Source organism: Pseudomonas sp. GL-B-26 (assembly GCF_019947405.1).
Lineage (GTDB): Bacteria > Pseudomonadota > Gammaproteobacteria > Pseudomonadales > Pseudomonadaceae > Aquipseudomonas.
The window spans coordinates 1-56,901 of record NZ_JAGYGJ010000016.1 but is presented as its reverse complement, the minus strand read 5'-3'; the positions used below and the strand labels follow the sequence as shown (position 1 = coordinate 56,901).

Below are 56,901 nucleotides of genomic sequence, written 5' to 3'. Positions count from 1 at the left end.
GGTGAAGGGGAATTTGCCGACCTTGTAGGCACGACCTTCGGCCTTCAGTTGTTCTTCGGTCTTGCCGACGCTGGCCAGTTCGGGTTTGGTGTAGATCACGTTGGGGATCAGGTCGTAGTTGACCTCGGCCGCCTTGCCGACAATCTGCTCGATGCAGACCATGGCCTCGTCTTCGGCCTTGTGGGCGAGCATTGGCCCGGACGTGACGTCGCCGATCACCCAGATGCCAGCCGCTTCGGTGCGATGGCCCTTGTTGGCGAGCATGCCGCGTTTATCCGTGGCGAGACCTACGTTTTCCAGCCCCAGGCCTTGGGTGTAAGGCCGGCGTCCGATAGACACCAGCACGTAATCCGCTTCAATCGTTTCGGCCGTACCACCGGCGGCGGGCTCGACCCTGAGCTGAACGCCGGTCGCCGAGGTTGTGGCGCTGGTGACTTTGGAACTCAATTTGAAGTTGATGCCCTGTTTACTCAACGAACGTTGCAGGGTTTTACCTGCTTCACTGTCCACACCGGGGCAGATCCGGTCGAGAAACTCGATCACCGTCACCTGAGCGCCCAAACGCCGCCACACCGAACCCAGCTCTAGGCCGATCACTCCGGCGCCGATCACCACCAGATGCTTGGGCACTTCGGTCAGCGACAACGCGCCCGTCGAATCGAGGATGCGTTTGTTGTCGATGTCCACACCGGGCAGGGGAGTGGGCTCGGAACCGGTGGCGATGATGATGTTCTTGGTGTTCAGTTCGGTCTTGCCGCCCTGGCTATCGGTCACCGTCACTTTACCGGGGCCGTCGATGTGGCCCCAGCCCTTGACCCAGTGGACTTTGTTTTTGCGAAACAGAAACTCGATGCCCTTGGTCAATCCGGCAACGCTTTCATCCTTTTGTTTCATCATCTGCGCGAGGTTAAGCGTGGGTTTGACGTCAATCCCCAGGTTGGCGAATTCCGTGCCCATGGCGGCGTCGTAGAGTTCGGAGGCGTGCAGCAGCGCCTTTGACGGCATGCAACCGACGTTCAGGCAGGTGCCGCCGAGGGTGGCGCGTCCTTCTACGCAAACCGCTCTGAGGCCCAACTGACCGGCGCGGATCGCTGCGTTATAACCACCGGGGCCTCCGCCCAGAATCACGACGTCATAGATGCTCATGGTGTACTCCTGGAGTGAATCGGATCGGAATGGGTAAAACGTAGTCCTTGTGTAAAATTACGAACGTAATATGTGCGTTCCGCAGCATTTCGGTCAAGGCTTCAGTCAAGCGACAGGTTGAGCGCCTTTAGATAGTGCATTTAAGAACGGAAATTTCACGGCTTTCGTTATACCGTAACGTATTGCGATATGAGCAACGATAAACACTGGGGTGGTATGCAAGTCGATCTCTATGTCGATGGGACGCAAGTAGCCGGGCTGCCGCGTTTCCAGCAGGCGGTTTTTCAAGGGCGACGATTGCGTCAGTTCGCAATCGGTCTGGGCGCTCTTGCGGCGACAGGTTGGTTGCTGGCGTTTTTTGTCGGGCTGTTTGCGCCGCAGTCGCTCTGGCCCGCGTTGCTGGTGAATCAGAGCGCCGGTTTGCTGGTGCTGGTCGCCGGTTTGCAATCGGCCTGGTGGGTGACGCAGTGGCGCGCGCGGGCGTTGAACCCGGTTGTGAAGGTCGTCGTTGCTGACGAAGTCGTTGCCCCGGTGGGCTGGTACGAACGGCTGCTGGATCGGCTCAGCCAGCGATGGCTGCGAATGCTGGTGCAGATCGGCGCCCCGACGCTGTGGCTCGCGGGTTGGTCGCTGTTGACGTTGTTGAGCATCGAACAAGTCTGGAACCTTGCACTGCCGCCGGCCGCACTGGGATTGTCGGCCAGTGTCGGTGCGGCGCTGTCGTTGTTGCTGGCCTTCGGTTTACTGGTACTGGAGCGTCAACTGGCGCAGGAAAACGTCGCGCAATGGCCCGAAGCTGCCTCGTTGGCGCAGCTGACACGGGTGGCGATCATTGGCCTGGTGCTCAGCGCTTTGTGCCTGTTGTTGGGTAGCGAAACCTCGGTATGGCCGGTGCGTCTGGCGGTACTGATTGGCTTGCTGCCAGGGTTGGTCGCCGCCGAGCTGCTGTTGCGCGCCCTGCTGTCGTTGTTCAGTCCGCAGCGCGAACAACTCGAACCTGCCTTGCTGGCGCGCAGCTTCGTCGCCGACATGCTGCGTTGGCCGCCGCAACCTTTGCTGGCGTTGCAGCACGAATTGCACAACCGCTTCGGTATCGACCTGCGGCAGATCTGGGCCTTCACCTACATGCGTCGGGCGTTTTTTCCGGTGCTGATGGTGGTGGCAATTGTCGGTTGGTCACTGACCGGCGTTCACGAAATACCGCTGCAAGGGCGGGGCATCTACGAGCGATTCGGCAAACCAGTGGACGTGTTCGGTCCCGGTTTGCACGCAGGTTTGCCCTGGCCGCTGGGCCGAGTGTTGAGTGTCGAGAACGGTGTGGTCCACGAGTTGGCCACCAGTGTTGGCGACACACCGGCGCCGGTGGTGGCCGAACCTGCCGAAGGCCCGGCACCCGCGATTGCCAATCGCTTGTGGGACGCCAGCCATGTGAACGACAAATCCCAAGTTATCGCCAGCAGCCGAGCCGACAAGCAGAGCTTCCAGATCGTCAACATGGACGTGCGTTTCGTCTACCGCATCGGTCTGAGTGATCAAGCGGCGTTGGCCGCAACCTACAACAGCGCTGATGTCCCGACGCTGATCCGCACCACCGCCAGCCGAATTCTGGTCCACGATTTCGCCTCGCGAACCCTCGACGGTTTGCTCGGTGAAGACAGGGTAGGGCTTGCCGAAGAGATTGGTCGGGCGGTACAGGCTGACCTGCAGAAACTCGACAGCGGCGTGGAAATTCTCGCCACCGTGGTCGAGGCGATTCATCCGCCGGCCGGTGCCGCCAATGCCTATCACGGCGTCCAGGCTGCGCAGATTGGTGCCCAGGCATTGATTTCCCGCGAGCGTGGGGCGGCTGCGGAGGCCACCAACCAGGCGCAATTGCTGGCCAGCATCGCTCGCGATCAAGCAACGGCCAGCGCTCGTGAAATCAACGCTACCGCTCAAGCGGCAGATCTGCGGTTCAGCGCCGAACAAAAGGCCTACGCCAGCGCCGGCCAGGCCTTCGTGCTGGAGCAGTACTTCAGCCAACTGTCCCAGGGCCTGGCCAATGCCAGGTTGTTGGTGCTTGATCATCGTCTGGGCGGCAACAGTAATGCGCCGACTATCGACTTACGTACGTTCACGCTGCCGGCTGACCTTGCGCCGGCGCGTAAAACCGCTCAGCCAGGAGCTGCCAATTGAGCCAGTCGCACACTCACGATCACGATGACCACACTGGCCACGATCACGGCCATGGCGGGCATCACCACGGCCATCACCACCACGGTGATCCACAAGAAGCCGGCCCGTTCCCGTGGCGGCGAATGGGCTGGGCAGCGTTGCTGGTGGCGTTCGCCATCGCGGCAGCGAGCCTGGTGCAAGTGCGTTCGGGAGAGGCCACGGTGATCACCCGTTTTGGTAATCCATCGCGGGTATTGCTGGAACCAGGTCTTGGCTGGCGTTGGCCTGCTCCTTTTGAAGCGGCGATTCCTGTCGATCTGCGACTGCGCACGACCTCGAGTGGTTTACAGGATGTGGGTACGCGGGACGGTTTGCGCATCATCGTTCAGGCTTATGTGGCCTGGCAGGTTCAGGGCGATCCGGACAACGTGCAACGCTTCATGCGTGCTGTACAGAATCAGCCGGACGAAGCAGCGCGGCAGATTCGTACGTTTGTGGGTTCGGCTCTGGAAACCACGGCCAGCAGTTTTGATCTGGCTAACCTGGTGAATACCGACGCCAATCAAGTTCACATCGCTGATTTTGAAGCGCAGTTGCGTCAGCAAATCGATCAGCAGCTGCTCACGACTTATGGTGTGCGGGTGGTGCAAGTCGGCATCGAGCGTCTGACTTTACCGTCGGTAACCCTCACCGCTACGGTCGATCGCATGCGTGCCGAGCGTGAAACAATCGCCACCGAACGCACGGCCATCGGCAAGCGCGAAGCGGCGCAAATCCGCTCCGCTGCCGAGCGTGACGCGCGCATCGTGCAGGCCGACGCCACGGTAAAAGCGGCGGACATCGAAGCACAATCGCGCGTTGAAGCCGCGCAGATTTATGGCCGCGCCTATGCCGGGTCGCCTCAGCTCTACAACCTGCTGCGCTCCCTCGACACACTAGGCACGATCGTCACGCCCGGCACCAAACTGATTCTGCGCACCGACGCCGTGCCGTTCCGGGTGTTGGTTGACGGTCCGCCGACCCTTGATAACAAGTCCGGGTCGCAGCCATGAAATTAGTTCCACGTGGAACAAATGAGTTAAGCAGTCCCTGGATTCAGGCGGGACGATTGGCTTTTTTGGCCCTTTACGCCGTGACAGTGCTAGCCGCTTTGGTGTGGGCGTTATCCAATGTGCGGCAGATCGATCCGCAAAATCGCGCGGTGGTTTTGCACTTCGGCGCGCTGGATCGCATCCAGAATGCTGGCTTGCTATTGGCCTGGCCCCGCCCGTTTGAGCAGGTGATTTTGTTGCCCGCGGCGGACCGGGTGATTGAGCGTCGGGTGGAAAATCTGCTGCGCACCGATGCCGCGTTGCAGGCAGACCGGGCAGCGAGTTTCGCCACACCGATCAGCGATGCACTCGCCGGCTCGGGTTATTTGCTCACCGGTGACGCGGGCGTGGTGCAGCTGGATGTGCGGGTTTTCTACAAAGTCACCGAGCCATATGCCTTCGTTCTTCAAGGCGAACATGTGTTGCCGGCACTGGATCGATTGGTGACTCGCAGCGCGGTGGCCCTCACTGCCGCACGAGATCTGGACACCATTCTAGTAGCGCGACCGGAACTCATCGGCGCGGATAAACAGGCTGCCGAAAGACGCGAACGTCTGCGCGGTGATCTGGTGCAAGGCATCAATCAGCGGTTGGCTGACCTGACCGCGACCGGGCAGGGGTTAGGGATTGAAGTGGCGCGAGTCGACGTGCAATCGAGTCTGCCCGGCCCGGCGGTCAACGCCTTCAACGCGGTTCTGACCGCCAGTCAACAAGCCGATAAAGCTGTGGCCAATGCGCGCACTGAAGCCGAGAAACTGACTCAGACTGCCAACGAACAAGCCGATCGCACGCTGCAAGTCGCTCACGCCCAAGCGAGTGAACGGCTGGCCAAAGCCTCGGCGGACACAGCCACGGTGTTGAGCCTGGCGAAGGCGCAACAACAAGGCACCGACCCGCAAATGCTGCTGCGCATCTACCGCGAGCGGATGCCGAAGATTCTCGGTCAGGCCGGCTCGGTGACCACGGTCAATCCGAAAGACGATTCCCGCCTGATCATTCAGGGAGCTGCTCAATGACCACCCAAACCGCCGCCGCACCGAGCATGTTGTCCTCGGCTGAACAACGCAGCGCCGCCCGGCAATTGACCCTGGCCATGCTCGCATTGGGCCTGCTTGCGCTCGGCCTGACCTGGCGCTGGTTGTCGCCGGAGCAGACGGGCGTCAGTCAATTGCTGCTGGGCTTTGCTTCGTTACTGGTGGCCGTGCCCGTGATGCGTTCCGCCTGGTACAGCCTGCGTTATCCGAGCTTGCACGGGATCACGGATCAATTGATCGCGTTGGCCATGCTCGGGGCGTGGGCCACGGGTGATCTGCTGACCGCGGCGTTGCTGCCGATCATCATGATCTTCGGCCACGTGCTGGAAGAGCGCAGCGTGATCGGTTCCCAGGAGGCGATACGCGCCCTCGGCAAGCTGACTCGCAGCCACGCGCGCAAAGTTCAGGCCGATGGCTCCATCGTCGAAGTCGATAACGGCACACTCAAGGCCGGCGACCTCGTCGAGGTGCGCGCGGGTGACCGGGTGCCGGCGGATGGTCGGGTGCTGTCCGGTCAGGCGAGCCTGGACACCGCTTCGATTACTGGCGAATCGGTGCCGATGGAGGCGGGTGTCGGCATGCAAGTCTTCGGCGGCGCGATCAACCTCGACGGACTGCTGCGTATTGAAGTGACCCGCACCGGCAATGAGTCGACCCTCGGCAAAGTCATCGCGCTGATGCAAAGTGCCGAGCGTTCCAAACCACCGATCACGCGTTTGCTGGAACGCTACGCCGGCAGCTACATGGTGCTGGTGTTGCTGCTGGCCGCCGTGACCTGGTTCGTCACTAACGATGCTCAGGCCATGCTCGCGGTGTTGGTGGCGGCCTGTCCTTGTGCATTGGTGTTGTCCGCGCCGGCCACGGCGATTGCCGGGGTGGCGGTGGCGGCTCGTCACGGGATTCTGATTCGCAGCTCCGCGTTCCTCGAAGAGTTGGCAGACCTGACTTCACTGGTGGTCGACAAGACCGGAACCCTGACCTTCGGCACCTTGCGTTTGCAATCCATCGACAGCCCAATCGAGGATCGCAGCCACGTCCTTAAACTCGCTGCCAGCCTCGGTTCTGCCAGCAGTCATCCGGTCAGCCGCGCGCTCGCCGGGTTGGTCACCCAGGAACATTTTCTGCTGCTCTCCGACATCCACGAACGTCAGGGGCTGGGCGTGGTGGCGATGACGGAGCAGGGCGAGGCGGCGCTCGGTCGTCCAGAGCTATTTGCCCAGTTGGGTATCGCGACATCAAGTGTCCCCGACCACGATGGTCCGATTGCCGGGCTAGCGCTCAACGGTGAATTCCTCGCCTGGCTGTTGCTGGCCGACAGCGTCAAACCTGAGGCTCGATTTGCGTTGAGCGAGCTACGTGAGTTGGGGTTGGGTCGGCAGTTGCTGCTGACAGGTGATCGGCAAAGCGTTGCGCACACATTGGCGCGAGATGTCGGGATCAGCGACGTTGAAGCTCAAGCGTTGCCCGAGGACAAACTCAATCGCGTGCTGAAGGAAATCGGCAGCGGCTTCCGGCCGATGGTCGTGGGAGATGGGATCAACGATTCGCTGGCGCTCAAGGCCGGTGTGGTCGGCGTGGCGATGGGCGCGGGCGGGGCGGACATCGCGCTGGCCTCGGCCGACATCGTCCTGATCGGCAGCGACCTGCGTCGACTCGGTACATGTGTGCGTTTGAGTCGCCAATGCCGGCACACGTTGCAGGTTAACGTGATCATCGGTCTGGGCTGGACGTTGGCGATTGTAGCCTTCGCCGCCTTCGGCTGGCTCGGTGCTGCGGGCGCGATGATTGCTGCGCTGCTGCACAACTTCAGCACCTTGCTGGTGTTGGGGAATGCCGGGCGTTTACTGCGTTTTCAGGAACCATTGCTCAAGCTTGAGGATGAGGATTGAGTACGCCGGGTGAATGCTCTAAACAGCATGAACACGGGCGATTTCAAGTTTTCAGAACTGTACGACGAATTCGTAGTCATCTAGGTGAGGGCAATCACTTTTGTGAATTCGCGACGGTGGGTTCGAGCGTTACGAATTATAGAAAAGGGCTATTAATTCGATAGCCAGCTATTTTTCAAGGATGGGCTACCCTCACATCAGACGTCTGAAACAAGAGGGTCTATCCATGCTCGCGCATCTTCCTCCGGCCTTACAGAATCTGCAGTTACCGCTACGCCTGCGACTCTGGGACGGCCATGAATTCAATCTGGGGCCGACGCCTAGCGTCACTATTGTGGTCAAGGACCCACAAATGGTTACCCAGTTCACTCACCCAAGCCTGGACGCGCTCGGAGCGGCGTTTGTCGAAGGTAAACTTGAGCTGGAAGGCTCCATCAGTGACGTGATCCGCGTCTGCGATGAGTGGAGTCAGGCGTTGCTCGGTGATCAAGACAGTCAACCGGTGCGCACCGCTCACGACAAAGAAGCCGACGCCAAGGCGATTTCCTACCACTACGACCTTTCCAACGCGTTTTATCAACTGTGGCTCGACAGTGACATGGCGTATTCCTGCGCCTATTTCGAGACCGGCAGTGAAACGCTGGAGCAAGCTCAGCAAGCCAAATTCCGTCACTTGTGCCGCAAGCTGCGGCTGCAACCAGGGGAATATCTGCTGGATGTCGGCTGCGGTTGGGGCGGACTGGCGCGGTATGCGGCTCGGGAGTTTGGCGCGAAGGTATTCGGGATCACCCTCAGTAAAGAGCAACTGGCACTTGCCCGTGAACGGGTGACTGCCGAAGGCCTGGACGATCTGGTCGAACTGCAACTGCTCGACTACCGCGACCTGCCTCAGGACGGTCGCTTCGACAAAGTGGTCAGTGTCGGCATGTTCGAACACGTTGGCCACGCCAATCTGGCCGAGTACTGCAACACCTTGTTCGGTGCGGTGAAAGAGGGCGGCCTGGTGATGAACCACGGGATTACCGCCAAACACATCGACGGCCGTCCGGTGGGGCGCGGTGCCGGCGAATTCATCGAGAAATATGTGTTCCCCAATGGCGAGCTGCCGCATCTATCGATGATCTCTGCCGAGATCAGTGAAGCAGGGCTGGAGATCGTCGACGTCGAGAGTCTGCGCCTGCACTACGCGCGTACCCTGGACCACTGGAGTGAACGCCTGGAAGACAATCTGGAAGCGGCTTCCAGGCTGGTACCAGAGCAGGCCTTACGGATCTGGCGGCTGTACCTGGCGGGATGCGCTTACGCGTTCGCCAAGGGCTGGATCAATCTGCACCAGATTCTCGCGGTGAAAGCTCACCCCGATGGCAGCCATGAACTGCCATGGACGCGAGACGATATCTACAACCCTTAAAGTATCGGCGAAATAAGCCGGGCGACCCGCATGCCGACCTGTTGCAGGCGACGGGTCTCCCGGCTTTCTTCTTTGGCGATCTCGTGAGCCTGGGCGAAGTCATCGTTGAGCATTTGTTCTACTTCGGCGGCAAACGCGCTGTCGACTGTCAGCAACATCACTTCAAAATTCAGCCGGAACGAGCGGTTGTCCAGATTGGCACTGCCAATGGCGCTGATTTCACTGTCGATCAATACCACTTTCTGATGCAGGAATCCCGGCTCGTAGCGGAACACCCGCACGCCGGCGCGCACGGCTTCGAAGGCATAAAGGCTGGAGGCGGCGTAGACGATCCGGTGGTCCGGTCGTGAGGGCAGCAGCAGCCGCACATCCACGCCTCGCAGAACTGCCAGCCTTAACGCAGCGAACACGGCTTCGTCGGGGATGAAATACGGGCTGGTGATCCACACCCGTTCGGTGGCGGCATGAATGGCTTCAACGAAGAATAACGAACAGGTTTCGTAGGAATCCGCCGGGCCGCTGGCGAGCAATTGGCAGAGTACGCCGTCGTCCGGGTAAACGTCCGGCAGGATCAGCGGCGGCAATGAGCGGGCGGCCCAAAACCAGTCTTCTGCAAAAGATTCCTGCATGCAGGCCACCACCGGCCCGCGTACTTGCACATGGGTATCGCGCCACGGCGCGAGGGGTGGTTTCTCGCCCATGTATTCGTCGCCGACGTTGTGCCCACCGACGAAACCCAGCACTCCATCGACTACCACAATCTTGCGGTGGTTGCGGAAGTTGACCTGGAAGCGGTTGAGCCAGCCGCTACGGGTGGCAAAGGCTTTGACCTCGACGCCGGCATCGCGTAACGGTTGCACGTAACTGTGAGGCAGGGAATGGCTGCCGATGCGGTCGTACAATAAATAGACCGCTACGCCTTCGGCGGCTTTCTGCAGCAGCAAGGTTTGCAGGCGTTGGCCAAGGCGATCGTCGTGGATGATGAAAAACTGAATCAGCACTGCTTCCTTCGCGTTGCTGATGGCTTCAAAAATGGCGTTGAAGGTGGCCTGGCCGTCGATCAGCAAACGCACTTCGTTGTTCGCCAGGCACGGCATGCGCCCCAGTTTCGGCATGGCCCTCAAGGACGCGTAAGCATTTGAGGCGCGAGCGGTCAGCGCCTCTTCTACCCAAGGGCGCCAGTTGAGCTCGGAGATTGCTTTGCGCATTTCTTCGTTGGCCTGGCGCCGAGCCTTGATGTAGCCATCGAAGGTACTGCGGCCGAAGACCAGATAGGGGATGAGTGTGAGGTAGGGAATAAACAGCAACGACAGGGCCCAGGCAATCGATCCCTGGGCGGTCCGGACGGTGAGCACGGCGTGGATGGCAGCGATCAGGCCCAGCGTGTGAAGCAGTGCAATCATATAGCCAAAAATATGCGGTCCAAAGTAATCCATGGGGGCAGCCTTGCTCCTGAAGATTCAATGCTTAACAGACCATGTTCCGTGCAGAATGTCGCTATTTAATTGGCCCATGAACCGAAGCCACTCGCTGACGTCTAACGGCCACAACTGATCAGGAGTTACTCGATGAACGTTCGTCTGCTGGGTTTGGCCATGGCTGTTGGTTTGTCACTTCCTGTGGCCGCTCAGGCGCAGATGTTGCAGCCCGGTTTGTGGGAAATGACCACAAGCAACATGAAGGTCGATGACCAGAATCTCCCGGATTTACAGCTGATCCTTGGCCAGATACAGAGCCAGATGACCCCTCAACAGCGCGCGCAGCTCGAAAAGCAGGGCATCACCATGGGCGGCAACGGGATTCGGGCTTGCTTGACGCCGGAACAAGTGAAGACTAACGACATTCCGCTGACCGATCCGCAGTCGGGCTGCAAGCAGGAAATCACCGACCGCACAGGGAATCAGTGGAAATTCCGCTTCAGCTGTCCGAAAGCGCAGGGCACCGGTGTCGCCACTTTCCTCAGTGATCGTGAGTTCACCACTAAGGTTAACGGCACCTTCAATGCCACCGGCATTCAGCAGAAGGGCAGCCTCGATAGCCGCGCCGTGTGGTTGGGCCAGGATTGCGGGACCGTTAAGCCAAGAGCTTAAAAGCCCGTCAGCAGACCCGCGCCCTACATGACAGTGTGGGAGCGGGCCTGATTCAACCACTCACACACCTTCTCAACACCCATCCTCCCGAAGTCTTCACCTGTGCGGCTACGCACACTGACAAACCCGCCTGCTTTTTCTTTCTCCCCGATCACCACCAGATACGGCACGTGCTGACTGTGCTCGCGAATCTTTTGGCGGACTTTCTCGTGACGCAGATCCGAGCGGGCGCGCACGCCACTTCGACGCAATGCCTCGGTCACCGACTGCGCATAATCCGCCTGACGTTCGTCCATGCTGACGATCATGACTTGCGGCGGTGCGCGCCAGTTATCGAGCTCTTGTTGGCAGGACCAGCACGTACCGTAAATCCGTTGCGGCAACGTATCGCTGATGTGGTCGAGGGTGAACGCTTGCAGCACTCTGGTCGCAGGGACATGCGGGCCAGCGGTCGTAGATTCGAAGTTCCCCAGGCGGTACAGCGATGTCTTTCCTTGACGGCGAATCGAATGATTAGTCGCCGCCAGCGCCTGCATGCGAGCCTCGATCAGTGGCAGGTCTGTCTGCGTTAAGGATCGCTCGGCAGAAAACTCATGAAAGAACCCGTCGCCCAGCGCTGTTCCTGCGTGCAGTTGCACCTGTGGATGGAGTTGTTTAACGGCCATGGCCAGCATCAGCACGCAGGAGCGTCGCAGGATCTCCAGACCATCGGGTTCTTGAGGCGTGACGATGCTGACCCTGGCATCGGCTTCGATCATGAACTCACAGTCCACCAGGATGCCGTCCACTCGGCCGGCCACCGCTGCTTTTGCCAGTCCGGGTCCGATACTCGCGGCGAGCTCGTACACCGACAGTGGCTGGTCGTATTCACGCAATGAACCATCGCTCAGGGTGATGTGAATCATGTCGGTGCTCTCGAGTGCTAGCGCATAAACCGTAGTGGTAAACCCAGGCAGTTGTCATTAAGACGTTTGTCGTGCCAGGCAATTTGCCCCGACACGATCGTGGTGCTGACGCTGTGGCGGAAACGCTTGCGGGCAAAAGGTGTCCAGCCGCATTGAGACAGGATCGGCTGCTGGGAAACGGCGACGCCACCAGGTTCCGGTTTGATCAGAACGAGGTCGGCCCAATAGCCTTCGCGCAGATAACCTCGGTCGGGAATGGCGAACAGATCGGCGACCCGGTGACTGGTTTTTGCGACGAGCGTAGTGATCGGCAACACTTCATCCGCGACCAGTTCCAGCAACGCGGGCAGGGCGTGTTGCACCAACGGCAAACCGGAAGGCGCCTGGCTGTACGGTCGCTGTTTTTCAGCCCAGGTGTGGGGCGCGTGATCGCTGCCGATCACGTCGAGCCGATGGCTCAGCAACGCTTCGCGCAAGGCATCGCGGTCGGCCTGGGTTTTGATCGCCGGGTTGCACTTGATCAGGTTGCCGAGGCTCGGGTAATCCCGGTCATCGAACAGCAAGTGGTGCAGGCAGACTTCGGCGGTGATGCGTTTCTGGGCCAGCGGCTTGTCTTCGAACAACGCCAGTTCGCGGGCGGTGGTCAGGTGCAGAACGTGCAGTCGGGTGCCGTGACGCCTGGCCAGGTCCACGGCCATAGAGGAAGAGCGAAAGCAGGCCTCGGCGTTGCGGATCAGCGGGTGGGCCGCAGCAGGAATGTGTTCGCCGAACAAGTCACGCAGGTTCGCGGCATTGGCGTTGATGCTGGGCGTGTGTTCGCAGTGGGCCAACAAAAGGGTCGGCACCTCGGCAAATAGCCGCTCCAGAATCTTTGGGTCATCGACCAGCATGTTGCCGGTCGAGGCGCCCATGAACACTTTGACGCCGGCGACTTCACAGGGGTTGAGCCTGGCGACTGTGTCGAGATTGTCGTTGCTCACGCCGAAATGAAAGCCGTAATTGGCGACGGAGTTGATCGCCGCGTGGCGCTTTTTGTCGGCCAGTGCGCTGAGGGTCAGGGTCGCCGGATGGGTGTTGGGCATGTCCATGAAGCTGGTGATGCCACCGGCCACCGCCGCCCGCGATTCGGTGTAGAAGCTGCCCTTGTCTGGCGAGCCTGGATCGCGGAAATGCACTTGGTCGTCGATCATTCCGGGCAGCAGCCATTGCCCTTGTGCATCAATTTCCACGTCGGCATTTTCACCTTGGATGCTGCTGGTGATCTTCACGATTCGGCCGTTGCTCACCAACAGATCACCCTCAAACTCCCTACCTTCGTTCACCAACCGGGCATTGCGAATCAGCACGCTGCTCATGGTCAGAACTCGTTCTGCAGGGCTTTGTAGCCGCGCACCAGATCGACGTTGGTGCGCGCCACGTCCTCGGAAAACTCCGAGGCGCTGATGCTCACCGGTGGGAACTGCGACAGATCTGTCTTCGGGCCGATGCGGGTGGTGGAGGGCACGTAGAAGTCTTCGGGCAAGTCGCGACCATCGACCACCGAGTTGTGCCGCACCACGCAACCGTCACCGACTGCGCAGTTGAACAGCACGCTGTTGAACCCGATAAACACCCGGTCGCCGACCTTGCACGGACCATGAACGATCGAGCGGTGGGCGATGGAGCTGAACTCGCCGATGGTCACTGCCGCGCCGGACTTGGAGTGGATCACCACGCCATCCTGGATGTTCGAGTTGGCGCCGATGGTGATCGGTTCCATCTCGCCTGAGGCATCCACTTCGTCGGCACGAATCACCGCGTAAGGACCGACGAAGACGTTTTTGCCGATCACCACTTTGCCGCAGATGATGGCGGTTTTATCCACGTACGCTGACTCGGCAATCAATGGTAAATCACCCGAAGGATTCTTGCGGATCATGGCTTGCTCAACGCCTCGTACAAGGTGTTGAGGTTGTACTCGAACAACCCGGCGAAGGTGCTGGCCGGCCCGCTGGCCGCGAGCGCATCGGAGTACAACGTGCCACCGATGTGCGCGCCGCTTTCATCGGCAATCTGCTTGAGCAGGCGTGCATCCTTGATGTTTTCCATGAATACGGCTTTGACCTTGGCTTGGCGTATCTGGGTGATCAGCGCAGCGACTTCGGCGGCTGACGGTTCGCGCTCGGTGGACAGGCCTTGAGGGGCCATGAAGTCGATGCCATAAGCCTGACCGAGATAACCGAAGGCGTCATGGGACGTCACGATTTTGCGATTGCCCGGTGGCAGCGAACCGAGTTTGACCTTGGCGTCGGCAAGCAGCGCGTAGATCTGTTTCAGGTAGGTCTGACTGTTGCGTTCGTAGTCGGCTTTGTTCGTCGGGTCAGCGGCGATCAGCGCCTTGGTGATGTTGCTGATATACAGCTCAGCGTTCGCCAGATTGTGCCAAGCGTGCGGGTCGGGAATCGTCTCGCCATCTTCATCCAGGGAGCGCGGGATGACGCCGCGACTCGCGCTGATCAATGGCGCTTTGGTCTCGGTGCTGGTCACCAGACGGTCCAGCCAAGGCTCGAAACCCAAGCCGTTTTTGATGATGAGTTTGGCTTTGAGCAACGCCTTGGCGTCGTCCGGGGTCGGCTCGTACGTGTGAGCATCGGCATCCGGGCCGACCATGTTGGTGATCTGGATATGGTCGCCGCCGACTTGATGGGTCATGTCCGCGAGGATGCTGAAACTGGTGACTACCTGAAGTTTTTCCGCAGCAGACAGCGACATCGACAGCAGCAAACTGAACAGCACGAGTAGAACGCGCATCGGGTAACACCTCATTGGGATGTGAGCAAAGGCGGGCGGCGCAGCAAACCATGCACCGGTCCGAACACCACGGACAGCAGATACAAACCGCCAGCCACCAGCACGATCGCCGGGCCGCTGGGCAGCGAGAAGTAGAACGACAGCAACAAACCGAGCCACACCGATAGGCAGCCGAGCAGGGCGGCGATGGCCATTAACGTCGGCAAGCGACGACTCCAGAAGCGCGACGCGGCGGCGGGCAACATCATCAAACCGACCACCATCAGCGCGCCGATGGCTTGAAAACCGATCACCAGATTCAACACCACAAGGGTTAGAAATACGCCGTGAGCCAAGGGACCAAGTCGGCTGACGGTTTGCAGAAAGAGTGGGTCGAGGGTGTCCAGCAACAGCGGTTTGTAGATGAGCGCCATGGCGATCAGGCTGAAGCCGGAGACCCAGAGCATGCCGGTCAACGTCGGGCCATCGACTGCCAGGGCCGAGCCAAACAACAGGTGCAACAGGTCCAGACGTTTGCCGGCGATGCCGAGGATCAGCACACCGCAGGCAAGGGATATCGGGTAGATCGCGGCGAGACTGGCGTCTTCCCGCAGGCCGGTGCGACGGGTGATCCAGGCGGCGAGTCCAGCCATGCCGAGACCGGCACCGAGGCCGCCGACGGTCAGCGCCGGCAGACTCAATCCGGCGAACCAGAAGCCCAAAGCGGCCCCCGGCAGAATGCCGTGAGCCACGGCGTCGCCGATCAGGCTCATCCGTCGCAGGATCAAAAACACGCCCAACGGTGCCGTGCTGCACGCCAGGACCAATCCACCCAGCAGCGCTCGGCGCATAAACACGAACTCGTGGAACGGTTGCCAAAGATGAGCGACAGCGAGCATCAGGCCACCCGCGCATGTGGTTGTTGATGGATCAGATCAACGCTCGACCCGATGACGCAGCCGGTGCTTTTGATCAGCAACGTTTGAGGAATGTGTTGGCGAACGGCGGCCAGGTCATGGCACACGATCAGCTGGGTTCGGCCTTCGGCATGCCAGGCGTGGATGTGTTTCCAGAGCAGCGCCTGACCGAGTTCGTCGAGGGCGGCGTGGGGTTCGTCGAGCAACAGCAGTGGCGAATCCGCGAGGCTCAAACGGGCGAGCAGGGCACGCTGTAATTCGCCGCCGGACAAGGCCATCAACGGGCGCTGTTCCAGTCCGCCCAGACACCAGTTTTCCAGCACGACTTTGAGGCGTTGTCTGCGTATCTCGGGAGACTGCGTGCTACCCCAGAAACCGGCGGCCACTAACTCTTGCAAGCTGATGGGGAATTGGCGATCCAGGTGTTGTTGCTGTGGAAGGAACGAGAGCTTGCCCTTGCGTGGAACATCCAGGATGACTTTGCCGGTCAGCGGTTTTTGCAAGCCAGCGATGACTTTCAGCAGGCTGCTTTTACCCGAACCGTTCGCACCGATTACGGCGGTGAGACTTCCTTGGGCCAGTTCGAAATCCACGGGTGGAGTCAGTGGCTGGCCGGGTGCACCCCAACGCAAGGCTTGGCAACGGATCATGCGGCCTCCCAATTCCAGCGGCTTTCGGCGACGGCATCGTGGGCGTGGAGGCTTTCCGCGTGGACGACTCGTAGGTGGAAGGCGTTGATGCCAGGGGAGCGTTTCAGCGCCAGGTTCAAACGGCGGGCGGCGTCTTCGCAGAACATCAGGTTCTGACCGTTGGCCAACGCGAAGGCTTGTTCGTCGGCGCGTTTTACGGCGGTTTGTACGGCGGTGCCGAGGGCTGCTTCGGCGTCGTTGATGATCGCGATCAGCGGCAAGTCATCCAGGTAGTCATCCACTCGAAGCCGCAATCTCGCAGTGCTCCGTTGGCTGTGAGGCGTTGCGACGATGCCTTTTGTGGAGCCGAGCCAAGCCAAAACATCGGCATGTTGCAACGGCTTGTTGGCGAAGTCATCGATGAATTGCTGTTGAATCAACTGCCGGGAAAGCGCGGCCGAACACGGGCAAGTCGAGGAATAAGGCACGTCGATTTTTAGTTCCACGTGGAACATTGCGTTTTTCAAACGTGCTTCGATGCTTACTGGATAGGTTTTCCAGCCGGCCAATGGACTGACAAGCGCCGGTCTTTTGAGCAGTAAATCGGTGTGAATTTTTAAGTACGCGCTGTTGGACAGTCCTTCATGAGTCTTGAGGAAACTTTGCAAAACTTGCCGCAACAAGGCGGGTGTCAGGTTTTCTCCCTCAAGCATTTCCAGCGCCAAGTACAGCCGCGACATATGAATACCGCGCGCCTCTCCATCGTCGAGGCTAACGCCCGCATCGGCCTTTGCACTCATTCGTTGGCCATCGAATAAAACAGGAAGAGCAATGCCGCACATGCCCACCCAGTCGAGTGGCAGGGCTTGGCGTGAGGCCTGCGCGGCGATATCCGGCAGAGTCAGCGCATTCATGAGCAGGTCCATCGTGGGAGTCGATTCTGTATGTTATGTTATTACATTAAAATCGACCATGCCTTTTTCATGAACAGGCTTTCATCATGCACAGACGTCAGTTGTTGAACTTGATCCTGGCCAGCGCGGCCTTCGCTTTACCGTTTGGCGTCTCGGCCACACAAATTCGCAATGCGCGGCTCTGGCGTTCGGATGACAAGTTGCGATTGGTGTTCGATCTGAGCGGGCCGGTGCAATACAAGACGTTTTCCCTGAGCGCTCCCGAACGGCTGATCATCGATCTGAGTGGTGCTAACCTGAGTGGCGACTTCAGTCAGTTGATGCTCAACAACACTGTGATTCGCTCTATCCGCTCCGGGCCCTTCGGCCATGGCGATACGCGGATCGTCCTCGACCTCAGCGGCCCAGTGCAGCTCGCCAGTTTTCTGCTGCCGCCACAGGACGGTCAGGGACATCGACTGGTACTCGATCTGAAGGCGACTGCGCCGTTACAAATGGCGGCTGCGCCCGAGCCGACCGTCGACAAGGCTCACCCCAAGCGCGACATCATCGTCGTGGTCGACCCTGGTCACGGCGGCAAAGATCCGGGAGCGGTCGGCGCCAAAGGTGAGCGTGAGAAAGACGTGGTGCTGTCCATCGCCCAGCTATTGGCCAAACGGCTGAAACGCGAGAAGGGCTTCGACGTGAAACTGGTGCGCAACGACGACTTCTTCGTCCCGTTGCGCAAGCGTGTGGAGATCGCTCGCAAGCACAACGCCGACATGTTCATCTCGGTGCATGCCGATGCGGCGCCGCGTCTCACCGCGTCGGGCGCTTCGGTCTACTGCCTGTCCGAGGGTGGAGCAACGTCGGCGACGGCGCGTTTCATAGCGCAACGAGAGAACGGCGCAGACCTGCTGGGCGCTACCAGCCTGCTCAACCTCAAAGACAAGGACCCGATGCTCGCCGGGGTCATTCTCGACATGTCGATGAACGCGACCCTCGCCGCCAGCTTGCAGCTGGGCAACACGGTGCTCGGCAGTCTGGCTGGCATCACCACATTGCATCAGAAGCGTGTGGAACAAGCGGGATTTGCGGTGCTGAAGTCGCCGGACGTGCCGTCGATCCTGGTGGAAACCGGCTTCATCTCCAACGCTCGCGACAGTCAGCGACTGGTCACCGCGCGCCACCAGCAGGCCGTAGCCAATGGTTTATTCGAAGGTTTACAGCGCTATTTCCAGAAAAATCCGCCGGTAAACAGCTACATCGCTTGGCAGCAAGAGCAGAAAAAATCCCAGGCCTAACATCCCGTAATTCGGCTACAGGTGAACTTGCCACTGCTGCCACCGGAACTGGAAAACCGATTGATCGTGGTCCAGCCGACGCGACGGTTGTAGCCGACCCAGGCCTCGCCATCGGAAGCGAGCCCAGTGAAGAACGTGAGTTGTCCGTAGCGACTGTTGGTCTGCGCCCAATGGCGTTTTCCGGCCGCTTCGAAGCCCCGCAGATAGATCGTGCTTCCGACGGTGTTGACGCTGTACGCGTTGCCGTCGCTATCCACGCAGGCCAGCAGATTGGCGCTTCGGGTGCATTTGGCCTGGCTCGGGATTTGCGCCCAGGCGTCGACAGCGACCAGCAGCGAAAAGCTCATCAGCGCTATTTTCAGGGCTACACGCATAGAATTTCTCACAGACCGAACGGGCTTGAGCATCGTGCCCTTTGTCATCGTGGGCAAGAGGAGAGTGGCTTGATTGTGTTGTTATACTATAACATTAAGTTAAGCCCGACACTGCGACCGGGCATCTCTGTGAGGAATACCTGATGCCCAATCGTCTCCCCGTAACCGTCCTGTCGGGCTTTCTCGGCGCTGGCAAAAGTACGCTGCTCAACTACGTGCTGCGCAATCGCGAGAAGCTGCGCGTCGCCGTGATCGTCAATGATATGAGCGAAATCAACATCGATGGCGGCGAAGTCCAGCGCGATGTCAGCCTGAACCGCGCGGAAGAAAAACTGGTGGAGATGAGCAATGGATGCATCTGCTGCACCTTGCGCGAAGACTTGCTGGAAGAAGTGAGCAAACTCGCCAAGGAGGGTCGCTTTGATTATTTATTGATCGAGTCCACTGGCATTTCCGAGCCGCTGCCCGTGGCGGAAACCTTCACCTTCCGCGATGAAGAAGGGCAGAGCCTGGCCGACATCGCCCGGCTCGACACCATGGTCACCGTGGTCGATGGCATGAACTTCCTGCTCGATTATCAGGCCGCCGAAAGCCTCGCATCCCGTGGTGAAACCTTGGGTGAAGAGGACGAACGCTCGATCACCGACCTGTTGATCGAGCAGATCGAATTCGCCGACGTGATTCTGATCAGCAAGATCGACTTGATCAGCAGCAGCGAACGCCAGGAGCTGATCGCGATCCTTGAGCGGCTTAACGCCCAGGCGGAAATTATCCCGATGGTCATGGGTGAAATTCCCTTGGCGAAGATCCTCAATACCGGCCGTTTCGACTTCGAAAAGGCCGCTCAGGCGCCGGGCTGGTTACAGGAACTGCGTGGCGAACACGTGCCGGAAACCGAGGAATACGGCATCGCCTCGACAGCCTACCGAGCCCGCCGACCGTTTCATCCGCAGCGCTTTTTCAGCTTCATCGACCGCCCGTGGGTGAACGGCAAACTGCTGCGCTCCAAGGGTTTCTTCTGGCTGGCCAGCAAGCACATGGACGCCGGCAGCTGGTCTCAGGCCGGTGGATTGATGCGCCATGGTTTCGCCGGACGCTGGTGGCGTTTCGTGCCGAAAACCCAGTGGCCGCAGGACGAAGAAAGCACCGCCGGGATCATGGAAAACTGGACCGCAACCACTGGCGATTGCCGCCAGGAACTGGTGTTCATCGGCCAGAACATCGACTTCGCGCAACTCACCGCTGAACTCGACAGTTGCCTGCTGACCGACGATGAAATGGCGTTAGGCATCGAGGGCTGGCGACTACTGCCAGATCCATTTGGCCCGTGGCACGAAGAGGCGGCAGCCTGATGTTGGCACCCAGTCTGAAACTGCGGCCGATCATTCATCAGGTTCAAGGTGAGACGCCGCAAGCGCTCCCCAGAATACTGGATGACGGCGTAAACCTCACCGTTTGGCAGCGCCAACTGCCGGCGCACATCGCTGATTTCGGGCGTTTGCTGCTGTCCCTGAACGAGCCGTTGGCCGAGTCGCTGGTCCTGGAACTGCCCAGCGATGACACCGAACCCAATCTTCATGGATTAGCCTCAGGTTTCAGTGATCTAGAAGGTTACGAAGGTTTCATCGCCGACGTCGCCTGGCTGGTCAGTGCTTTCGCCTGTTTGCTGGGCGCCAAGCGTATCGGCCTGCGCCTGCGGGTCCTGGACAAGGCCATGTGCCCGCGTTTCCACGTCGATCATGTGCCGGTGCGGCTGATCACCACGTATTGCGGAATCGGCAGCCAGTGGCTGAAGGAAGGTGCGATGGATCGCCGACAATTGGGCAACGCCGAAGCCGAACCCCAGGACGGTCCGCTGATCGAGCAGATCGCCAGCGGCGAAGTCGCGTTGCTCAAAGGCGAGAAATGGCATGGCAACGAAGGCTTCGGCCTTATTCATCGCTCGCCACAGCTTGCGTCCGGTGAGCGGCGGTTGATCCTGACGCTCGACTGGCTGAGCTAGCAGCTCACGGCTTGAGCCAGGTTCCCTGGCTCTGGGCTTCGCAAAACGGCTTCAAATACGCCGCATCCGTGGCTACGCCGTAATAGTGAATATCCTGCCGGTAAGGCATATTGGCGACTTGGGCGTTGCTGCACACGCCGAACGCGCCGGTGGGGCATTGGTCGACGTACTGCACTTCGACTTTCTGGCCGGGAAGGTTCGGCTGGCAGAAACCATCGGCGAATAGCTTTTCCGGGATGTTGCGGTTCTGCTGGCAGACTTTCACGTCGAGTCGCGCAGCCGTGCTATGTACCACGCAAGCCTGAGCCAGCGCGTCGCCGGACATGAGCGCCAAGAGCACCGACAACCCCATCAACCGCATCCTTTACCTCCTCAGAAAACTTCGACCATGTTGCAGAATATTCCCACGCACGTCATTGCTGGCCCCTTGGGTGCCGGCAAGACCAGCCTGATCAAGCACCTGCTGGCGCAGCGGCCGGCGAATGAGCGTTGGGCGGTGCTGATCAACGAGTTCGGTCAGATTGGCCTCGACGCTGCGTTGCTGACCCAGGACACCGATGGTATCGCACTGGGTGAAGTGGCCGGGGGCTGTTTGTGTTGCGTGAATGGTGCGCCGTTTCAGATCGGCCTCGGGCGTTTGCTGCGCAAGGCGCGGCCGGATCGGCTGTTCATCGAGCCCTCCGGGCTTGGACATCCGGCGCAATTGCTCCGGCAATTGAGTGAGGCGCCGTGGCAAGGCGTGTTGGCTGTTCAACCCTGCGTGCTGGTGCTGGACGCCCAGGCACTTGCTGCCGGCAAACCGCTGCCGGTGGCGCAACAGGAAGCGCTCAAGAGCACCGGGCTATTGCTGATGAATAAAGCCGAAAATATCGACGACGCTGATCGCCAGCGAATCGCCGCACAGTTGCCGGCGCGTCCGTTGTACTGGACGCAGCAAGCCGCGTTGCCATTGAGTGAGTTGCCGGGGTTTGGGGTTCAGGCTGTAGCGGGTGTGGATAACTTTGTTGCACCCAAAGGATTGGCGCAGTTGCCGGCCATCTGGACCGATCCTGTGCTGCCAATTTGCTTGAGCCAGGAACAGGAGGGCGGCTGGAGTGTTGGGTGGCGCTGGCATCCAAGTCAGGCTTTCGATGCGACGCTCGTTGGCCGTTGGCTTGAAAGCCTTGCCTGGCGGCGGGCGAAACTGGTTATCCACAGCGTCGACGGGTGGGTTTCGGCGAATGCGCTGGAAAACTCGGCGCTGGACTGGCAGCCCAGCGAATGGCGGCGTGATTCGCGCATCGAGCTGATTTTCAGTGAGCCGCAGGATGTTGATTCATTGCAAAGAGATCTAGCCGACTGCCGGTCGAGCCCGACTTGAATCAAGGACGCCATTTAGTGTGTTCTTGCCGCCACTGGCTCATCTCGATGACCTCAGCGCGCGGTTTCACTACATCGGTCACCGCAGGCGTGTCGTCGAACGGCATTGGGTAGGGCGCCAGCTCAATCTGCGCACTGTGAGCGCCGAACTGGGTGATGGTGCCGTTGTGACGGCTTTCACCGGTCACGGTGAATTCGAAGTTATACACACGGGCGAGGCGCCGCCGGCCGTTGGCGTCTTTAATGAACGCTATCTTCTTCAAGGCCACGTTGCCGTCCAGCAGCTCGATTCCGAGCTTTGCGCAATGCAGCTTGACCCGCTCCAGCGCACGCTCGCGCAAGCCATGGTTGTGCCACACCCACGCGCCACCGGTGGCAAGCAGCATCAGGACGAAGATATTTCCAAGGGTCAGCATCAACACGTTGCTCCAACAAGATAGTGTCAGCTTAACTGCGTCGCCGGTCTGTCGTACAGGCTGCGTTTAGTCGCATACTGCGCGGCTTGAATTTCAATCGTTTGACGGAAAACTCACCGCATGAAACGTACGCCCCATCTGCTCGCCATCCAGTCCCACGTGGTGTTCGGCCACGCTGGCAACAGCGCCGCGGTTTTCCCGATGCAGCGGGTCGGGGTGAATGTCTGGCCGCTCAATACGGTGCAGTTCTCCAACCACACCCAGTACGGCCAATGGGCCGGTGAAGTGCTGGCGCCGCATCAGATTCCCGATCTGGTCGAAGGCATCGCGGCGATTGGCGAGCTGGGCAACTGCGACGCGGTATTGTCCGGCTATCTCGGCAGTGCTGCCCAGGGCCGGGCGATCCTGACAGGTGTGGCGCGGATCAAGTCGATGAATCCCAAGGCACTGTATCTGTGTGACCCGGTGATGGGCCATCCGGAGAAGGGTTGCAGCGTGCCCGCGGAAGTTAGCGATTTCCTGCTGGAGGAGGCGGCTGCCGTGGCGGACTTCATGTGCCCCAACCAGCTGGAGCTGGACAGCTTTTCGGGGCGCAAGCCGCAATCGTTGTTCGATTGCCTGGCCATGGCGCGAGCGTTGCTGGCGCGTGGTCCGAAGGCTGTGCTGGTCAAGCATCTGGACTATCCCGGTAAACCGGCGGATGTTTTCGAGATGTTGCTGGTGACGGCCGAAGACAGCTGGCATCTGCGCCGTCCGCTGCTGGCGTTCCCGCGTCAGCCGGTGGGCGTCGGCGACCTGACCTCCGGACTGTTTCTGGCTCGCGTGCTGTTGGGCGATAGCCTGGTGGCGGCTTTTGAATTCGCTGCGTCGGCGGTGCATGAAGTGCTGCTGGAAACCCAGGCTTGCTCCAGCTATGAGCTGGAACTGGTACGGGCTCAGGACCGAATTGCCCATCCACGGGTGCGGTTCGAGGCGACGGCGATCAGTCTCTGAGTTCCGCGTTGAACCCATTCGCGAGCAAGCCCGCTCCCACATTTGGTCTCCGTCGTACACAAATTTTGTGTTCACAGCAGATCCCGTGTGGGAGCGGGCTTGCTCGCGAAGACTATCTAACGAACGACATCAAGCTCACTGAACAGCTCAGGCGTCGCCCTTGATGTCCTGATAACGCTTTTCCAGTTCCTGACGAATCTGCCGACGTTGCTGAGCTTGCATGTAGCGGCGTTTGTCTTCGCTGTTCTGCGGTTGCAGTGGCGGGACAGCAGCCGGTTTGCGGTCGTCATCCACTGCGACCATGGTGAAGAAGCAGCTGTTGGTGTGGCGCACCGAGCGCTCGCGGATGTTTTCGGTCACCACCTTGATGCCCACCTCCATGGAGGTGTTGCCGGTGTAATTGACCGAGGCCAGAAAAGTCACCAGTTCGCCGACATGAATCGGCTCGCGGAAAATCACCTGATCCACCGACAGGGTCACCACGTAGCGGCCGGCATAACGGCTGGCACAGGCGTAGGCCACTTCGTCGAGGTACTTGAGCAAGGTACCGCCGTGGACATTGCCAGAGAAGTTGGCCATGTCGGGGGTCATCAATACCGTCATCGACAGTTGTGCGTTTCCGGGTTCCATAGCGTTCTCACGGTTCAAGGCAGAATTTCGGGAGGGCGGCACCTCTGCGGGCGCCTTGTCAGCTTTTTCAAACCAACAGTTATCGGGACGCCGGGCGGGTGGCTGCCGTCACGCCCGGATCGATCTGTTTCCATATATTGCACCGCCTTTGCAGCGGAAGTCGTGGTGTTAACCTCCAAAAGTCCCCCTTAAGGAGCCCCACACCATGCATGCCATCAGTTTTATTCAAGATCTGGCAGTGATCATGTTGATCGCGGGTGTGGTGACCGTGCTGTTTCATCGCTTCAAACAACCGGTGGTACTCGGCTACATCGTCGCCGGCTTCGTCATCGGTCCGCACACCCCGCCGTTCAGCCTGATCCACGATGAAGAAACCATTAAAACCCTTGCCGAACTCGGGGTGATTTTCCTGATGTTCTGCCTGGGCCTGGAGTTCAGCCTGCGCAAGCTGTTCAAGGTCGGCGCCACGGCGTTCATCGCGGCGTTCCTGGAAATCGTGCTGATGATCTGGATCGGCTACGAGATAGGTCGCTGGTTCGATTGGAACACCATGGACTCGCTGTTCCTTGGCGCGATCCTGGCGATTTCCTCAACCACCATCATCGTCAAGGCGCTCAACGATCTGAAGATGAAGAACGAGCGCTTCGCGCAGCTGATTTTCGGTGTGCTGATCGTTGAAGACATCCTTGGCATCGGCATCATCGCCTTGCTGTCGAGCATCGCGGTCAGCGGCACGGTCAGTTCCGGCGAAGTATTTTCCACGGTCGGCAAGCTCTCGCTGTTCATGATCGTCGCACTGGTCATCGGCATCCTGCTGGTGCCACGATTACTGGCCTACGTGGCGAAGTTCGAAAGCAATGAAATGCTGCTGATCACCGTGTTGGGGCTGTGTTTCGGCTTCTGTTTGCTGGTGGTCAAACTTGAGTACAGCATGGTGCTCGGTGCCTTCCTGATTGGCGCGATCATGGCTGAATCCCGGCAATTGCTGAAAATCGAGCGCTTGATCGAACCGGTTCGCGATCTGTTCAGTGCGATCTTCTTTGTCGCCATTGGGCTGATGCTCGATCCGATGATCCTGCTGCAATACGCGTGGCCGATTGCGGTGATCACCGTGGCCGTGGTGCTGGGCAAGATGTTTTCTTGTGGTCTTGGCGCCTTTATCGCTGGCAATGATGGACGCACCTCACTTCGCGTCGGGATGGGGCTTTCGCAGATTGGCGAATTTTCTTTCATCATCGCGGCGCTGGGCATGACGTTGCAGGTCACCAGCAACTTCCTTTATCCGGTCGCCGTAGCCGTCTCGGTGATCACCACGTTGCTGACGCCCTACCTGATCCGCGCGGCTGATCCGCTGTCGATCAAGCTTGCCGCGGTGGTGCCGAAGCGACTGGGCAGGGTATTGGGGATGTACGGCGAATGGCTGCGCAGCATCCAGCCTCAGGGCGAGGGTGCGCTGTTGGCGTCGATGATTCGGCGGATTCTGTTGCAGGTGGGCGTCAATCTGGCGCTGGTGATTGCGATCTTCTTCTCGGGCGCTTATTTCGCCGAGCGCATGTCCACTTACCTGCAAGACTGGATCAGTGGCCCGAGCTGGCAGAAAGCGTTGATCTGGGGTGGGGCGTTGCTGTTGTCGCTGCCGTTCCTGATCGCCGCCTATCGCAAGCTCAAGGCGCTCTCGATGCTGTTGGCGGAGATGGGCGTGAAGCCGGAGATGGCCGGCCGCCACACGCAGCGAGTGCGTCGGGTGATCGCCGAAGTGATCCCGATCCTTTCGCTACTAGTGATTTTCCTGCTGCTGGCAGCCTTGTCGGCCAGTATTCTGCCGACCAACAAGTTGCTGGTGCTGATCGTCGTCGTTGCGGCCGCTGTAGCGGCGCTGCTCTGGCGCTGGTTCATCCGCGTGCACACGCGGATGCAGGTGGCGTTGCTCGAAACATTGGACAACCACAAGGATTCGTCCGGGCATTAACCCTGTGGCGCGTCAGGCGTCTTAGCTTTCCAGCCAGACGTCCCGCGCCCAGTGCCACACCGATTCCCAGGTTTCTTCGGCGATCAGCTCTTCTTCGGCCAACCACAGCACCACGGTGCCGTCTTCTTCGACCAGGTAGTAGTTGTCACCGTCCTGGCAGATCGGAATCATGCTGCGATCAACACCCGCATCCCAGGCGTTGGCGGCAACGTCCGGCAGGTAGGTGTGGGATTGCGGGTCGGTAACAGTCACCGGCTCCAGGCTGCCGTAGACGACGTCGCTGACGGTCAGCAAAAATTCTCTGAAGACGAATGGAATGTCGATGAACAGCTGTTCTTCGATTTCCACCAATTGATCTTCGTCGGGTAACTCCAAGGGGACCGGTACCGGTTCGTTGGCTTCACGCAGTTGTTCGATGATTTCTTCCACGTCCGGGATCCTCTTGCTTGATGGCGCGGTTTAGTTGGGGCGGTTTATACAGTAGCTCGCTATAGATGCAACCGCGAAATAGAAAACCCCGGCCAAGGCCGGGGTTTTCATTACAGCATGCTTAACGCAGTGGGGATCAGCCGTTCTGGCGGATACCGGCGACCAGCCAAGGCTGGTTCTCGCCCTGCGGACGTTCCATGTTCCAGCTTTCGCTGAACACTTCGCCCTGGTCGAAACGCGAGGTCTTCGACACACCGGTGAAGGTCAGGGTGGCGATGGTCTTGTCGGCACGGTCATCTACGCCGTCCAGTTGAACATTGAGGTTATCAATGTAGGTGGACTGGAAACCGTCGCCCAGATCGGCACGTTCGCGCTTGAGGAACTCCAGCAGTTGCGGGGTCACGAACTCGGCGATCTTGTCCATTTCGTTGGCGTCCCAGTGTTGCTGCAGGGACTGGAAGTGGTTGCGGGCCGCTTCAATGAAGTTCTTCTCATTGAACCAGGCCGGAGCATTGATTACCGGACGAGCGGCAACCGGTGCTGCCGAGCCGCCGAAGATCGAACCCATGGCCGCTGGTTTCTGCTCGAACACTTCACGCTGCATCGGTGCGCCAGCTGGAGCCATGTGCTCCTGCTGCTTGCGACGACGAGCGGCGATGAAACGGAAGACCAGAAAGGCGATAACGGCCATGATCAGGATGTCGAAGATCTGCATACCCTGGAAGCCGCCGCCCATGAACATGGACGCCAGCAGGCCACCGGCAGCGATACCGGCCAGAGGGCCGAGCCAGCGCGAAGCACCGCCAGCCTTGGCAGCAACGCCCGCGGCACCGGCCGCACCGGCAGTGGCAGCAGCACCGCCTACGCCAGGAGAAGAAGGAGCCATTTGGCTGGTCTGGTGAGTCGGCGCAGCGCCGGAGCTCTTGCCGCCACCAAAGCGCTTGGCGTTGGCGTCGAGGCTCATCGTCAGGCCGATGCACAACGCCATGGCGATGCTAAGAAAACGTTTCATAAAGGGAATTCCCATTTGTGGATGGCACGCGCGCCATGTTGCACAGCTGAAGAGTTACTGGCTAGCGGCAGAGTGTTTCGGGCTTTTGCCTGACAGGTTGTGTTCAGCTTCAGTCAGCGCAATAAGGCCTGTTAACTTTGGTCTGTAAGACGAGTGGATAAGTTTTGTAGGAGTCAGGGCATCAACCTGTGGGAGCGGGCTTGCTCGCGAAGAACGATGACGCGGTGCCTCTGATACACCGCGGTGCTGCCTTCGCGAGTAAGCCCGCTCCCACAAAAAGCTCTCGGTTGTCTTTATACCGCTTCCAGCTTCGCGTAGCCCAGCATCAGCCACTTGCTGCCTTCGCTGAAGTTCACCTGCACCCGGGCCTGAGCCCCGGCACCTTCGAAGTTCAGGATCACGCCGTCGCCAAACACCGAATGGCGTACGGCTTGGCCGAGGCTGAACCCGGTGTCCGGGATCTCGCTACCGCCAAACAGGCTGCTGGAGCTCTGCTGCTGACCACCGCCGAACGGACGGCTGACGCTGTTGGACAGCCGCACTTCCTGGATAAGGCCTTTCGGCACTTCACGTACGAAACGCGACACCTTGTTGTAAGTCTCGCTGCCGTACAGGCGTCGGGTTTCAGCATAGGTCATCACCAGATTCTGCATCGCCCGGGTGATACCGACGTAGGCCAAACGGCGCTCCTCTTCAAGACGACCCGGTTCTTCAAGGCTCATCTTGTGCGGGAACAGACCTTCTTCCATGCCCACCAGGAACACATAAGGGAATTCCAGACCCTTGGCGCTGTGCAAGGTCATCAACTGAATGCTGTCTTCGTGCTCGTCAGCCTGAGTGTCCCCGGCTTCCAGCGACGCATGACCGAGGAACGCCGCCAATGGCGTCAGGTCTTCGTCTTCTTCAGCGTTTTCGAAGTTGCGTGCGGCGCTGACCAGTTCCTCAAGGTTTTCTACCCTGGCTTGGCCTTTCTCGCCTTTTTCCGCTTCGTGGTAGGCGATCAGCCCCGACTGCTCGATGACGGTCTGGGTCATCAGATGCAGCGGCATTTCCATGCACTTGGCGGCGAGGTTCTCGATCAACTCGATAAAGGCACCGAGCGCGCCAGCAGCGCGACCGGTCAGGCCTTTATTGGCGACCAGCAGGCGCATGGCTTCCCACATCGACACATCGCTGTGACGGGCATGGTCGCGGATCGCTTCTACGGTTTTCTCACCGATACCGCGGGCCGGAACGTTGATCACCCGCTCCAGCGCTGCATCGTTGCCGCGACCTTCCAGCAAGCGCAGGTAGGCCATGGCGTTTTTGATTTCTGCCCGTTCGAAGAAGCGCTGACCGCCATAGATGCGGTACGGAATGCGCTCACGCAGCAAGGCTTCTTCCAAAACGCGTGATTGGGCGTTGGAGCGGTACAAAATCGCGATGTCGCTGCGGGCCAAGCCGGTTTTCAGCGCGCTTTCGATGGTTTCCACCACGTAACGTGCTTCATCGTGTTCGTTGAACGCGGCGTACAGGTTGATCGCTTCGCCTTCGCCGCCGTCGGTCCACAGCTCTTTGCCCATGCGTCCGGTGTTATTGGCGATCAGGGCGTTGGCCGCTTTGAGGATGCCGGCGGTGGAGCGGTAGTTCTGCTCCAGACGAATGGTTTCGGCATCTGGAAAATCGTCGGAATACTGATAGATGTTTTCGATTTTCGCGCCGCGCCAGCCATAGATCGACTGATCGTCGTCGCCGACCACCATCAGGCTGTCGCCGCCCTTGGCCAGCAGACGCAACCAGGCGTACTGCACGGCGTTGGTGTCCTGGAACTCGTCCACCAAAATGTGCCGGAAGCGTTTCTGATAATGAGCCAGCAAGCCCGGGTGATCGCGCCACAAGTCGAGGGCGCGCAGCAGCAGTTCGGAGAAATCGATCACGCCAGCGCGCAGGCACGCAGCCTCATAGGCTTCATAAATGCTGCGCATGGTTGCCAGAAACAGATCGCCGCTGGCTTGAATGTGTTGCGGACGCAGACCTTCGTCTTTCTGCCCGTTGATGAACCACTGGGCCTGACGGGCCGGCCAGCGTTGCTCGTCCAGGCCCAGCTCGCGGATCACCCGCTTGACCAGCCGTTGCTGGTCGTCGCTGTCGAGAATCTGGAAAGTCTGGCTCAGGCCGGCTTCCTGCCAGTGCGCCCGCAACAAGCGGTGCGCCAGGCCGTGGAAGGTGCCGACCCACATGCCGGCCGGGTTGATACCCATCAGCTGCTCGATGCGATGACGCATCTCGGCAGCGGCCTTATTGGTGAAGGTCACCGACAGGATGGAGTGGGGCGAGGCGTTTTCGACCTGGATCAACCAGGCGATACGGTGCACCAGCACTCGGGTTTTACCGGAACCAGCACCGGCCAGGACCAACTGACGACCCACGCGGGCAGCTACGGCCTGGCGTTGGGCATCGTTGAGGGAGTTCAGCAGAAGGGAGAGATCATCGCGCATCGGGGCATTCTAGGGTGCGCCGTCACACCGGGCAAACCGAGCTTTGCATTAGCCGATGAAAGAAGCACGGATGACGACCGGTCGGTCACTGGCTGCAGGCGGTGGCGGGGCTCGCTCCGAGGCTTTTCAGCGGGTATGGGGGGCTGCAGTTTTTGTCGATTTTATGATCTGGAGCAGTTTGGTCCGGGCATTTGCTTGTGTATGCTCCGTCGACGTTTCGGGCTCATGCTCACCATTATAAGAACAAGAACATTGCCTATGACCCTCAGCACCGACCTGTCGGGCCCCGTTGTGGAGCCCCGGGTTATCCGCAAACAGTACGCCATGGAAATGGCGGTCGAACGCACGCGTCTGCTTTATCAGGGCTCGTTGCTGCCCACGTTGTTCATGTTGATCAATGGTCTGGTCTGCGCTGGCTTGCTTTGGAGTCCGCAGCGTTACTTCCTGGTCAGCGTCTGGCTGGTGTGGCTGCTGTCACTGGTGGCGTTGCGGGTGATTCAAGTCGCGGCCTTCGATTCGGCGATACCCAACCGTCAGGCCCATCCGATCTGGCGCCGCATGTTTTTGCTGGGTTCGGCCATGACCGGCCTGACCTTGGCCGGCGCCGGCATTGCGCTAGTACCCGCCGATAACTTCATGCAACAAGCCTGGGTGTTCGGCCTGATTGGTGCCGCAGCGCTTTCGGCCAGCGTTGCCTACGCGGTCAGCCTGCCGGCGTTCCTGTCCTTTACCTTGCCCTGTCTGTTACCGGCCATCGGCTATCTGTTCTGGGGCGGCGATGAGCAAGATCAGGGCTGGGGCTGGTTCGGCCTGATTTTGCTGGGCGCCTTGAGTGTGGTCGCCTGGCAGGTCAATCGGCTCATCGATAGCGGACTGTTGCGGCGCTTCCAGAATCAGGCACTGATCGAGCACTTGCAGCAGGCTCAAAGCTGCAGCGACCAGCTCAATCAAAAGCTGGCCAAGGAAATCGACCAGCGCCGTCGTGCCGAAGACGAGTTGCGGCAAATTCAGATCGAGCTGGAAAGCCGTGTTGCCCAGCGCAGCCTGGAGCTGGACGCCGCCAATCAGGCCCTGAGCAAGAGTGAAGCGCGTCTGGCGCTGGCGTTGAAGGCCAGTGAACTCGGGTTGTGGGACTGGAACCTGCAAACCGACGAAGTCCATCACACCCATCTTCAGGAGTTGTTCGGCCTGGAGCCGGAATTCGTGACGGCGATGCTTCGCCACCTCAAGCCGCGCCTGCACCCCGATGACTTGCCGTCGCTCAAGCGTGCGCTGGTCGAGCATCTGAAGGGCCGCAGCGAGGATTATCAAATTGAGTACCGCGTGCGCCACGGCGATGGCCATTGGGTCTGGATCGAGGACCGAGGTCGAGCGGTTGAGCGCGGCGAAAATGGCCGGGTGATCCGCATGGTCGGAACCCGTCGCGACATCAGCGACAGCAAAGCTCTGGAAGAGCAACGGCAACTGGCCGCGACGGTGTTCGAAGCCGCCAGCGAAGGCATCGTGATTTTCGATCCGAATTACGCGCTGATCGCGGTCAACCAGGCCTTCAGCCGAGTCACAGGCTATGAAATTGAAGACATGATCGGACGCAACGTGGTCGAGTTGCCGTGCAGCCGGGATGCCCGCCGGCACTACACGGCGATTCATCAGGCGCTGGAGCAGCACGGCAGTTGGCAGGGCGAGCTGGTAGAAACCCGCAAGAATGGCGAGTTGTATCCGCAATGGTTGCAACTGAACGCTGTGCGCGATGCTCGGGGAAATGTGAGCCATATTGTAGGCTTCTTCGCCGATCTGTCGGCACGGCGCGAATCTGAAGAGCGCATGCGTTACCTGGCGCATTACGACGAATTAACGGGCCTGGCCAACCGTTCTCTATTCCGCGAACGGCTAAGCGAAGCTCATCAGCGGGTGCGCCAGGGCGGCTACCGCAGTCTGGCGTTGCTGCACATCAATCTGGATCGCTTCAAGCTGCTCAATGACAGCCTTGGCCATGAAATCGCCGACCAGCTCTTGCAGAAAATGGCTCGGCGGCTGGTCAATGCGTTGCCTGAAGCGGACACCATCGCTCGCTTATCCGGCGATGAGTTTGCCGTGTTGTTCAATGCCTACGGCAACCTGTCGAGCCTGGCGCGGGTGGCGACCCGACTGTCGACCAAGCTGCGTTTGCCGATCACTGTCGAGGGCCATGAACTGGTGGTTAGCGCGTCCATGGGCATCAGTATGTTGCCGGACAACGCGCGAGAAATTTCCGCGCTGGTCCATCAGTCGAATATGGCCATGCAGCACGCCAAGCACTTGGGCGGAAATAACTTCCAGTTCTACACCGACAGCCTGCAAGCCAGCACGCTGGAGCGCTTGCAGCTGGAAAATCAGCTGCGCAAGGCCATCGAAGAGAAGCAACTGAAGGTGTTTTACCAACCGAAGCTGTGCCTCGCCACGGGCCGGCTGAATGCCGCCGAGGCGCTGGTGCGTTGGGATCACCCGACCATGGGCCGCGTGCCGCCGGGGGACTTCATCGGCCTGGCCGAGGAAACCGGGTTGATCGGCCCGATCGGCGAGTTCGTGCTGCGTCAGGCTTGCTGGCAAGCCTGTGAGTGGCAGCGTCAGGGGCTTGAACCGATACGGGTGTCGGTCAATCTGTCGGTGCATCAATTGCGTCAGGGCAAACTGGTCAGCCTGGTGCGTCAGGTGCTGGAAGAAACCGGTCTGGCGCCGCACTACCTGGAGCTGGAACTCACCGAAAGTCAGTTGCTGGACAGCGTCGAGCACATCATTGCGACCTTCCAGCAATTGCGCGATCTGGGCGTGAAGCTGGCGATCGACGATTTCGGCACGGGTTATTCGTCCTTGAGCTATCTCAAGCGCATCCCTGTGGATTACGTGAAGATCGATCAGGCATTTATCCGCGGTCTGGGGGAGGGCAGCGAGGATGCGGCGATCACCCGGGCAATCATTGCCATGGCGCACGGCCTGTCGCTCAAAGTGGTGGCCGAGGGTGTGGAGCGGGCAGAGCAGTTGGAGTTTTTGAAAGCCGAGCACTGCGATGAAGTGCAGGGTTATTTGATTAGCCGCCCGGTCGAGGCCGATGACCTGGCGGGGCTGTTGCGTGCGGACGCGAAACCCTTGTAAGGGCTACATGGAGCGCATGTGGCGTGAAATGGGGACATCGAGTTACGCATTGAGCAGGCAAAAAGCCGATTCATGTAGTATAACTACAAGCGTGCTACATCCCCGGCACCTGCCAATAACAAAGAGTCCAGCCCTTTGAATCTGCTGCAACACATCGCCCAGTCACGCCACCTCTTACGCAAGTCGGAGCTCAAGGTCGCCGACCACGTGCTGCTTGATCCTGCGGCGGTGATGCACAGCTCCATGGCCGACCTGGCCCACAACGTGGGCATCAGCGAACCGACCATCGTGCGGTTCTGCCGCGCCATCGGTTGCTCCGGTTTCCAGGACTTGAAGCTGAAGCTGGCACAGAGCCTGGCTGCCGGCGCGAGCTTCGGGCAATTCGCGATTCATGAGGACGACTCGGTCGCTGACTACAGCCTGAAAATCTTCGACACCACCCTGCACACGCTGATGGAGGTTCGCGAGAAGCTCGATCCGGTGGAGTTGCAGCGTGCTGTGTCGCTCATGTCTCAGGCTCAGCGGGTCGAGTTCTATGGCTTTGGTGCGTCGGGTGCAGTGGCGGCCGATGCCCAGCATAAGTTCTTCCGTTTGTTGCTGACAGCGGCGGCGTATTCCGACCCGCACATGCAGGCGATGTCGGCGGTCACGTTGAAACCGACCGACGTGGCGATCTGTATTTCCCAGTCCGGGCGTTCCAAAGATTTGTTGATCACCGCCAACCTGGTGCGCGAAAGTGGCGCTTCGCTGATTACCTTGTGCCCGAGCCAGACACCGTTGGCCGAACTGTCGACCGTCAACCTGGCGATCGATGTGCACGAAGACACCGAGATCTATACGCCGCTGACCTCGCGCATCGCCCACCTGGTGGTGATCGACGTGTTGGCGATGGGCGTGGCCATGGCGCGCGGGCCGAGCCTGGTCAATCACCTCAAGAGCGTCAAGCGCAGCCTGCGCAGCTTGCGGCTGTCGCCTAAATCGGTAAAAGCGCTGGACGATTGATTTTGCTGGAATTGTGGCGAGGGAGCTTGCTCCCGCTCGGCTGCGCAGCAGTCGCAAAATCTTAGGGCCGCTTCGCGACCCAGCGGGAGCAAGCTCCCTCGCCACAGGTACGGCAGCGCTCAACAAACATTCACATCCCTGTAACCCACCCGCCGCCAAACCGTCATCCCGCGCGCCTATCTTGAAACTCCCGTAATCGCCTTGGGAGACTCGAAATGGCCCAGCCCTACGAAGAACGCAACAGCGCCACCAGAACCCGTCGTCAGCAGGAAGACCAGCGCCGCATGGAATTTCGCCGCGCTATCGAAGATCGCTGCGAACGTCGCCAACTGCTGGCCGAGATCGGTGATTTCCCTGAGCTGGAGCTCAACTACTGGCAGGCGGCACCGGCAACTTCCCGTCGAAACGCTCAACCAGCACGCTGATCTGCACACGCTCGCTGCGAATAAACGCAAGGAACGCGTGCGCCACCGGTGACAGTCGTTTCGCCTTGGCTTGCACCAGGCACCAGCTGCGGTACAGCGGCAGCTCTTCGACCGGCAACTCGATCAATCCGCCGGTCGCCAACTCAAGGTTCAGGGCGTGACGCGTCAACAGCGCCACGCCCAGACCCGCCAGCACACATTCACGCTGGGCTTCGGCTGACGAGACTTCCTGGGTCTGGTTGAAGTGCACGCGCTTCTCTTTGAAATATTCTTCGCAAGCCAGCCGCGTCCCGGAGCCGGATTCGCGCATCAGCAGTGTGTAGGGTTCAAGATCCTGCAAACGCAGCGGGCCCATGTGGCACAGCGGATGATCCGGTGGCGCCACGGCAACGATCGGGTTGTTGAGGAATGGCAAGAACTCCAGCCCCATGTCCTGCGGCACCATGGACATGATCACCAGGTCGTCGCGGTTGTCCGACAGTCGTCGAATGACCTGCCCGCGATTGACCACCGTCAGTTGCAGGTTCACTTCCGGATGCTGGCGCTTGAACGCGGCAAACAGGTGCGGCACGAAATACTTGGCGCTGGATTCCACCGCCAGTTTCAGCTGTCCTTGCAGCGATCCCTGCATGTCTGAAAGCTGCATATCGAGGTTTTCCAGGCGTCCGAAAATGTCCCGGCTGGCGCGTTGAAGGGCTTCGGCTGCCTCGGTCATGTAGAGCTTTTTGCCGACGTAATCGAACAAAGGCTGACCAATCAGCTCTTCAAGTTGACGAATCTGTAGGCTCACGGCAGGTTGTGTGAGAGACATTTCGTCGGCTGCGCGGCTGTAGGACCGCAAATCACAGACTTCATTGAAGATCTGTAATTGGCGCAATGTCATACGCATCAAGGACTTACGCATTTTTTAGGCGCTCTCACCGCAGGCTGATGAGTCAACTATAAGTCTTTGCTTATGCCTGACCCAATTATTATTCATTTTTGTTAATCCCTTGTGGGGGCTAGTGTGGGGCTGCGACTGAATCGAAACATTTGGTCACGCGTCGACCTGGTCTAGCAGGTCGTGGGTACCACCGGCTCAAGGGAACCTCCAAGTGATAAAAAAGATCCTGATCGCCAACCGTGGTGAGATTGCCGTACGAATCGTGCGTGCCTGCGCCGAGATGGGCATTCGCTCGGTCGCGATCTATTCCGACGCCGACCGCCATGCGCTGCATGTGAAACGCGCGGACGAGGCCCACAGCATTGGTGCCGAGCCACTGGCGGGTTACCTGAATGCGCGCAAGCTGGTGAATCTGGCAGTAGAAACCGGTTGCGATGCGCTGCACCCCGGCTACGGTTTCCTCTCGGAAAACGCTGAACTGGCAGATATCTGCGCAGAGCGCGGCATCAAGTTCATCGGTCCATCGGCTGAAGTGATTCGCCGCATGGGCGACAAGACTGAAGCCCGTCGCAGCATGATCAAGGCTGGCGTACCCGTTACCCCGGGGACCGAAGGCAACGTCGCGGATATCGCGGAAGCTTTGATCGAAGGCGACCGCATCGGCTATCCGGTGATGCTCAAGGCGACTTCCGGTGGTGGTGGCCGTGGTATCCGTCGCTGCGACAGCCGGGAAGAACTTGAACAAGCATTCCCGCGGGTCATTTCCGAAGCCACCAAGGCCTTTGGTTCGGCGGAAGTGTTCCTGGAAAAATGCATCGTCAATCCGAAACACATCGAAGCGCAGATCCTCGGCGACAGCTTTGGCAACGTGGTGCACCTGTTCGAGCGTGATTGTTCGATCCAGCGTCGCAACCAGAAGCTCATCGAGATCGCCCCGAGCCCGCAACTGACCCCGGAACAGCGCGCCTACATCGGCGACCTGTCGGTGCGCGCAGCCAAAGCCGTGGGTTACGAGAATGCCGGCACCGTGGAGTTCCTGCTCGCCGAGGGCGAGGTGTACTTCATGGAGATGAACACACGGGTGCAGGTGGAACACACCATCACCGAAGAAATCACCGGCATCGACATCGTTCGCGAGCAGATTCGCATCGCGTCAGGCCTCCCGCTTTCGGTGAAACAGGAAGATATCCAGCACCGCGGTTTCGCGCTGCAATTCCGGATCAACGCCGAAGACCCGAAAAACAACTTCCTGCCGAGCTTTGGCAAAATCACCCGTTACTACGCACCCGGCGGCCCCGGCGTGCGCACTGACACGGCGATTTACACCGGTTACACCATTCCGCCGTTCTACGACTCCATGTGCCTGAAACTGGTGGTCTGGGCGCTGACGTGGGAAGAGGCGATGGACCGTGGCTTGCGCGCCTTGGACGACATGCGTCTGCAAGGGGTCAAGACCACCGCCGCGTACTACCAGGAAATCCTGCGTAATCCGGAATTCCGTAGCGGTCAGTTCAACACCAGCTTCGTTGAAAGCCACCCTGAACTGACCAACTACTCGATCAAGCGCAAACCCGAAGAGCTGGCCCTGGCCATCGCCGCCGCCATCGCCGCCCACGCAGGCCTGTGAGGAATAGAACAATGAGCAAACAAATCTACGTTACCGACACAATCCTGCGCGACGCCCACCAATCGCTGCTCGCGACCCGCATGCGCACCGAAGACATGCTGCCGATCTGCGACAAGCTCGACAAAGTCGGCTACTGGTCGCTGGAATGCTGGGGCGGCGCGACCTTCGACGCCTGCGTACGCTTTCTGAAAGAAGATCCGTGGGAGCGCTTGCGTCAACTGCGCGCGGCGCTGCCTAACACTCGCCTGCAAATGCTCCTGCGTGGCCAGAACCTGCTGGGTTACCGCCATTACAGCGACGACGTGGTCAAAGCCTTCGTCGCCAAGGCCGCGGTCAATGGCATCGATGTGTTCCGCATCTTCGACGCCATGAACGACGTACGTAACCTGCGAGTCGCCATCGAAGCGGTGAAAGCCGCCGGCAAACACGCTCAAGGCACCATCGCCTACACCACCAGCCCGGTGCACACCATCGAGGCATTCGTGGCGCAAGCCAAGCAAATGGAAGCCATGGGTTGCGACTCGGTGGCGATCAAGGACATGGCCGGCCTGCTGACTCCGTACGCCACCGGCGAACTGGTCAAGGCGTTGAAATCCGAGCAATCGCTGCCAGTGTTCATTCACTCGCACGACACGGCTGGTCTGGCCGCGATGTGCCAAATGAAGGCCATCGAAAACGGTGCCGACCACATCGATACCGCGATCTCCAGCTTCGCCTGGGGCACCAGCCACCCTGGCACCGAGTCGATGGTTGCCGCCCTTAAAGGCAGCGAATTCGACACCGGCCTGAACCTGGAACTGCTGCAAGAGATCGGTCTGTACTTCTACGCCGTGCGCAAAAAGTACCACCAGTTCGAAAGCGAGTTCACCGCCGTCGACACCCGCGTTCAAGTCAATCAGGTACCGGGCGGGATGATTTCCAACCTGGCCAACCAGTTGAAAGAGCAGGGCGCCCTGAACCGCATGAGCGAAGTGCTGGCCGAAATCCCGCGCGTTCGTGAAGACCTCGGCTTCCCGCCGCTGGTGACCCCGACCTCGCAGATCGTCGGCACCCAGGCGTTCTTCAACGTGCTGGCCGGCGAGCGCTACAAGACCATCACCAACGAAGTGAAGCTTTACCTGCAAGGCGGCTATGGAAAAGCGCCGGGCACCGTGAACGAAAAACTGCGTCGCCAGGCCATCGGCAGCGAAGAAGTGATCGACGTGCGTCCGGCTGACCTGCTCAAGCCGGAGATGACCAAGCTGCGTGCCGAAATCGGCACTGTGGCCAAGTCTGAAGAAGACGTGCTGACCTACGCCATGTTCCCGGACATCGGTCGCAAGTTCCTCGAAGAACGCGCTGCCGGCACCCTGACTCCAGAAGTGCTGCTGCCGATTCCTGAAGCCGGCGGTGTGACCTCGGCCGGTGGCGAAGGCGTGCCGACCGAGTTCGTCATCGACGTCCACGGCGAAACCTACCGCGTCGACATCACCGGTGTCGGCGTCAAGGCTGAAGGCAAGCGTCACTTCTACCTGTCTATCGACGGCATGCCGGAAGAAGTGGTGTTCGAACCGCTCAACGAATTCGTCAGCGGCGGCAGCAGCAAGCGCAAGCAAGCCACTGCACCGGGCCACGTCAGCACCACCATGCCGGGCAACATCGTCGACGTGCTGGTCAAGGAAGGCGACACCGTGAAAGCCGGCCAGGCCGTGCTGATCACCGAAGCGATGAAGATGGAAACCGAAGTGCAGGCGGCCATCGCCGGCAAAGTCACCGCCATCCACGTGGCCAAGGGCGACCGGGTGAACCCGGGCGAAATCCTGATCGAGATCGAAGGCTGAGTTAACAGCCTCGATACACCGCTTTTAACCTCGGGGGGGCATGTGCTCCCCTTTTTTTTCGCCCCGGGTTTGTGGCTGTTAGAAACTCATTCGCCACTGACCCGTGACGCCGTGGTTTCGGCTGTCGGTGCCGATCTCGCCAGTGAGGCCGACGCCCAGGGTGTGTTTTGCTGACAATCCAAGGTCCAGCCCTGCATCGACCAACAGACTGTCACGATCCAGTTGCGCACCGGCAACGGTGAAGTTTTTTCCGCCCGTCACCAATCGTTGGCGGGTATCGCTGTAGACGTCCCCGTAAGTGTGTTTCCAGCCGGCACTGAACCGCGGCGTCAGTTGCATGCCGTTATCCAGCGTGTTGAGCTTCGCCAGCCGCAGGCCGAATGCGCTGTTCAAATTGTTCTGCGTTTGACCGTGTACCTTCAGTGCCGCGGCGCCACCTTTTTCTGTGTAAGTGTCGCGCTGATAACGTTGGTAGCCCAGGCTGGCAAACGGCTCGATGCTGACGTTCGCCCGTCCCAGGTTGTAACCCAATTCCGCAAAGGCCTGCTGGGTGTTGGCATCGTAACGGCCTTCGGGGCGGTCGCTGAAACCTTTGAAGGCAACCCGGCGTTTAGTGCTGCCGTCGTGGCTGCTATAGGTCGCGCCCAGGCGCAGGGACATTGGTCCGTTTTGACGTAGGGCATAAGCTCCCAAATGCCAGCTGTCGAGATCGCCGTCGAGTCCGCGGCTGTCCAGGCGCGTTTCGGATTTGCCGCTCATCACCCCGATGCGCCAGTCCTCCTCGATGCCCCAATCCGCTCCCAGTACCAGGCCGTGGGTTGTGTGTTTCAGAGCGTCGTAATCGCGATCCAGCGTCCCGCCGTGACCCAATGCTTGAAGCCAGACTCGGCCATTGTCTTCGCTGCCGGCGGCCAGGCGTGGTGCATTGCGCCTGGTGGATTTGCTGTAGCTACTGGCGCTGTCCAGCTGACGCATCGCCGAGAGCATGGTCGCGCTGATTGGGCTGTCACTGTTCAGGGTCGCTTTCGCAAGGTTGGCGTTCTGGCCGCCAGCCAGCTGTTCGATGGCAACAGATGCCGTTTGTATGTCAGCGCTGAGCAGGACTGCGACAGCAGCGTTTGTGGGGCTGGATGCCTTTGGCACTGTGGCGACGGAATTGGTAGCTGGGGGTGGAGTTGAGGCTGTGACGGGCTGGTCGGTGGTAGGTGGTATTGCGGCTGTCGAAGGTTTTTCAGCGGTGGTTGTCGGTGTGGAGACCGGAACGGATGTGTCGGCACTTGCAGGTGGATTCGGAGTTTCAGCGACGGAGGGGGCTTGTGCTATGTCCATTGGCTCTTCAATGCTTTGGGCTACTTCCTTCCCGTTATCCGTGGTTGCGACACTCTCGATCGTCACATCGTTACGGACGAAGATCAGGTCGACAGTCTTTTCTTCGTATTTGAGCTTGGGCGTTAAAAAGGCAAGGTTGTTGAGGACTTTCCCAAATTCCCCTTCGACTTTATTGGCAATAAGGATGTTGTTTTCGCTGATTAGCGGGTAGTCGCCCGGTGCTGCAACGATGTTCAGTGTGGCACCTCCAAGGTTGGCGGTTCCATCGACTAATATCGTTTCACTTTTGCGGTGGGCATTGACCTCGTAGGTTAGCTCGGCAGTTTTTGAGAGATCCAAGTTACCTTTAACTTTCGGTGCGCCGTGCAAACCGTCGACAGAAAGCTTTCCGTTTACCGTCAGGGAACCCGTTACACCGTTGCCCGCAAAAGCACCTTTTTCATTGATAACGACGTCACCGTCGATAGTTCCTGGGTTGTTCAGGGTGCCTCCTGATTGCACGGTCGCGCCGCCGCCAATCTTTCCGTTGTTGACAAGCGTTCCTTGGGTCAACGCCCCACCCTGGATTTGTCCATTATTTATTAGCGTTGCTTTTGGACGTATCAGGACACCGGTATTGAAATCACCGGAACCATTCATGGTCCAAGTGCTTCGTTTGAGTTCCAAGCCTTCAAAACGACGACTCTCGCCTAACGTGCCACCGCTCGCGGTATCGAGTTGCAGGAAGTTGACACCGTCACCGCCGTCGATAAATCCGGAAAGGACGCCGCGGCCGGACACAATGACCAGATCATCTCCATCGCCGAATGTCCGATCAGTACCATCCGCTGCTCTGTTGATGGGATTCTTGAGGGTGTCTGGATCATTTATAAATGCGTCCAGCGCCGCTATGAGCTGCTCCGGCGTTGCACCCGAAGGAATGGTGTCATCGATGGATACTTGCTGGGCAAGCGAAATTTCAGCGCAACCCAGCGCAAGCGCAATGGCCAGCGCCAGGTGTTTTGGACGGTATTTGTGTTGAACGGGCATCGAGTACGGCCTCTTTTGACAGGAGGCCAAACTCTAAGAGAGAGGCTATAGGTACCGATGTCAGCTGCTTCCCGCAGGCTTGCGGGGGTTGTCAGAAGGTTGTGTAGAAAATTGCCAGCCTAATGAGGAAGGTTGTTTTTACCCGTTCGGGCTGACGCTTTTTCTTACAACAAATCGAGACATGGTCGGCTATCGCAACTCGGAAACTCATCTGCCTTTCGCTAACTACGGCTCAAATACGCCTTCCCATAATGCCGCTCCATCCTCGCCTGAATCAGCTCCAACCCGATCGACATCACCCAATAAATCACCGCCGCCGTCGTCAGCATTTCGATGTAGCGATAGCTCGACCGTCCATACGATTGCGCCAGAAACATCACCTCCCAAACCCCCATCACCGAGATCAGCGACGAGTCTTTGAGCATCGAGATGAATTGGTTGGTGGTTGGCGGGATGATGGTGCGCATGGCCTGGGGCAGGGTGACGCGCCAGAAGATCACGGTTTCGCGCATGCCCAGGGCCAGGGACGCTTCGCGTTGGCCGTGGGGGACGCCGAGGATGCCGGCGCGGAAGATTTCGCTAAGGTACGCGCCGTAGTTGAGCGACAGGGCGATGATGCCGGCGGCGATGGCGCCGGGCACGATGCCGAGTTGTGGCAGGCCGAGGTAGATCAGCAGAATCTGGATCAGCAGCGGTGTGCCACGAAAGAATGAGGCATAGAAGCTTGCGATTCCGAAGGCCACTGCGCTTTTCGACAGCCGCGCCAGGGCGGTGATGAAGCCCAGCAGCGAGGAGGTCACGATCGAGCACAGGCACAAGAACAACGTCAGCGCCGCACCCTGCAAAAAGCCGTTGGGTGCCAAGTGCAGACCGATCAGGTTCGGTAGTTTGTCGAGGATGATCGAGAACTTCAGGTCGAAGCTCAGGAAGAAGCTGGCGAACAACCCGAGCATCGCTGCCCACGTCAGGTACAGCCGCGTGCGGAAACCGAAGATCCGTTGCAATAGCGACTCAGCCACCGGTTGTGGCGGCTGAGGAGGTTTGGGGAAAGAAGTCATTTGCTGATGTCGGCGCCGATCCATTTCTGCGAGAGCTTGCTCAGGGTGCCGTCCTGTTTGAGCTGAGCGAAGACGTCACGCACTTTGGCGTCCCACTGGGCATCGCCTTTTTCAATGGCCACCGAGTTCGGCTCCGAGTACAGCGGCTCGCCGGCGAGCTTGAAGCGTTTGTCTTCGGTCAGGCGCGGTTGGGCGGTGACAAGGTTGGTGAGGATCGCATCCAGCCTCACGCCAGCGCCCAGGCCCAGGTCCTGGAATGCCACGTTGTCAGTGTCATACGGCGCGATCTGCACGTCCTCGAACGGGTACTGCAATTGAGTGTCTTCGGCGCCTTCGATCACCAGGTTTTTGTTCAGGTAGCTTTCATAGCTGGAGGCGCTGGTGAGGCCGACTTTCTTGCCACTCAGGTCTTTGGCACTGTGGATGCTGTCGTCCTTGGCGTTGACCACGATCACCGCTGGCGAGGCGTAGTACTCGACCGGGAAGTCGAAGACCTCGGCGCGGGCCTTGCTCGGGGTCATGGAGCAGATGCAGATGTCGTAGCGACCACTCCAGCGGCCGGCGGCGATCACGTCCCAGGACGGGGTTTCGAGGCGCAGTTTGACGCCCAGTTTGTCTGCCACGGCCTTGGCCACGTCGACGTCGAATCCGTCGAGCTGGTTCTGATCATTGAGGAACGAGAAGGGTGGATAGCTTTCCATCAACACGCCCACGAGCTCTTTCTTTTTTTCGACGCGATCCAGCGTGGCGCCGCCAAAGGCTTGGGTGGAGGCAGCGAGAATCGTCAGGCCGAGGGCCAGGAGTGGTTGGAATTTCACAGTCGATCCCTGATAAAAAAGAGGTTGTTATTAACCGGATGGTGCGTATTAAATAGTTATAAGAACGACTCTGATAGTGAGTTATTTTCATAAGCTTATGAGTGAAAAGCATATGGGTGCAGCAAGCACAGTAATTCTGGATGGCGGCATGGGTCGCGAGCTGCAACGCCGAGGTGCGCCGTTCAGGCAGCCCGAGTGGTCGGCGCTGGCCTTGAGCGAAGCGCCGCAAGCGGTAGAGGCGGTGCACACGGCTTATATCGAAAGCGGTGCCAACGTGATCACCAGCAACAGTTACGCGGTGGTGCCGTTTCATATTGGCGAAGAGCGTTTTGCAGCAGAAGGGCAGGCGCTCGCGGCGTTGGCCGGTGAGCTGGCTCGGCGCGCGGTAGAGGCTTCCGGCAAAGTGGTGCGTGTGGCCGGTTCATTGCCGCCGCTGTTTGGGTCCTATCGCCCGGACCTTTTCGACGCTGCTCGGGCGGCCGAATTGTTGGCGCCGCTGGTGAAGGGTCTGGCACCTCATGTCGATCTGTGGCTGGCAGAAACCCAGAGTTCGATCGTTGAAGCGCGAGCGATCCATGCCGGTCTGCCAACGGACGGCAAGCCGTTCTGGCTGTCGTTTACCCTGAAGGATGAGGACACGGACGAAGTGCCGCGCTTGCGTTCGGGCGAGCCTGTGGCTGACGCCGCAGCCGTGGCGGCTGAGCTGGGCGTCGAGACGTTGCTGTTCAACTGCAGCCAGCCGGAAGTGATCGGTGCCGCGATTGATGCCGCGCGGGAAACCTTCGAGCGTTTAGGGGTGAAGATTCACATCGGTGCGTACGCCAATGCCTTCCCGCCGCAACCGAAAGAGGCCACGGCCAATGACGGTCTGGACCCGTTGCGTGAAGACCTTGATCCGCCGGGTTACTTGCAGTGGGCGGCGGATTGGAAAAAACGCGGCGCCAGTCATTTGGGCGGTTGCTGCGGGATCGGGCCGGAGCATATTGCAGTGTTAGCCCAGAAATTAGCGTGAAGCCATTCGCGAGCAAGCCCGCTCCCACAGGGTTTTGGATTGACCACAAAATTGTGATCCACCCCAATCCAGTGTGGGAGCGGGCTTGCTCCGGGCGGCGTTCCGACGAAGGCGTCCGTTCAGGCGCTGAAGATTACCCGCGGCACTCCGCCAGGGTTTTCACCTGCCCCGAATCCGTCTGGTTCTCATCGGACAGCCAGCGCTCAAACCCCGCCCCGATCGCCGGCCATTCCGAGTCCAGAATCGAATACCACGCCGTGTCCCGATTCTGACCCTTGACCACCATGTGCTGGCGAAACACGCCTTCAAAACTGAACCCCAGCCGCTCGGCCGCATATTTGGAGCGGGCGTTGCCGTTGTTGCACTTCCACTCCAGACGGCGATAACCCAGCGCAAAGGATTCCTTGGCCAGCAAATAAACCGCCTCGGTGCTTTTCGGCGAGCGCTGCATCGGCGCTCCGAAAGTGACATGGCCGATCTCGATCCGACCTTGTGAAGGAACAATCGACATCAAACTGAGGATGCCCTGCACATCACCGCTGGCTCGGTCGATCACGCTGAAGAAGTACGGGTCGCTGTTGGCCGCATGATTGTTCAGCCAATCGTTGAACACGCTGCGCTCCGGGAAAGGACCATAAGGCAAATAGTCCCAGAGTTTCGGGTCGGCACCCGGGCCTTGCAGAGCCTCCCACAAACCGTCAGCGTGACGCGCCGGGTCGAGTTTTTCCAAGCGGATGAAACGCCCTTCGAGGGTTTGTACCGACGGTGCCGGAACGCCTTTCCAGTCGGCAAGTGAAGTCGACATGTTGCTCTCCTTGAACCTTAAATGGCTTTGCGAAACTGGATGAAACCGGGGCGTTCGGCGATGCGCTCGTAGAGCTGGATCGCGGTGGCGTTGGTTTCGTGGGTCAGCCAGTGGACCTTGCAGCAACCGTCCTCTTTGGCTGTCGCGTAAACGAATTCGATCAACTGTCGGCCGACGCCAGTGCCGCGGGTCTCTGGTGTTACCAACAGGTCTTGCAGGTAGCAGGAGTTTTCGATGCTCCAGTTCGAACGATGGTAGATGAAGTGCACCATGCCCACCGCTTTGCCATCGGCCCAGGCCAGCGCGGCATGGGTCGGTTCGCTCGGGTCGAGCAGGCGCTGCCAGGTGCTTTGAGTTACGTCCTCAGGCAGTTCGGTGTTGTAGAAACGCAGGTACGCTTGCCACAAGGGCAACCAGGCGGCGTGGTCGTCGTCGGTGACCTGGCGGATGTCGATCTGACTCATGTTCGTTCCTTAACGCATCAAGTGGGCGAGGGCCTGGTCGTGCACATCAGGGCTGGCAGCAAGCCCCTCGCGCACACCGGCGATGTCTGCAGCGTTGCGGTTCTGGCTGAGCTTGCGCTTGCCTTCCAGGCGCTGGATAGGCAAGGCAAAACCGACGATGGCCTTGAGCATCCCGTCAATGTAGTCGGCGGGGGCATCGGCGACTTTCCATGGACTGGCGCGACCCGCTTCATGACGATCAGTCAGCGCGCTGACCAGCGTGCGCAGGCGATCGGCATCGGTGAACACTTCGGCCGTGCCGTACGCGTGCACGGCGACGTAGTTCCAGGTCGGCACCACTTTGCCGTGCTCGGCTTTGCTCGGGTAAAACCCCGGGCTGACGTAAGCGTCGGCACCAGCAAAAATCACCAGGGCTTCGGCGCCGTTCTGCAGTTCCTTCCATTGCGGATTGGCCTTGGCGAAGTGTCCGTAAAGGGTGCCATTCGGGCCCTGGTCTGAACTCAACAGCAGCGGCAAATGGCTGGCTTGCAGACCTTGTTCCCCGTGTGTGACCAACACAGCGAGGCGGGTGCCGAGTATCTGCTGGTGCAGTTCGTGCAAATCATCTATGGCAAAGCTGCTTGGCGTGTACATGGAGATTTTCCTTGGCGAATGCCTGCATCCTAGGCAGGCTAATGGTCTGTTGTAAGAGCCATTAACGACCAATTTCATAGGTCCATTGCCATGACCAGCGAGCCACTGTCCTTGTCATTCAACCCGGCGGGTATCGAACTCGATCGCCGTCAGGGTTTGAGTCGTCAGCTCTATCAGGCCTTGCGGGTGCGAGTGCTCGACGGTCGTCTGGCCAGCGGTACGCGATTACCGGCCAGTCGCGATCTGGCGGCGGCGTTGTCGATTTCCCGAAACAGCGTGGTCCGGGCCTACGATCAGCTCTACGCCGAGGGCTTTATTGAAGGGCGCGTGGGTGATGGGACGTATGTCGCGCAATTGCCTCAATCAGTGTTGCCGGTGAAAAAACTATCCACAAAAGTATCCACAGGGTTGTCAACAGGGTTACCCACAGCCTTATCCACAAATTGGCTGGATTTACCTGTGGTTTCATCCAGCAAAGTTATCCACAGCGGCGCATTGGGGCGGGTTGAAAGGAACCACCTGGCCCTTCCTCCCGTCGGTCCACCTCGTGCATTTCGCGTGGGTGTTCCGGCGTTTGATCTGTTCCCTTTCGAGGTCTGGGCCAAGCTGAATGCGGCTTTCTGGCGTAAACCGGATCTTCAGCAGCTGTGTTACGGCGATCCGGCGGGCGACGCGCGCTTGCGCGGCCTGATTGCCGCGTATTTGCGCAGCTCCCGGGGGATGCAGTGCACGGCTGAGCAAATAGTGATCACCAGTGGCGCACAGCAGGGGATTAGCCTTTGTGCACAGCTGCTGGTAGAGCCGGGCGATGGCGTGGCGATCGAGAATCCGGGGTATCGGGCGGCGGGTCATGCGTTCGCCGTGGCCGGTGCGCGATTGCACGGGGTGGCGGTAGACAGCGAGGGTATCGACTACAGCGAGTTGAATGGGCTCAGCGATTGTCGATTGGCCTATGTCACGCCGTCGCATCAGTACCCGACCGGGGTGGTGATGAGTCTGGCGCGGCGGCTGGAGTTGTTAGCCTGGGCCGAGCGAACCGAGGGATGGATCGTCGAGGATGATTACGATGGCGAGTATCGTTACAGCGGCGCGCCACTGGCACCGCTGGCTGCGCTTGATCGTCACGGGCGGGTGCTCTACGTCGGCACGTTCGGCAAAGTGGCTTTCCCGGCATTGCGCCTGGGCTATCTGGTGCTGCCACCGGCATTGGTGGACGCTTTCGCCCAGCGTCGCGCGGTCGATGTGCGGCATTCCGAGGTGAGTACCCAGGCCGTCATGGCCGAGTTCATGGCGGCCGGGCATTTCCAGCGGCACATTCGCCGCATGCGCCGCGCTGCGTTGAGTCGCCGCAATACGCTTCTGGCCAACTGGCCTTCGGATATTCCAGGGGTGGGCAGCCTGCCGAGTGTGGCGGCAGGGCTGCACCTGACGGTGGCGATCGACACTCAGGCCCGCGAACGCGAACTGATTGAAGCCGCCGCCAGCGTCGATGTCGAGATCAACGGCCTGAGCAGTTACTGGCTACCGGATTCGACAAACACTGTGGATCAACGCGCCGGGCTGGTGCTGGGCTTTGCGGCGGTGCCCGAGGCGGCGATCAGCGCAGCGCTCGGGCGATTGCAAAAGGCCTGGCGTCCCTGAGGTCGAAGACTTCAGTCAGGTTTCAGGTCCCGGACTTGATCTTGGTCCAGGCCCGGGTCCGTGCCCGTTCGGCGTCACGGGGCAGCGGTTGCAGGGTGTAAAGCGTGCTCATCGCCGTTTCGGTCGGGTACAGATTCGGGTTGTTGCGGATCGCCGGGTCGACCATTTCGGTGGCGTCCTTGTTCGGGTTCGGGTAGCCGACGAAGTCGCTGACCGGTGCAATCACCTGCGGCTGCAACAAGTAGTTGATGAAGGTGTAGGCGTCTTCCGGGTTTTTCGCGCCTTTGGGGATCGAGAGCATGTCGAACCAGATCGGCGCACCTTCTTTAGGCAGGCGCATGTCGACGATCACGCCGTTCTTGGCTTCCTTGGCACGGTTCGCTGCCTGGGAGAAGCTGCCGGAATAACCGACCGCGACGCAGATGTCACCGTTGGCGATGTCGGCCATGTACTTCGAGGAATGGAAGTAGGTGACGTACGGACGGATCTTCATCAACAGCGCTTCAGCCTTTTCGTAGTCCGCCGGTTTCTTGCTGTTGGGGTCCAGGCCGAGGTGTTGCAGGGCCAGTGGAAGGATCTCTGACGGCGAGTCGAGCAGGGCCACGCCGCACTGCTTGAGCTTGCTGATGTTCTCTTCCTTGAAGATCAGGTCCCAGCTGTCCACCGGTGCGTTGTCACCCAGTGCTGCCTTGATCTTGTCCGGGTTGAAGCCGATCAGGATGGTCCCGTACATGTACGGCACGGCAAATTTGTTGCCCGGATCGTTGGCTTCGATCAGCTTCATCAGTTTGGGATCGAGGTGGTTCCAGTTCGGCAGTTTGCTGCGATCCAGTGGCTGGAAAACGCCGGCCTCGATCTGCTTGGCGAGAAATACGTTGGACGGCACGACCACGTCATAGCCGGAGTTGCCGGTCAGCAACTTGGCCTCCAGCGCTTCGTTGGTGTCGAAGATGTCGTAGACCAGTTTGGTCTGGGTGTTCTGGGCCTTGAAGTCTTCCAGCGCTTTGGGGGTGATGTAGTCGAACCAGTTGTAGACGCGCAACGTTCGCTCTTCGGCGTGGACAGCACCACTGAGTACCGTGGCGCACAGCACTGTGGGGAAGAGTGCTGGCGCGATAAAACGCTTGAGACTTTTCATTGTTCTAATTCCTCATTGGGCGCTTTCAAAACCTTCAAGAACGTTCACGGCATTGATGCCGATTTCTTCTACCGCGTAGCCGCCTTCCATCACGAACAGCGTCGGCTTGCCGAGGCCCGCGATGCGTGCGCCCATGGCCAGGTAATCCGGGCTGTCGAGCTTGAACTGGGAGATCGGATCGTCCTTGAACGTATCGACGCCCAGGGAGACGACGACGATATCGGCGCCGTACTTTTCGATCTCTTTGCAGGCTTGTTCCAGCGCGGCGCTCCAGCTGTCCCAACCGCTCCCGGCCGGCAAAGGGTAGTTGAAGTTGAAGCCTTCGCCGGCCCCTTCGCCCAGCTCATCTTCATAGCCGAGGAAGAACGGGAACTCGGCTTCCGGATGCCCGTGGATCGAGGTGAACAGCACGTCGCTGCGTTCGTAGAAAATCGATTGAGTGCCGTTGCCGTGGTGGTAGTCGACGTCGAGGATCGCGACTTTTTTGTGGCCCTGATCGAGGAACGCCTGCGCAGCGATGGCGGCATTGTTGAGGTAGCAATAACCGCCCATCAAATCGCTGGCGGCGTGGTGTCCCGGTGGACGGCATAAAGCGAAGGCACTGCGGGCGCCGCGTTGAATGACAGCTTGAGCGGTCAACGCGACTTGCGCCGCGCTGTATGCCGCTTGCCAGGTGCCGGCGGTAATCGGCGCGCCACCGTCGAAGCTGTAATAGCCGAGTTGGCCGTGCAGGCTGGTGGGGATGATCCGGCGCAGGGTGCGGGCCGGCCAGGTGTAGGGCAGCAAGTCGCCGTCGGTACCGAATTCGGTCCAGCGCGCCCAGGCACCTTTGAAGAAGTCGAGATAATCGCGGCTGTGGATGCGCGCGATCGGGTCGAGGCCGAAATCCTGGGGCGCCTCTACAGGGCCCAGATCGCGGTACTGCACGCGCTGCAGAACATGGTCGGCTCGCGAAGGCATTTCGAAGCAGGGCATCAGTTGCCCGTCCATCAATTCACAACGGCCGTGGTGCAGGTGGTGATCGTCCGAGTAGATCGTCAGCATTTCTTGTTCTCCGCAGGCTGATTCGGTTGAACACAGTCTTGCGGCGCGCGGCGTTTGAGAGAACGGCAGGAAAGGCCAAAAGGGGATCGATATGGCCAAAAGAATTGACCGGAATTCGCCCCTCTGTGGCGAGGGAGCTTGCTCCCGCTCGGCTGCGCAGCAGTCGCAACCCGGCAAATGCTATCTGAAGGGAGGAATGCGGTGTTTGGTTTGGGCCTGCTGCGCAGACCAGCGGGACGGTGCGGCGATCCGACAAGCTCCCTCGCCACAGGGGCGGGTCAGGGTCGGAACTGACTCGGCGCCACACCGCTCCAGCGCACAAACGCATGACGGAAACTCGCGGTCTCGCTGAAACCCAATGCTTCGGCGATTTGATAGATCGGCAGTTGGTCCTCGCAGAGCATGCGTTTGGCCTGCTCGAACCGTAGTTCATCAAGCAATTCTTGATAGCTGCAACCCAGGTCATTCAGGTGCCGACGCAAGGTGCGCGCCGAGCAATTCATCTGTTCGGCCAAACCTTCGAGGCCGGGCGCCGCATTCAACTGCGCGCCGAGTAGTTGGCGGATTCGTCCCAGCCACACCTGGCGACCCGTGAACTCGGTGTTCTGTTTGCGGCAGCGTTCGGCCATGGCTTGATGGGTGATGGCGTCGGCCAGAGGCAGGGGGTGCTCCAGCCAGGCTTTGTTGAAGGCAAAGGCGTTGGACGCAGCGTCGAACTGCAAAGGGCAATCGAAACGTTCGGTGTAGCGTGCCTGATAGTCCGGTGCCGGGTATTCGAAGCGGGCGCCAAGCAGCGGCAACGGTTGGCCGAGCAGGTCTTCACAAGTGACCTTCATCGAAACCAGGCAAAACTCGACATTGAATGGCGCCAGCGCAGGGTTTTCCCGATAGTCGCCAGCGGTGAGCCAGATGCGCTCGTTATCCTCTTCCAGGCTCAACTCGAACAGTGTTCCTAATAGCGCCGGATAGTGCAGTGCCAGCCGCAAGGCGTCACCTAAAGTGGCGCTGGTGAGTAAGGCGTACCCGAGCATGCCGTAGGACGAAACATGCATTCGCCGGCCCAATTCCAGGCCGATGTCACGCTTGAGCGCGACGGCGTTGGCGCAGACCTGCATCTCCTGATTGGTGGTGATGCGCGTGTCCGCCCGGCTCAAATCCGCCGCACTGATGCCGCTGCCGGCCAGCAAGGCTTCGCTGGGCAGCCCCTGGTCCTTGAAAGCGCTGAGCACCAAAGAGACGGCGTTGAGGGTGGTGAGGTGGGAGTGGAGCATGGGGTGTTCCAGCCTTGGGATGCTGGAACGCAGCAAGTTGTATGCCTGACGATGATCCCCTGTGGGAGCGAGCTTGCTCGCGATAGCGGTGGATCAGGCGACATTGATGCTGGATGATCTGCCGCCATCGCGAGCAAGCTCGCTCCCACAGTGTTTTGGGTGGTGTCAGATGATTTCGCCGCAGAGGTCGAGTTCTACAAGGCGTCGTACTTCATCGGTGTCGAGTCCTGCACCGAGCAGCGCGTGCAACTTGCCGAACGCCGCTTCCCGCGTCATCCCGCCACCGGACAACACGCCGACACCGCGCAACCGACTTCCTGCCTCGTAAACATCCAGCTCGACGCCACCTTCATGGCATTGGGTGACGGCTACAACCACAACACCCTTGTCCCGCGCCCGTTCCAGGCTGGCGAGGAACTCTGGATTGTCGCTCGGTCCGGTGCCGCTGCCGTAGCACTCCAGCACCAGGCCTTGAATGCCACTGTCGAGCAGGCCGTCCAGTATCTCGGCGCCGATGCCGGGGAACAGCGGTAGCACAGCGACTTTCGCCAATTGCTTGGGTTGGTTGTAGGTCAGCGGCGCCGGTATTGAAGAGGCTTTCTCACCGCCACCCTGACGCTCAAGACGCTTGAACGGATGACGACCGAAACTGCGCACCTTCGCGCAACGGGTCGGGTCCAGCAGTTCGCCGTGGAAGTACAGATGAACGCCCGGCGCAAGGCCGTGACCCAGGGCAACCAGCGCGCCACTGAGGTTTTCCCAGGCATCGCTGTCGGCTACGCCGGCCGGCAGCATGGAACCGGTGAACACCACGCGGGCATGCAGGCCGAGCAATTGAAAACTCATGGCCGCAGCGCTGTAGGCGAGGGTGTCGGTGCCGTGCAGGATCAGCACGCTGTCGCAACCCTGGACATCGACGGCGTCGACCACCGCTTCACGCAGTTGCTGCCAGTAAGCCGGGCTCATGTTGGCGCTGTCGATCAGCGGCGACATCTCGCGAAAGCGCCATTGCGGTACGACAAGGTCAGGCTGGCTGTGCAGATATTCGCGCATCCGGGCTTCGAAACCGGACGCCGGGGCCAGGCCGTGAGCACTGGCTTGCATTCCGATGGTGCCACCGGTGTAGAGCACCATGACGTGCTGGGCGGCAGGGAAGGTCGAGGAATTCATGGGGGGGCTCCGAGAACGATGACATTCCTAATGTGGGAGCGGGCTTGCTCGCGAAAGCGGTGTATCAGCCAACATCAATGTCGCCTGACACTCCCTCTTCGCGAGCAAGCCCGCTCCCACAGGGGATTGCGCACTTTAACCGATCAGCGTTGCGCTGCGGGTACGCCTTGCGACTCGGCTTCAGCCTTGGTGGCGGCTGGCGGATTGGCTGGCCAGGCTTTCAGGTCCAGGTCCAGATCCGGGAATTTGCTCGAATCGAACACGGGCGTCTTGATGCCGGCCGCGCGCTGGTCATCGTAGTCACGCAGGATGCGCATGCCGACTTTGAACAGCAGGAACAGCGCGATCAGGTTCACGAAAGCCAGCAGGGTCATGGTGATGTCGGCGAAGGCGAACACCGTGCCCAGGTTCTCGATTGCACCCCAGAAGATCAGCGCCAGTACCAATGCGCGGTAGCCGATCAGCGCCTTGCGGTTTTCACCGATCAGGAAGCGCAGGTTGCTCTCGCCCAGGTAGTAGTTGTAGAGGATCGAGGTGAACACGAACAACGACAGGGCCACGGAGATGAAGCTCCGGCCCCAGTCACCGACCACGGCGGCCAGGGAGTTCTGGGTCAGGGCAATACCGTCGCCTTCGAAGCCCGGGGTGTAGAAGCCCGAGAGCAGGATCAGCAACGCGGTGCAGGTGCAGATCACGAAGGTGTCGAGGAACACGCTGAACGCCTGAACCACGCCTTGTGACACCGGGTGTTCGACCGACGCGACTGCGGCCACGTTCGGCGCACTGCCCAGGCCTGCTTCGTTGGCGAACACGCCGCGCTTCACGCCCATGACGATGGCGCTGCCGATCAGGCCGCCGAAGGCCTGGTCGAGACCGAAGGCGCTTTTGACGATGGTCATCAGCATCGCTGGAACGTGGTCGAATTGCAGGACGATCACGTAGATGGTCACGCCGATGTACACCAGGGTTTTCACCGGCACCAGCAGGTCAGCGACCTTGGCGATGCGCTTGATCCCACCGATGAACACCAGACCCAGCAACACCGCCAGGGCCAGGCCGGTGTAAGTGGTGTCGAGGCCGAAAGCGTTGTTCAGCGAGTGGGTCACGGCGTGGGATTGCAGGCCGTTGAAGGCGAAGCCGAAGGTGATCAGCAGCAGGAACGCCATGATCATGCCCAGCCAGCGTTTCTGCAGGCCGTGCTGGATGTAGTAGGACGGGCCGCCACGGTACGTGCCGTCGGAGTCGCAGCGCTTGTAGAGCTGGCCGAGGGAGCATTCGAAGAAGCTGCTGGACATGCCGACCAGCGCGGTCACCCACATCCAGAACACCGCACCCGGACCACCCAAGGTTACGGCGATACCGACCCCGGCGATGTTACCCGCACCGACGCGGCCGGCGAGGCTGAGCATCAAGGCCTGGAACGAACTGAGTTGACCGGCACTGCTTTTCAGGCTGTCGCGGAACACCGCAAACATGTGGAAGAAGTGGCGCAATTGAACGAAACGCGAGCGGATCGTGAAGTAGCTACCGAGCCCGACAATGAGCACGATCAGTACTTTCCCTGAGAGGAAGTCGTTAATGACTTCGAGCATGGATTATTCCTCGCTGTTTTTTGTGTAGGCAAATGTTGGGCGGTCAGAAACATCGCGTTACACCGGATTGCGCGCGGCAAAACAGGTGAGGCGAAGGTTCGTCCCGATTTCATATTGCGGGTTTGTTATTAGTTCGGGTTTCGCATGGGTTTGGGCCTCGTTACCGACGACCGCTCACGCGAAGAGGGGCGGCACTATACCTATGAGCGTGCCGTCCGTCTGCACGGTTGTGGTGCATGAATCGAAACGAGGTGCTGCCAGGATCAAAAGATCGCAGCCTTCGGCAGCTCCTACAGGGTGTACATCAAATGCTGTAGGAGCTGCCGAAGGCTGCGATCTTTGCGGTGTCAGACATATTCGCTATCCGCAAAAGGGTTAAAAAAAAGGGCTTGGGGAATACATCCCCAAGCCCTCAAAAGGTGAGAGGTGTCTAGTCCCTCGACCTGGTGAGCGTGGCGCTTCGTGCTCTTCGTTAAAAGAGCAAGCGCCGGTGTTGCGTTCGGTTAAGCCTTCAGAGGCACCAGACGCGGAGCAATCATGTTTTCCGGGCGCAGGATGTCGGCGAGCATTTCGTCGTCGAGCAAGCCTTCTTCACGCACCAGTTCCAGCACGCCACGGCCGCTTTCGAGGGCGATACGGGCGATGCGGGTGGCGTTTTCATAGCCGATGTACGGGTTCAGTGCGGTGACCAGACCGATCGAGTGTTCGACCAGTTCACGGCAACGCTCTTCGTTGGCGGTGATGCCGACGATGCAGTGCTCGCGCAGCATGTCCATGGCGCGTTGCAGCAGGCGGATCGAGTCGAAGATCTTGAACGCGATCAGCGGCTCCATCACGTTCAGTTGCAGTTGGCCGCCTTCGGCTGCGATGGTCAGCGCCAGGTCGTTGCCGATGATCTGGAACGCCACCTGGTTAACCGCTTCCGGGATAACCGGGTTGACCTTGCCGGGCATGATCGAGCTGCCTGGCTGACGCGCTGGCAGGTTGATTTCGTTGATGCCGGTGCGTGGGCCGCTGGACAGCAGGCGCAGGTCGTTGCAGATCTTCGACAGCTTGACCGCGGTGCGCTTGAGCATGCCGGAGAACAGTACGAAGGCGCCCATGTCGGAGGTGGCTTCGATCAGGTCGGCGGCTGGAACCAGCGGTTGACCGCTGATCAGTGCCAGACGCTCAACGGCCAGGTGCTGGTAGCGCGGGTCGGCGTTGATGCCGGTACCGATCGCGGTGCCGCCCAGGTTCACTTCGGTCAGCAGTTCAGGTGCCAGTGTTTTCAGACGTGCCAGGTCTTCGCTCAATGTGGTGGCGAAGGCACGGAATTCTTGGCCCAGGGTCATCGGCACGGCGTCTTGCAGCTGGGTACGGCCCATCTTCAATACGTGGCTGAACTCAACACCCTTGGCGGCGAACGCCTGGATCAGGCTGTCGAGGCTGGCCAGCAGCGCGTCGTGACCCAGCAGCAGACCCAGACGGATCGCGGTCGGGTAGGCGTCGTTGGTCGACTGCGCCATGTTTACGTCGTTGTTCGGGTGCAGGTATTGGTATTCGCCCTTCTGGTGACCCATGGCCTCCAGCGCGATGTTGGCGATGACTTCGTTGGCATTCATGTTGGTTGAAGTGCCAGCGCCGCCTTGAATCATGTCCACCACGAACTCTTCGTGGAAATCGCCGCGGATCAAACGTGCACAGGCTTCGCTGATGGCAGCGTGCTTGGCTTCGCTCAGGTGACCCAGTTCGCGGTTGGCGTCAGCGGCGGCCTGTTTGACCATTGCCAGGCCGACAACAAGCTTCGGGTAATGCGAAATCGGAACGCCGGAGAGACGGAAGTTGTTCACCGCTCGCAGGGTCTGGATGCCGTAATACGCTTGAGCAGGTACTTCGAGTACGCCAAGCAGGTCTTTTTCTGTGCGGAAAGATGCAGCGGAGGACATGATAGAAATCATCTCGATATGGACCCGGTCTGTGCCGGAACACTGCAAATGCTAGGCTTGTGGAGAATTTTGGGCCAATGCTGTTAAACACTAGCCTATGCACATTCGGCATAATGCCCGTGTGACGCCGTGTCTGCGGCGAGCGTGTGACCTAAATTGGTGCGTGTCCGGGAGGCCGTGATGAACCTTGAAAGTAAATGGCTGGAGGACTTTAGTGCTCTGGCCGCCACCCGCAGCTTCTCCCAGGCTGCCGAACGACGCTTCGTGACTCAGCCGGCGTTCAGTCGACGGATCCGCAGCCTTGAAGCCGCGCTGGGGCTGACCCTGGTCAATCGCTCGCGCACGCCGATCGAGCTGACGGCGGCGGGGCAGTTGTTTCTGGTCACCGCGCGGACGGTGGTCGAGCAGCTCGGTGAAGTGTTGCGTCACCTTCATCACCTGGAAGGCGGGCAGGGCGAGGTGATGCAGGTCGCCGCCGCTCACTCCCTGGCGTTGGGGTTCTTCCCGCGCTGGATCGCGCAGTTGCGTAACGAAGGCCTGAACATCGCGACGCGCCTGGTGGCAACCAACGTCGGTGATGCCGTGCATGCCCTGCGTGAAGGCGGTTGCGATCTTATGCTGGCGTTCTACGACCCGGATGCCGCGATGCAGATGGACCCGGAAATCTTCCCGTCGCTGCACCTTGGCGACACTGAAATGCTTCCGGTCTGCGCGGCGGACGCCGAGGGCAAACCACTGTTCGATCTGGAAGGCGAAGGCAGTGTGCCGCTGCTCGCCTACAGCGCCGGTGCATTTCTCGGGCGTTCGGTGAACATGCTGCTGCGCCAGCGTGCGCTGCGGTTCACCACTATCTATGAGACGGCCATGGCCGACAGCCTTAAAAGCATGGCGCTGGAAGGATTGGGCATTGCCTGGGTGCCGCGGCTCAGCGTGCGTGCCGAACTGGCTCGTGGTGAACTTGTGGTTTGCGGCGGCCCGCAATGGCATGTGCCGCTGGAGATTCGCCTGTACCGCTGCGCGTTGGTGCGCAAGGCGAACGTGCGGTTGCTGTGGCGCAAGCTCGAGGGCGGCGCCGCCCAAGGCACAACCGGTTCCTGAGACCGCTGAAGACTAAATGTGGGAGCGGGCTTGCTCGCGAAAGCGGTGGGTCAGACAACATTGATATCGACTGACCCACCGCTTTCGCG

General features: G+C 59.8%; 49 protein-coding genes (1 of these 49 only partly in view). 20 read left to right on the top strand and 29 right to left on the bottom strand.

Translation table 11 applies throughout. From position 1 onward, the window contains the following. Positions 1-1,146, bottom strand: the 5' portion of a protein-coding gene (gene lpdA / locus KGB23_RS12835) for a dihydrolipoyl dehydrogenase (RefSeq protein ID WP_223431341.1). The gene continues 255 nt to the left of window position 1, outside the view; only the first 1,146 of its 1,401 coding nucleotides appear in the window; its start codon is at positions 1,144-1,146; the stop codon falls past the left edge of the window. 216 nt (positions 1,147-1,362) lie between these two features. On the opposite strand from lpdA, the gene hflK (KGB23_RS12830) reads away from it, so the two are divergent. The 5 genes from hflK (KGB23_RS12830) (at position 1,363) to cfaB (ending at position 8,725) form a co-directional block, all read left to right on the top strand. Further along, entirely contained in the window at positions 1,363-3,321 is a 1,959-nt protein-coding gene (hflK, locus tag KGB23_RS12830) for a protease modulator HflK (protein WP_223431379.1), read from the top strand. Next, a complete protein-coding gene (hflC, locus tag KGB23_RS12825) occupies positions 3,318-4,352 on the top strand; it encodes a protease modulator HflC (RefSeq protein ID WP_223431340.1) in 1,035 nt (344 codons plus the stop codon). The genes hflK (KGB23_RS12830) and hflC overlap by 4 nt, the downstream gene beginning before the upstream one ends. Beyond that, the gene (gene hflK, locus KGB23_RS12820; protein WP_223431339.1) at positions 4,349-5,407 is read left to right on the top strand and encodes a protease modulator HflK; all 1,059 of its coding nucleotides are present in this window, start codon (positions 4,349-4,351) and stop codon (positions 5,405-5,407) included. The genes hflC and hflK (KGB23_RS12820) overlap by 4 nt, the downstream gene beginning before the upstream one ends. Beyond that, a complete protein-coding gene (locus tag KGB23_RS12815; RefSeq protein WP_223431338.1) occupies positions 5,404-7,314 on the top strand; it encodes a cation-translocating P-type ATPase in 1,911 nt (636 codons plus the stop codon). The genes hflK (KGB23_RS12820) and KGB23_RS12815 overlap by 4 nt, the downstream gene beginning before the upstream one ends. Positions 7,315-7,540: 226 nt before the next feature. Beyond that, positions 7,541-8,725 carry a C17 cyclopropane fatty acid synthase CfaB gene (gene cfaB, locus KGB23_RS12810; RefSeq protein WP_223431337.1) on the top strand — a complete coding sequence of 395 codons (1,185 nt, stop codon included), beginning with the start codon at positions 7,541-7,543 and terminating at the stop codon, positions 8,723-8,725. Here cfaB and cls read toward each other — a convergent pair. Beyond that, entirely contained in the window at positions 8,722-10,161 is a 1,440-nt protein-coding gene (gene cls, locus KGB23_RS12805; RefSeq protein ID WP_223431336.1) for a cardiolipin synthase, read from the bottom strand. The genes cfaB and cls overlap by 4 nt on opposite strands. A gap of 132 nt (positions 10,162-10,293) precedes the next feature. Here cls and KGB23_RS12800 point away from each other — a divergent pair, with 132 nt between their 5' ends. After that, positions 10,294-10,815 carry a DUF3617 domain-containing protein gene (locus tag KGB23_RS12800; RefSeq protein ID WP_223431335.1) on the top strand — a complete coding sequence of 174 codons (522 nt, stop codon included), beginning with the start codon at positions 10,294-10,296 and terminating at the stop codon, positions 10,813-10,815. A 23-nt stretch (positions 10,816-10,838) separates the two neighbouring features. Here KGB23_RS12800 and KGB23_RS12795 read toward each other — a convergent pair whose 3' ends face one another. Genes KGB23_RS12795 through folE2 form a run of 7 tightly spaced genes read right to left on the bottom strand, consistent with a single transcriptional unit; the run spans position 10,839 to position 16,949 of the window. Further along, entirely contained in the window at positions 10,839-11,720 is an 882-nt protein-coding gene (locus KGB23_RS12795) for a His/Gly/Thr/Pro-type tRNA ligase C-terminal domain-containing protein (protein WP_223431334.1), read from the bottom strand. A 17-nt stretch (positions 11,721-11,737) separates the two neighbouring features. After that, complete coding sequence (locus tag KGB23_RS12790) at positions 11,738-13,075, bottom strand: dihydroorotase (protein ID WP_223431333.1); 1,338 nt, start codon at positions 13,073-13,075, stop codon at positions 11,738-11,740. 2 nt (positions 13,076-13,077) lie between these two features. After that, positions 13,078-13,638: a DapH/DapD/GlmU-related protein gene (locus KGB23_RS12785; protein ID WP_223431332.1), complete on the bottom strand. Its 561-nt coding sequence runs from the start codon at positions 13,636-13,638 to the stop codon at positions 13,078-13,080. Then, a complete protein-coding gene (locus KGB23_RS12780; protein ID WP_223431331.1) occupies positions 13,635-14,510 on the bottom strand; it encodes a metal ABC transporter substrate-binding protein in 876 nt (291 codons plus the stop codon). The genes KGB23_RS12785 and KGB23_RS12780 overlap by 4 nt, the downstream gene beginning before the upstream one ends. Positions 14,511-14,521: 11 nt before the next feature. Beyond that, positions 14,522-15,388: a metal ABC transporter permease gene (locus KGB23_RS12775; protein ID WP_223431330.1), complete on the bottom strand. Its 867-nt coding sequence runs from the start codon at positions 15,386-15,388 to the stop codon at positions 14,522-14,524. After that, on the bottom strand, positions 15,388-16,056 hold the full coding sequence (locus KGB23_RS12770) for a metal ABC transporter ATP-binding protein (RefSeq protein WP_223431329.1): 669 nt from the start codon (positions 16,054-16,056) through the stop codon (positions 15,388-15,390). Before KGB23_RS12770 ends, KGB23_RS12775 begins: the two co-directional genes overlap by 1 nt. Further along, entirely contained in the window at positions 16,053-16,949 is an 897-nt protein-coding gene (folE2, locus tag KGB23_RS12765) for a GTP cyclohydrolase FolE2 (RefSeq protein WP_223431328.1), read from the bottom strand. The genes KGB23_RS12770 and folE2 overlap by 4 nt, the downstream gene beginning before the upstream one ends. Before the next feature lie 86 nt (positions 16,950-17,035). On the opposite strand from folE2, the gene KGB23_RS12760 reads away from it, so the two are divergent. Next, positions 17,036-18,232, top strand: coding sequence for an N-acetylmuramoyl-L-alanine amidase (locus KGB23_RS12760; protein ID WP_223431327.1), 1,197 nt, complete (start codon positions 17,036-17,038; stop codon positions 18,230-18,232). Here KGB23_RS12760 and KGB23_RS12755 read toward each other — a convergent pair. After that, positions 18,229-18,606, bottom strand: a complete 378-nt coding sequence (locus KGB23_RS12755) for a glutamine synthetase (protein ID WP_223431326.1) — start codon at positions 18,604-18,606, stop codon at positions 18,229-18,231. The two genes, KGB23_RS12760 and KGB23_RS12755, sit on opposite strands and share 4 nt — an antisense overlap. Before the next feature lie 143 nt (positions 18,607-18,749). Between KGB23_RS12755 and zigA the strand changes: the two genes are divergently transcribed. Next, positions 18,750-19,958, top strand: coding sequence for a zinc metallochaperone GTPase ZigA (zigA, locus tag KGB23_RS12750; RefSeq protein ID WP_223431325.1), 1,209 nt, complete (start codon positions 18,750-18,752; stop codon positions 19,956-19,958). Next, entirely contained in the window at positions 19,958-20,608 is a 651-nt protein-coding gene (locus tag KGB23_RS12745) for a DUF1826 domain-containing protein (protein ID WP_223431324.1), read from the top strand. The genes zigA and KGB23_RS12745 overlap by 1 nt, the downstream gene beginning before the upstream one ends. Before the next feature lie 4 nt (positions 20,609-20,612). Here the strand turns inward: KGB23_RS12745 and KGB23_RS12740 are convergent, their stop codons facing one another. Next, a complete protein-coding gene (locus KGB23_RS12740; protein WP_046044962.1) occupies positions 20,613-20,969 on the bottom strand; it encodes a hypothetical protein in 357 nt (118 codons plus the stop codon). A gap of 27 nt (positions 20,970-20,996) precedes the next feature. Between KGB23_RS12740 and KGB23_RS12735 the strand changes: the two genes are divergently transcribed. Beyond that, positions 20,997-21,968 (top strand): CobW family GTP-binding protein, encoded by a 972-nt coding sequence (locus KGB23_RS12735; protein ID WP_223431323.1) that lies wholly within the window; start codon positions 20,997-20,999, stop codon positions 21,966-21,968. A 1-nt stretch (position 21,969) separates the two neighbouring features. Here KGB23_RS12735 and KGB23_RS12730 read toward each other — a convergent pair whose 3' ends face one another. Beyond that, complete coding sequence (locus KGB23_RS12730; protein WP_223431322.1) at positions 21,970-22,383, bottom strand: DUF3301 domain-containing protein; 414 nt, start codon at positions 22,381-22,383, stop codon at positions 21,970-21,972. Positions 22,384-22,503: 120 nt separating this feature from the next. Between KGB23_RS12730 and pdxY the strand changes: the two genes are divergently transcribed. Then, on the top strand, positions 22,504-23,376 hold the full coding sequence (gene pdxY / locus KGB23_RS12725; protein ID WP_046044965.1) for a pyridoxal kinase PdxY: 873 nt from the start codon (positions 22,504-22,506) through the stop codon (positions 23,374-23,376). A 147-nt stretch (positions 23,377-23,523) separates the two neighbouring features. Here the strand turns inward: pdxY and KGB23_RS12720 are convergent, their stop codons facing one another. Further along, entirely contained in the window at positions 23,524-24,006 is a 483-nt protein-coding gene (locus KGB23_RS12720; RefSeq protein WP_223431321.1) for an acyl-CoA thioesterase, read from the bottom strand. 205 nt (positions 24,007-24,211) lie between these two features. On the opposite strand from KGB23_RS12720, the gene KGB23_RS12715 reads away from it, so the two are divergent. Then, a complete protein-coding gene (locus KGB23_RS12715) occupies positions 24,212-25,975 on the top strand; it encodes a cation:proton antiporter (protein ID WP_223431320.1) in 1,764 nt (587 codons plus the stop codon). Positions 25,976-25,996: 21 nt separating this feature from the next. On the opposite strand, the gene KGB23_RS12710 is transcribed toward KGB23_RS12715, so the two are convergent. The 3 genes from KGB23_RS12710 to uvrD form a co-directional block, all read right to left on the bottom strand. After that, complete coding sequence (locus KGB23_RS12710) at positions 25,997-26,404, bottom strand: SMI1/KNR4 family protein (protein ID WP_008156656.1); 408 nt, start codon at positions 26,402-26,404, stop codon at positions 25,997-25,999. Positions 26,405-26,540: 136 nt separating this feature from the next. After that, positions 26,541-27,416: a Tim44 domain-containing protein gene (locus KGB23_RS12705; RefSeq protein ID WP_223431319.1), complete on the bottom strand. Its 876-nt coding sequence runs from the start codon at positions 27,414-27,416 to the stop codon at positions 26,541-26,543. A 293-nt stretch (positions 27,417-27,709) separates the two neighbouring features. After that, positions 27,710-29,893: a DNA helicase II gene (gene uvrD, locus KGB23_RS12700; protein ID WP_046044969.1), complete on the bottom strand. Its 2,184-nt coding sequence runs from the start codon at positions 29,891-29,893 to the stop codon at positions 27,710-27,712. 258 nt (positions 29,894-30,151) lie between these two features. Here uvrD and KGB23_RS12695 point away from each other — a divergent pair, with 258 nt between their 5' ends. The 3 genes from KGB23_RS12695 to KGB23_RS12685 all read left to right on the top strand — a co-directional run bounded on the left by KGB23_RS12695 (position 30,152) and on the right by KGB23_RS12685 (position 34,452). After that, complete coding sequence (locus KGB23_RS12695; RefSeq protein WP_223431318.1) at positions 30,152-33,025, top strand: EAL domain-containing protein; 2,874 nt, start codon at positions 30,152-30,154, stop codon at positions 33,023-33,025. Positions 33,026-33,160: 135 nt separating this feature from the next. After that, a complete protein-coding gene (gene hexR, locus KGB23_RS12690) occupies positions 33,161-34,027 on the top strand; it encodes a transcriptional regulator HexR (RefSeq protein WP_008156648.1) in 867 nt (288 codons plus the stop codon). A gap of 215 nt (positions 34,028-34,242) precedes the next feature. Continuing rightward, the gene (locus KGB23_RS12685; RefSeq protein ID WP_223431317.1) at positions 34,243-34,452 is read left to right on the top strand and encodes a PA3496 family putative envelope integrity protein; all 210 of its coding nucleotides are present in this window, start codon (positions 34,243-34,245) and stop codon (positions 34,450-34,452) included. Here the strand turns inward: KGB23_RS12685 and KGB23_RS12680 are convergent. Then, positions 34,394-35,356 carry a LysR family transcriptional regulator gene (locus tag KGB23_RS12680; protein WP_046044972.1) on the bottom strand — a complete coding sequence of 321 codons (963 nt, stop codon included), beginning with the start codon at positions 35,354-35,356 and terminating at the stop codon, positions 34,394-34,396. The genes KGB23_RS12685 and KGB23_RS12680 overlap by 59 nt on opposite strands. Before the next feature lie 190 nt (positions 35,357-35,546). On the opposite strand from KGB23_RS12680, the gene KGB23_RS12675 reads away from it, so the two are divergent. Further along, positions 35,547-36,962 (top strand): acetyl-CoA carboxylase biotin carboxylase subunit, encoded by a 1,416-nt coding sequence (locus KGB23_RS12675; RefSeq protein WP_008156643.1) that lies wholly within the window; start codon positions 35,547-35,549, stop codon positions 36,960-36,962. Positions 36,963-36,973: 11 nt separating this feature from the next. Beyond that, positions 36,974-38,782, top strand: a complete 1,809-nt coding sequence (gene oadA, locus KGB23_RS12670; RefSeq protein WP_223431316.1) for a sodium-extruding oxaloacetate decarboxylase subunit alpha — start codon at positions 36,974-36,976, stop codon at positions 38,780-38,782. A gap of 78 nt (positions 38,783-38,860) precedes the next feature. On the opposite strand, the gene KGB23_RS12665 is transcribed toward oadA, so the two are convergent. The 3 genes from KGB23_RS12665 to KGB23_RS12655 all read right to left on the bottom strand — a co-directional run bounded on the left by KGB23_RS12665 (position 38,861) and on the right by KGB23_RS12655 (position 43,016). Further along, the gene (locus KGB23_RS12665; protein ID WP_223431315.1) at positions 38,861-41,140 is read right to left on the bottom strand and encodes an autotransporter domain-containing protein; all 2,280 of its coding nucleotides are present in this window, start codon (positions 41,138-41,140) and stop codon (positions 38,861-38,863) included. Positions 41,141-41,361: 221 nt separating this feature from the next. Then, positions 41,362-42,198 carry an amino acid ABC transporter permease gene (locus KGB23_RS12660; protein ID WP_046044976.1) on the bottom strand — a complete coding sequence of 279 codons (837 nt, stop codon included), beginning with the start codon at positions 42,196-42,198 and terminating at the stop codon, positions 41,362-41,364. Further along, the gene (locus KGB23_RS12655) at positions 42,195-43,016 is read right to left on the bottom strand and encodes an ABC transporter substrate-binding protein (RefSeq protein ID WP_033059249.1); all 822 of its coding nucleotides are present in this window, start codon (positions 43,014-43,016) and stop codon (positions 42,195-42,197) included. The genes KGB23_RS12660 and KGB23_RS12655 overlap by 4 nt, the downstream gene beginning before the upstream one ends. A gap of 112 nt (positions 43,017-43,128) precedes the next feature. Between KGB23_RS12655 and KGB23_RS12650 the strand changes: the two genes are divergently transcribed. Then, the gene (locus KGB23_RS12650) at positions 43,129-44,028 is read left to right on the top strand and encodes a homocysteine S-methyltransferase family protein (protein WP_223431314.1); all 900 of its coding nucleotides are present in this window, start codon (positions 43,129-43,131) and stop codon (positions 44,026-44,028) included. 133 nt (positions 44,029-44,161) lie between these two features. Here the strand turns inward: KGB23_RS12650 and KGB23_RS12645 are convergent, their stop codons facing one another. From KGB23_RS12645 to KGB23_RS12635, 3 genes are read right to left on the bottom strand one after another with little or no spacing between them, the layout of a single operon-like run. Then, a complete protein-coding gene (locus tag KGB23_RS12645; RefSeq protein ID WP_223431313.1) occupies positions 44,162-44,833 on the bottom strand; it encodes a GNAT family N-acetyltransferase in 672 nt (223 codons plus the stop codon). 17 nt (positions 44,834-44,850) lie between these two features. Then, positions 44,851-45,297: a GNAT family N-acetyltransferase gene (locus tag KGB23_RS12640; protein WP_223431312.1), complete on the bottom strand. Its 447-nt coding sequence runs from the start codon at positions 45,295-45,297 to the stop codon at positions 44,851-44,853. Positions 45,298-45,306: 9 nt separating this feature from the next. Next, on the bottom strand, positions 45,307-45,930 hold the full coding sequence (locus KGB23_RS12635) for an FMN-binding negative transcriptional regulator (protein WP_223431311.1): 624 nt from the start codon (positions 45,928-45,930) through the stop codon (positions 45,307-45,309). A 90-nt stretch (positions 45,931-46,020) separates the two neighbouring features. Here KGB23_RS12635 and KGB23_RS12630 point away from each other — a divergent pair, with 90 nt between their 5' ends. Continuing rightward, positions 46,021-47,571, top strand: a complete 1,551-nt coding sequence (locus KGB23_RS12630; protein WP_223431310.1) for a PLP-dependent aminotransferase family protein — start codon at positions 46,021-46,023, stop codon at positions 47,569-47,571. A gap of 22 nt (positions 47,572-47,593) precedes the next feature. Here the strand turns inward: KGB23_RS12630 and KGB23_RS12625 are convergent, their stop codons facing one another. The 6 genes from KGB23_RS12625 to aspA all read right to left on the bottom strand — a co-directional run bounded on the left by KGB23_RS12625 (position 47,594) and on the right by aspA (position 55,714). Then, positions 47,594-48,709, bottom strand: coding sequence for a polyamine ABC transporter substrate-binding protein (locus KGB23_RS12625; protein WP_223431309.1), 1,116 nt, complete (start codon positions 48,707-48,709; stop codon positions 47,594-47,596). A gap of 12 nt (positions 48,710-48,721) precedes the next feature. Continuing rightward, on the bottom strand, positions 48,722-49,753 hold the full coding sequence (locus KGB23_RS12620; RefSeq protein ID WP_046044984.1) for a histone deacetylase family protein: 1,032 nt from the start codon (positions 49,751-49,753) through the stop codon (positions 48,722-48,724). Positions 49,754-50,031: 278 nt separating this feature from the next. Next, complete coding sequence (locus KGB23_RS12615; RefSeq protein ID WP_223431308.1) at positions 50,032-51,024, bottom strand: AraC family transcriptional regulator; 993 nt, start codon at positions 51,022-51,024, stop codon at positions 50,032-50,034. Between the two features lie 165 nt (positions 51,025-51,189). After that, positions 51,190-52,194: an asparaginase gene (locus KGB23_RS12610; RefSeq protein WP_223431307.1), complete on the bottom strand. Its 1,005-nt coding sequence runs from the start codon at positions 52,192-52,194 to the stop codon at positions 51,190-51,192. Between the two features lie 143 nt (positions 52,195-52,337). Next, the gene (locus KGB23_RS12605) at positions 52,338-53,786 is read right to left on the bottom strand and encodes an alanine/glycine:cation symporter family protein (protein WP_223431306.1); all 1,449 of its coding nucleotides are present in this window, start codon (positions 53,784-53,786) and stop codon (positions 52,338-52,340) included. 503 nt (positions 53,787-54,289) lie between these two features. Then, positions 54,290-55,714 carry an aspartate ammonia-lyase gene (gene aspA, locus KGB23_RS12600; RefSeq protein ID WP_033059267.1) on the bottom strand — a complete coding sequence of 475 codons (1,425 nt, stop codon included), beginning with the start codon at positions 55,712-55,714 and terminating at the stop codon, positions 54,290-54,292. A 180-nt stretch (positions 55,715-55,894) separates the two neighbouring features. Here aspA and KGB23_RS12595 point away from each other — a divergent pair, with 180 nt between their 5' ends. After that, the gene (locus tag KGB23_RS12595; RefSeq protein WP_046053897.1) at positions 55,895-56,812 is read left to right on the top strand and encodes a LysR substrate-binding domain-containing protein; all 918 of its coding nucleotides are present in this window, start codon (positions 55,895-55,897) and stop codon (positions 56,810-56,812) included. Positions 56,813-56,901: the final 89 nt, after the last annotated feature.

What these genes read in the sequence shown, in the direction of transcription:
- folE2 (WP_223431328.1), bottom strand. Translation starts at nt 16,949, where the DNA reads ATGAATGCGCTGACTCTGCCGGATATCGCCGCGCAGGCCTCACGCCAA.
- KGB23_RS12705 (WP_223431319.1), bottom strand. Translation starts at nt 27,416, where the DNA reads ATGAAACGTTTTCTTAGCATCGCCATGGCGTTGTGCATCGGCCTGACG.
- hflK (WP_223431339.1), top strand. Translation starts at nt 4,349, where the DNA reads ATGAAATTAGTTCCACGTGGAACAAATGAGTTAAGCAGTCCCTGGATT.
- KGB23_RS12650 (WP_223431314.1), top strand. Translation starts at nt 43,129, where the DNA reads ATGGGTGCAGCAAGCACAGTAATTCTGGATGGCGGCATGGGTCGCGAG.
- KGB23_RS12740 (WP_046044962.1), bottom strand. Translation starts at nt 20,969, where the DNA reads ATGCGGTTGATGGGGTTGTCGGTGCTCTTGGCGCTCATGTCCGGCGAC.
- pdxY (WP_046044965.1), top strand. Translation starts at nt 22,504, where the DNA reads ATGAAACGTACGCCCCATCTGCTCGCCATCCAGTCCCACGTGGTGTTC.
- uvrD (WP_046044969.1), bottom strand. Translation starts at nt 29,893, where the DNA reads ATGCGCGATGATCTCTCCCTTCTGCTGAACTCCCTCAACGATGCCCAA.
- KGB23_RS12635 (WP_223431311.1), bottom strand. Translation starts at nt 45,930, where the DNA reads ATGTACACGCCAAGCAGCTTTGCCATAGATGATTTGCACGAACTGCAC.
- KGB23_RS12605 (WP_223431306.1), bottom strand. Translation starts at nt 53,786, where the DNA reads ATGCTCGAAGTCATTAACGACTTCCTCTCAGGGAAAGTACTGATCGTG.
- KGB23_RS12730 (WP_223431322.1), bottom strand. Translation starts at nt 22,383, where the DNA reads ATGCTGACCCTTGGAAATATCTTCGTCCTGATGCTGCTTGCCACCGGT.
- KGB23_RS12760 (WP_223431327.1), top strand. Translation starts at nt 17,036, where the DNA reads ATGCACAGACGTCAGTTGTTGAACTTGATCCTGGCCAGCGCGGCCTTC.
- oadA (WP_223431316.1), top strand. Translation starts at nt 36,974, where the DNA reads ATGAGCAAACAAATCTACGTTACCGACACAATCCTGCGCGACGCCCAC.
- KGB23_RS12610 (WP_223431307.1), bottom strand. Translation starts at nt 52,194, where the DNA reads ATGAATTCCTCGACCTTCCCTGCCGCCCAGCACGTCATGGTGCTCTAC.
- KGB23_RS12715 (WP_223431320.1), top strand. Translation starts at nt 24,212, where the DNA reads ATGCATGCCATCAGTTTTATTCAAGATCTGGCAGTGATCATGTTGATC.
- KGB23_RS12615 (WP_223431308.1), bottom strand. Translation starts at nt 51,024, where the DNA reads ATGCTCCACTCCCACCTCACCACCCTCAACGCCGTCTCTTTGGTGCTC.
- KGB23_RS12815 (WP_223431338.1), top strand. Translation starts at nt 5,404, where the DNA reads ATGACCACCCAAACCGCCGCCGCACCGAGCATGTTGTCCTCGGCTGAA.
- KGB23_RS12755 (WP_223431326.1), bottom strand. Translation starts at nt 18,606, where the DNA reads ATGCGTGTAGCCCTGAAAATAGCGCTGATGAGCTTTTCGCTGCTGGTC.
- KGB23_RS12785 (WP_223431332.1), bottom strand. Translation starts at nt 13,638, where the DNA reads ATGATCCGCAAGAATCCTTCGGGTGATTTACCATTGATTGCCGAGTCA.
- KGB23_RS12770 (WP_223431329.1), bottom strand. Translation starts at nt 16,056, where the DNA reads ATGATCCGTTGCCAAGCCTTGCGTTGGGGTGCACCCGGCCAGCCACTG.
- KGB23_RS12775 (WP_223431330.1), bottom strand. Translation starts at nt 15,388, where the DNA reads ATGCTCGCTGTCGCTCATCTTTGGCAACCGTTCCACGAGTTCGTGTTT.
- KGB23_RS12620 (WP_046044984.1), bottom strand. Translation starts at nt 49,753, where the DNA reads ATGCTGACGATCTACTCGGACGATCACCACCTGCACCACGGCCGTTGT.
- KGB23_RS12660 (WP_046044976.1), bottom strand. Translation starts at nt 42,198, where the DNA reads ATGACTTCTTTCCCCAAACCTCCTCAGCCGCCACAACCGGTGGCTGAG.
- aspA (WP_033059267.1), bottom strand. Translation starts at nt 55,714, where the DNA reads ATGTCCTCCGCTGCATCTTTCCGCACAGAAAAAGACCTGCTTGGCGTA.
- KGB23_RS12665 (WP_223431315.1), bottom strand. Translation starts at nt 41,140, where the DNA reads ATGCCCGTTCAACACAAATACCGTCCAAAACACCTGGCGCTGGCCATT.
- KGB23_RS12680 (WP_046044972.1), bottom strand. Translation starts at nt 35,356, where the DNA reads ATGCGTAAGTCCTTGATGCGTATGACATTGCGCCAATTACAGATCTTC.
- cls (WP_223431336.1), bottom strand. Translation starts at nt 10,161, where the DNA reads ATGGATTACTTTGGACCGCATATTTTTGGCTATATGATTGCACTGCTT.
- hflK (WP_223431379.1), top strand. Translation starts at nt 1,363, where the DNA reads ATGCAAGTCGATCTCTATGTCGATGGGACGCAAGTAGCCGGGCTGCCG.
- KGB23_RS12625 (WP_223431309.1), bottom strand. Translation starts at nt 48,709, where the DNA reads ATGAAAAGTCTCAAGCGTTTTATCGCGCCAGCACTCTTCCCCACAGTG.
- KGB23_RS12720 (WP_223431321.1), bottom strand. Translation starts at nt 24,006, where the DNA reads ATGGAACCCGGAAACGCACAACTGTCGATGACGGTATTGATGACCCCC.
- KGB23_RS12790 (WP_223431333.1), bottom strand. Translation starts at nt 13,075, where the DNA reads ATGAGCAGCGTGCTGATTCGCAATGCCCGGTTGGTGAACGAAGGTAGG.
- KGB23_RS12630 (WP_223431310.1), top strand. Translation starts at nt 46,021, where the DNA reads ATGACCAGCGAGCCACTGTCCTTGTCATTCAACCCGGCGGGTATCGAA.
- KGB23_RS12745 (WP_223431324.1), top strand. Translation starts at nt 19,958, where the DNA reads ATGTTGGCACCCAGTCTGAAACTGCGGCCGATCATTCATCAGGTTCAA.
- KGB23_RS12800 (WP_223431335.1), top strand. Translation starts at nt 10,294, where the DNA reads ATGAACGTTCGTCTGCTGGGTTTGGCCATGGCTGTTGGTTTGTCACTT.
- KGB23_RS12735 (WP_223431323.1), top strand. Translation starts at nt 20,997, where the DNA reads ATGTTGCAGAATATTCCCACGCACGTCATTGCTGGCCCCTTGGGTGCC.
- KGB23_RS12795 (WP_223431334.1), bottom strand. Translation starts at nt 11,720, where the DNA reads ATGATTCACATCACCCTGAGCGATGGTTCATTGCGTGAATACGACCAG.
- KGB23_RS12695 (WP_223431318.1), top strand. Translation starts at nt 30,152, where the DNA reads ATGACCCTCAGCACCGACCTGTCGGGCCCCGTTGTGGAGCCCCGGGTT.
- KGB23_RS12685 (WP_223431317.1), top strand. Translation starts at nt 34,243, where the DNA reads ATGGCCCAGCCCTACGAAGAACGCAACAGCGCCACCAGAACCCGTCGT.
- KGB23_RS12780 (WP_223431331.1), bottom strand. Translation starts at nt 14,510, where the DNA reads ATGCGCGTTCTACTCGTGCTGTTCAGTTTGCTGCTGTCGATGTCGCTG.
- KGB23_RS12645 (WP_223431313.1), bottom strand. Translation starts at nt 44,833, where the DNA reads ATGTCGACTTCACTTGCCGACTGGAAAGGCGTTCCGGCACCGTCGGTA.
- KGB23_RS12640 (WP_223431312.1), bottom strand. Translation starts at nt 45,297, where the DNA reads ATGAGTCAGATCGACATCCGCCAGGTCACCGACGACGACCACGCCGCC.
- zigA (WP_223431325.1), top strand. Translation starts at nt 18,750, where the DNA reads ATGCCCAATCGTCTCCCCGTAACCGTCCTGTCGGGCTTTCTCGGCGCT.
- cfaB (WP_223431337.1), top strand. Translation starts at nt 7,541, where the DNA reads ATGCTCGCGCATCTTCCTCCGGCCTTACAGAATCTGCAGTTACCGCTA.
- KGB23_RS12595 (WP_046053897.1), top strand. Translation starts at nt 55,895, where the DNA reads ATGAACCTTGAAAGTAAATGGCTGGAGGACTTTAGTGCTCTGGCCGCC.